This is a genomic window from Microbulbifer sp. TYP-18, from assembly GCF_040932045.1.
GTDB lineage: Bacteria > Pseudomonadota > Gammaproteobacteria > Pseudomonadales > Cellvibrionaceae > Microbulbifer.
In genome coordinates, this window is record NZ_JBFRBC010000003.1 from 57,672 (window position 1) to 114,693 (window position 57,022).

The 57,022-nt window shown below is 56.8% G+C and carries 51 protein-coding genes and 4 tRNA genes (2 of these 55 only partly in view); 39 read left to right on the plus strand and 16 right to left on the minus strand.

What is annotated here, in order from left to right:
* Positions 1-1,006 carry the 5' portion of an adenylate/guanylate cyclase domain-containing protein gene (locus ABVT36_RS04680; protein ID WP_368455498.1) on the minus strand. It extends 392 nt beyond the left edge of the window, so 1,006 of the gene's 1,398 nt are visible here — the first part of the coding sequence; its start codon is at positions 1,004-1,006; the stop codon falls past the left edge of the window.
* 396 nt (positions 1,007-1,402) lie between these two features.
* On the opposite strand from ABVT36_RS04680, the gene ABVT36_RS04685 reads away from it, so the two are divergent.
* The 7 genes from ABVT36_RS04685 to ABVT36_RS04715 all read left to right on the plus strand — a co-directional run bounded on the left by ABVT36_RS04685 (position 1,403) and on the right by ABVT36_RS04715 (position 6,982).
* Entirely contained in the window at positions 1,403-1,969 is a 567-nt protein-coding gene (locus ABVT36_RS04685) for a nitroreductase family protein (protein ID WP_368455499.1), read from the plus strand.
* Positions 1,970-2,193: 224 nt separating this feature from the next.
* A tRNA-Ser gene (locus tag ABVT36_RS04690) sits at positions 2,194-2,281 on the plus strand.
* Between the two features lie 165 nt (positions 2,282-2,446).
* A complete protein-coding gene (locus ABVT36_RS04695) occupies positions 2,447-2,635 on the plus strand; it encodes an integrase arm-type DNA-binding domain-containing protein (RefSeq protein WP_368455500.1) in 189 nt (62 codons plus the stop codon).
* 161 nt (positions 2,636-2,796) lie between these two features.
* On the plus strand, positions 2,797-5,037 hold the full coding sequence (locus tag ABVT36_RS04700; RefSeq protein ID WP_368455501.1) for an AAA family ATPase: 2,241 nt from the start codon (positions 2,797-2,799) through the stop codon (positions 5,035-5,037).
* A 136-nt stretch (positions 5,038-5,173) separates the two neighbouring features.
* Entirely contained in the window at positions 5,174-5,521 is a 348-nt protein-coding gene (locus ABVT36_RS04705; RefSeq protein ID WP_368455503.1) for a hypothetical protein, read from the plus strand.
* Between the two features lie 49 nt (positions 5,522-5,570).
* Entirely contained in the window at positions 5,571-6,353 is a 783-nt protein-coding gene (locus ABVT36_RS04710; protein WP_368455504.1) for a hypothetical protein, read from the plus strand.
* Positions 6,296-6,982, plus strand: a complete 687-nt coding sequence (locus ABVT36_RS04715; protein ID WP_368455505.1) for a DUF2779 domain-containing protein — start codon at positions 6,296-6,298, stop codon at positions 6,980-6,982. Before ABVT36_RS04710 ends, ABVT36_RS04715 begins: the two co-directional genes overlap by 58 nt.
* An 874-nt stretch (positions 6,983-7,856) precedes the next feature.
* Here ABVT36_RS04715 and ABVT36_RS04720 read toward each other — a convergent pair.
* A complete protein-coding gene (locus ABVT36_RS04720) occupies positions 7,857-8,177 on the minus strand; it encodes a hypothetical protein (RefSeq protein WP_368455506.1) in 321 nt (106 codons plus the stop codon).
* A gap of 110 nt (positions 8,178-8,287) precedes the next feature.
* Here ABVT36_RS04720 and ABVT36_RS04725 point away from each other — a divergent pair, with 110 nt between their 5' ends.
* Entirely contained in the window at positions 8,288-9,469 is a 1,182-nt protein-coding gene (locus ABVT36_RS04725; protein WP_368455507.1) for a retroviral-like aspartic protease family protein, read from the plus strand.
* A gap of 216 nt (positions 9,470-9,685) precedes the next feature.
* Here the strand turns inward: ABVT36_RS04725 and ABVT36_RS04730 are convergent, their stop codons facing one another.
* Together ABVT36_RS04730 and ABVT36_RS04735 are read right to left on the minus strand one after the other, a co-directional pair.
* Positions 9,686-10,753: a hypothetical protein gene (locus ABVT36_RS04730; RefSeq protein WP_368455508.1), complete on the minus strand. Its 1,068-nt coding sequence runs from the start codon at positions 10,751-10,753 to the stop codon at positions 9,686-9,688.
* Between the two features lie 458 nt (positions 10,754-11,211).
* Positions 11,212-12,204 carry an MBL fold metallo-hydrolase gene (locus ABVT36_RS04735; RefSeq protein ID WP_368455509.1) on the minus strand — a complete coding sequence of 331 codons (993 nt, stop codon included), beginning with the start codon at positions 12,202-12,204 and terminating at the stop codon, positions 11,212-11,214.
* Positions 12,205-12,707: 503 nt separating this feature from the next.
* On the opposite strand from ABVT36_RS04735, the gene ABVT36_RS04740 reads away from it, so the two are divergent.
* Positions 12,708-13,535, plus strand: coding sequence for a DUF5694 domain-containing protein (locus ABVT36_RS04740; protein WP_368455511.1), 828 nt, complete (start codon positions 12,708-12,710; stop codon positions 13,533-13,535).
* A 1,122-nt stretch (positions 13,536-14,657) separates the two neighbouring features.
* Here ABVT36_RS04740 and ABVT36_RS04745 read toward each other — a convergent pair.
* Both ABVT36_RS04745 and ABVT36_RS04750 read right to left on the minus strand, forming a co-directional pair.
* On the minus strand, positions 14,658-15,683 hold the full coding sequence (locus ABVT36_RS04745; protein WP_368455512.1) for an isoaspartyl peptidase/L-asparaginase family protein: 1,026 nt from the start codon (positions 15,681-15,683) through the stop codon (positions 14,658-14,660).
* 319 nt (positions 15,684-16,002) lie between these two features.
* A tRNA-Arg gene (locus tag ABVT36_RS04750) sits at positions 16,003-16,078 on the minus strand.
* A 391-nt stretch (positions 16,079-16,469) separates the two neighbouring features.
* On the opposite strand from ABVT36_RS04750, the gene ABVT36_RS04755 reads away from it, so the two are divergent.
* From ABVT36_RS04755 to ABVT36_RS04800, 10 genes are all read left to right on the plus strand, one after another.
* Positions 16,470-16,652: a PA3496 family putative envelope integrity protein gene (locus ABVT36_RS04755; protein ID WP_367148838.1), complete on the plus strand. Its 183-nt coding sequence runs from the start codon at positions 16,470-16,472 to the stop codon at positions 16,650-16,652.
* A 744-nt stretch (positions 16,653-17,396) separates the two neighbouring features.
* Positions 17,397-17,741 carry an STAS domain-containing protein gene (locus tag ABVT36_RS04760; protein WP_368455513.1) on the plus strand — a complete coding sequence of 115 codons (345 nt, stop codon included), beginning with the start codon at positions 17,397-17,399 and terminating at the stop codon, positions 17,739-17,741.
* 305 nt (positions 17,742-18,046) lie between these two features.
* Positions 18,047-18,715 carry a cytochrome c biogenesis heme-transporting ATPase CcmA gene (gene ccmA / locus ABVT36_RS04765; RefSeq protein WP_368455514.1) on the plus strand — a complete coding sequence of 223 codons (669 nt, stop codon included), beginning with the start codon at positions 18,047-18,049 and terminating at the stop codon, positions 18,713-18,715.
* Between the two features lie 19 nt (positions 18,716-18,734).
* Positions 18,735-19,448 carry a heme exporter protein CcmB gene (gene ccmB / locus ABVT36_RS04770; protein WP_368455715.1) on the plus strand — a complete coding sequence of 238 codons (714 nt, stop codon included), beginning with the start codon at positions 18,735-18,737 and terminating at the stop codon, positions 19,446-19,448.
* A 12-nt stretch (positions 19,449-19,460) separates the two neighbouring features.
* Positions 19,461-20,231 carry a heme ABC transporter permease gene (locus ABVT36_RS04775; protein ID WP_368455516.1) on the plus strand — a complete coding sequence of 257 codons (771 nt, stop codon included), beginning with the start codon at positions 19,461-19,463 and terminating at the stop codon, positions 20,229-20,231.
* The gene (gene ccmD / locus ABVT36_RS04780; protein WP_368455517.1) at positions 20,231-20,452 is read left to right on the plus strand and encodes a heme exporter protein CcmD; all 222 of its coding nucleotides are present in this window, start codon (positions 20,231-20,233) and stop codon (positions 20,450-20,452) included. The genes ABVT36_RS04775 and ccmD overlap by 1 nt, the downstream gene beginning before the upstream one ends.
* Before the next feature lie 41 nt (positions 20,453-20,493).
* Entirely contained in the window at positions 20,494-20,943 is a 450-nt protein-coding gene (locus ABVT36_RS04785) for a cytochrome c maturation protein CcmE (protein WP_367148832.1), read from the plus strand.
* Positions 20,940-22,940, plus strand: a complete 2,001-nt coding sequence (locus ABVT36_RS04790; RefSeq protein WP_368455518.1) for a heme lyase CcmF/NrfE family subunit — start codon at positions 20,940-20,942, stop codon at positions 22,938-22,940. Before ABVT36_RS04785 ends, ABVT36_RS04790 begins: the two co-directional genes overlap by 4 nt.
* A gap of 6 nt (positions 22,941-22,946) precedes the next feature.
* Positions 22,947-23,531: a DsbE family thiol:disulfide interchange protein gene (locus ABVT36_RS04795; RefSeq protein WP_368455519.1), complete on the plus strand. Its 585-nt coding sequence runs from the start codon at positions 22,947-22,949 to the stop codon at positions 23,529-23,531.
* Positions 23,494-24,090 (plus strand): YigZ family protein, encoded by a 597-nt coding sequence (locus ABVT36_RS04800; RefSeq protein WP_368455520.1) that lies wholly within the window; start codon positions 23,494-23,496, stop codon positions 24,088-24,090. Before ABVT36_RS04795 ends, ABVT36_RS04800 begins: the two co-directional genes overlap by 38 nt.
* 231 nt (positions 24,091-24,321) lie before the next feature.
* On the opposite strand, the gene ABVT36_RS04805 is transcribed toward ABVT36_RS04800, so the two are convergent.
* Both ABVT36_RS04805 and ABVT36_RS04810 read right to left on the minus strand, forming a co-directional pair.
* Positions 24,322-24,398 (minus strand) — tRNA-Asp (locus tag ABVT36_RS04805).
* A 46-nt stretch (positions 24,399-24,444) separates the two neighbouring features.
* Positions 24,445-24,520: transfer RNA gene (locus tag ABVT36_RS04810), tRNA-Val, on the minus strand.
* Between the two features lie 176 nt (positions 24,521-24,696).
* On the opposite strand from ABVT36_RS04810, the gene ABVT36_RS04815 reads away from it, so the two are divergent.
* The 8 genes from ABVT36_RS04815 to ABVT36_RS04850 all read left to right on the plus strand — a co-directional run bounded on the left by ABVT36_RS04815 (position 24,697) and on the right by ABVT36_RS04850 (position 36,270).
* Complete coding sequence (locus tag ABVT36_RS04815; RefSeq protein ID WP_368455521.1) at positions 24,697-25,242, plus strand: cytochrome c-type biogenesis protein CcmH; 546 nt, start codon at positions 24,697-24,699, stop codon at positions 25,240-25,242.
* Positions 25,242-26,474, plus strand: coding sequence for a c-type cytochrome biogenesis protein CcmI (ccmI, locus tag ABVT36_RS04820; RefSeq protein ID WP_368455522.1), 1,233 nt, complete (start codon positions 25,242-25,244; stop codon positions 26,472-26,474). Before ABVT36_RS04815 ends, ccmI begins: the two co-directional genes overlap by 1 nt.
* Before the next feature lie 115 nt (positions 26,475-26,589).
* The gene (gene smc / locus ABVT36_RS04825) at positions 26,590-30,093 is read left to right on the plus strand and encodes a chromosome segregation protein SMC (RefSeq protein ID WP_368455523.1); all 3,504 of its coding nucleotides are present in this window, start codon (positions 26,590-26,592) and stop codon (positions 30,091-30,093) included.
* A gap of 14 nt (positions 30,094-30,107) precedes the next feature.
* On the plus strand, positions 30,108-31,154 hold the full coding sequence (gene zipA, locus ABVT36_RS04830; RefSeq protein ID WP_368455524.1) for a cell division protein ZipA: 1,047 nt from the start codon (positions 30,108-30,110) through the stop codon (positions 31,152-31,154).
* 120 nt (positions 31,155-31,274) lie between these two features.
* The gene (gene ligA / locus ABVT36_RS04835) at positions 31,275-33,314 is read left to right on the plus strand and encodes an NAD-dependent DNA ligase LigA (RefSeq protein WP_368455525.1); all 2,040 of its coding nucleotides are present in this window, start codon (positions 31,275-31,277) and stop codon (positions 33,312-33,314) included.
* Positions 33,315-33,498: 184 nt separating this feature from the next.
* The gene (locus tag ABVT36_RS04840; RefSeq protein ID WP_367148822.1) at positions 33,499-33,933 is read left to right on the plus strand and encodes a hypothetical protein; all 435 of its coding nucleotides are present in this window, start codon (positions 33,499-33,501) and stop codon (positions 33,931-33,933) included.
* A 362-nt stretch (positions 33,934-34,295) separates the two neighbouring features.
* Positions 34,296-34,763: a DUF4399 domain-containing protein gene (locus ABVT36_RS04845; protein ID WP_368455526.1), complete on the plus strand. Its 468-nt coding sequence runs from the start codon at positions 34,296-34,298 to the stop codon at positions 34,761-34,763.
* A gap of 106 nt (positions 34,764-34,869) precedes the next feature.
* A complete protein-coding gene (locus ABVT36_RS04850; RefSeq protein WP_368455527.1) occupies positions 34,870-36,270 on the plus strand; it encodes a class II fumarate hydratase in 1,401 nt (466 codons plus the stop codon).
* Between the two features lie 32 nt (positions 36,271-36,302).
* Here ABVT36_RS04850 and ABVT36_RS04855 read toward each other — a convergent pair whose 3' ends face one another.
* Entirely contained in the window at positions 36,303-36,425 is a 123-nt protein-coding gene (locus tag ABVT36_RS04855; RefSeq protein ID WP_367148819.1) for a hypothetical protein, read from the minus strand.
* Positions 36,426-36,572: 147 nt separating this feature from the next.
* Here ABVT36_RS04855 and ABVT36_RS04860 point away from each other — a divergent pair, with 147 nt between their 5' ends.
* The 5 genes from ABVT36_RS04860 to ABVT36_RS04880 all read left to right on the plus strand — a co-directional run bounded on the left by ABVT36_RS04860 (position 36,573) and on the right by ABVT36_RS04880 (position 42,862).
* Complete coding sequence (locus tag ABVT36_RS04860; RefSeq protein WP_368455528.1) at positions 36,573-36,779, plus strand: hypothetical protein; 207 nt, start codon at positions 36,573-36,575, stop codon at positions 36,777-36,779.
* A complete protein-coding gene (locus ABVT36_RS04865; protein ID WP_368455529.1) occupies positions 36,780-37,862 on the plus strand; it encodes an AraC family transcriptional regulator ligand-binding domain-containing protein in 1,083 nt (360 codons plus the stop codon).
* Positions 37,863-38,034: 172 nt separating this feature from the next.
* A complete protein-coding gene (locus ABVT36_RS04870) occupies positions 38,035-39,828 on the plus strand; it encodes an acyl-CoA dehydrogenase C-terminal domain-containing protein (RefSeq protein WP_368455530.1) in 1,794 nt (597 codons plus the stop codon).
* 589 nt (positions 39,829-40,417) lie between these two features.
* Positions 40,418-42,055 carry an AMP-binding protein gene (locus ABVT36_RS04875; protein ID WP_367148812.1) on the plus strand — a complete coding sequence of 546 codons (1,638 nt, stop codon included), beginning with the start codon at positions 40,418-40,420 and terminating at the stop codon, positions 42,053-42,055.
* 132 nt (positions 42,056-42,187) lie between these two features.
* The gene (locus tag ABVT36_RS04880; protein WP_368455531.1) at positions 42,188-42,862 is read left to right on the plus strand and encodes a glutathione S-transferase family protein; all 675 of its coding nucleotides are present in this window, start codon (positions 42,188-42,190) and stop codon (positions 42,860-42,862) included.
* 361 nt (positions 42,863-43,223) lie between these two features.
* Here the strand turns inward: ABVT36_RS04880 and ABVT36_RS04885 are convergent, their stop codons facing one another.
* From ABVT36_RS04885 to ABVT36_RS04895, 3 genes are all read right to left on the minus strand, one after another.
* Positions 43,224-44,957, minus strand: a complete 1,734-nt coding sequence (locus ABVT36_RS04885; RefSeq protein WP_368455532.1) for a M28 family metallopeptidase — start codon at positions 44,955-44,957, stop codon at positions 43,224-43,226.
* A 296-nt stretch (positions 44,958-45,253) separates the two neighbouring features.
* Complete coding sequence (locus ABVT36_RS04890) at positions 45,254-46,408, minus strand: M14-type cytosolic carboxypeptidase (protein WP_368455533.1); 1,155 nt, start codon at positions 46,406-46,408, stop codon at positions 45,254-45,256.
* A gap of 400 nt (positions 46,409-46,808) precedes the next feature.
* Positions 46,809-47,384, minus strand: a complete 576-nt coding sequence (locus tag ABVT36_RS04895) for a hypothetical protein (protein WP_368455534.1) — start codon at positions 47,382-47,384, stop codon at positions 46,809-46,811.
* 206 nt (positions 47,385-47,590) lie between these two features.
* Here ABVT36_RS04895 and ABVT36_RS04900 point away from each other — a divergent pair, with 206 nt between their 5' ends.
* From ABVT36_RS04900 to ABVT36_RS04910, 3 genes are all read left to right on the plus strand, one after another.
* Positions 47,591-48,076 (plus strand): hypothetical protein, encoded by a 486-nt coding sequence (locus ABVT36_RS04900; RefSeq protein ID WP_368455535.1) that lies wholly within the window; start codon positions 47,591-47,593, stop codon positions 48,074-48,076.
* 234 nt (positions 48,077-48,310) lie between these two features.
* Positions 48,311-49,081 (plus strand): TatD family hydrolase, encoded by a 771-nt coding sequence (locus tag ABVT36_RS04905; protein ID WP_368455536.1) that lies wholly within the window; start codon positions 48,311-48,313, stop codon positions 49,079-49,081.
* Positions 49,078-50,754 (plus strand): aminotransferase class V-fold PLP-dependent enzyme, encoded by a 1,677-nt coding sequence (locus ABVT36_RS04910; RefSeq protein ID WP_368455538.1) that lies wholly within the window; start codon positions 49,078-49,080, stop codon positions 50,752-50,754. The genes ABVT36_RS04905 and ABVT36_RS04910 overlap by 4 nt, the downstream gene beginning before the upstream one ends.
* On the opposite strand, the gene tcdA is transcribed toward ABVT36_RS04910, so the two are convergent.
* The 4 genes from tcdA to ABVT36_RS04930 form a co-directional block, all read right to left on the minus strand.
* On the minus strand, positions 50,745-51,542 hold the full coding sequence (tcdA, locus tag ABVT36_RS04915; protein ID WP_368455539.1) for a tRNA cyclic N6-threonylcarbamoyladenosine(37) synthase TcdA: 798 nt from the start codon (positions 51,540-51,542) through the stop codon (positions 50,745-50,747). The two genes, ABVT36_RS04910 and tcdA, sit on opposite strands and share 10 nt — an antisense overlap.
* Positions 51,529-51,972 carry a thiol-disulfide oxidoreductase DCC family protein gene (locus ABVT36_RS04920; RefSeq protein ID WP_368455540.1) on the minus strand — a complete coding sequence of 148 codons (444 nt, stop codon included), beginning with the start codon at positions 51,970-51,972 and terminating at the stop codon, positions 51,529-51,531. Before ABVT36_RS04920 ends, tcdA begins: the two co-directional genes overlap by 14 nt.
* An 87-nt stretch (positions 51,973-52,059) precedes the next feature.
* The gene (locus ABVT36_RS04925) at positions 52,060-52,524 is read right to left on the minus strand and encodes a peptidylprolyl isomerase (RefSeq protein WP_368455541.1); all 465 of its coding nucleotides are present in this window, start codon (positions 52,522-52,524) and stop codon (positions 52,060-52,062) included.
* Positions 52,525-52,675: 151 nt separating this feature from the next.
* Entirely contained in the window at positions 52,676-53,035 is a 360-nt protein-coding gene (locus ABVT36_RS04930) for a hypothetical protein (RefSeq protein WP_368455542.1), read from the minus strand.
* Positions 53,036-53,374: 339 nt separating this feature from the next.
* On the opposite strand from ABVT36_RS04930, the gene ABVT36_RS04935 reads away from it, so the two are divergent.
* From ABVT36_RS04935 to ABVT36_RS04950, 4 genes are all read left to right on the plus strand, one after another.
* Positions 53,375-53,797, plus strand: a complete 423-nt coding sequence (locus ABVT36_RS04935; protein ID WP_367148799.1) for an HIT family protein — start codon at positions 53,375-53,377, stop codon at positions 53,795-53,797.
* 194 nt (positions 53,798-53,991) lie between these two features.
* A complete protein-coding gene (locus tag ABVT36_RS04940) occupies positions 53,992-54,792 on the plus strand; it encodes a DUF2807 domain-containing protein (RefSeq protein WP_368455543.1) in 801 nt (266 codons plus the stop codon).
* Between the two features lie 103 nt (positions 54,793-54,895).
* Positions 54,896-56,356 (plus strand): YcjX family protein, encoded by a 1,461-nt coding sequence (locus ABVT36_RS04945; RefSeq protein ID WP_368455544.1) that lies wholly within the window; start codon positions 54,896-54,898, stop codon positions 56,354-56,356.
* A protein-coding gene (locus tag ABVT36_RS04950; protein WP_368455545.1) for a TIGR01620 family protein crosses the window boundary here: on the plus strand, positions 56,356-57,022 show its 5' portion. It continues 464 nt past the right edge of the window; only the first 667 of its 1,131 coding nucleotides appear in the window; the start codon lies at positions 56,356-56,358; the stop codon falls past the right edge of the window. Before ABVT36_RS04945 ends, ABVT36_RS04950 begins: the two co-directional genes overlap by 1 nt.

Genomic DNA, 57,022 nt, shown 5'->3' on the forward strand with positions numbered 1-57,022 from the left:
TATTGATCCCGATCCGAACCTGAAGAGGACGGGAGATACCTTTGCTGTACCATTCCTGCTTCATTTCACTGACGCGCTTGCGCATGGCCAGGGCCATGGCGACACAGCGCAACGCATCGGACTTGCCGCCTTTGCTCTGGTCGTCGCCGAACACCACCATCACCGCATCCCCGATAAACTTATCGATGGTGCCGCCATACTGACCTGCGATGCGGGCCATCTCTGACAGATAGCTGTTGAGCAGATCGGTCAGAGTCTCCGCTTCCAGCTCTTCGCTCAGCTGGCTGAAATCCTTGATGTCGGAAAAGAAAACCGTCAGCAGCTTGCGTTCCGTGACAAGCTGGTTCTCTTGTCCCGTGGTGACTGCCCGCCACAGGCGTTGCGGCAGGTATTTGGACAGTTTATAGGTGCGCAACTTCCCCACCCGGTGCTCCTCCGCCAGCTCCAGGTTCACCCTTTTCAGTTCGGCCATCTGTTTGTAGTTGCGAAATGCGTAAGCGCAGAAATAGGTAAACACGCCAATCAGGCTGGCGGCACTGATAGTCAGGTCCGCATTCACCACCAGCGCCGGCCGGTGAATCAGGTAACCGGCCCCGACACCCAGCAACAGACCTGTATTGTGCTCAAACCAGCTGCGCCCGCCGCCCATGGTCAGGGCGTTGAACTGCACCATGGTGATGAACAGCAGGGTGGGCAACAGCGTGAAGTTGGCCAGCGCAATGGCGACGCCGATAAGTGTGGCGTCGCAGAATGAGAGCCAGCGCTGCATCTTCGCATGGCTCTCCTCGGTGCGGCGCACGGAGAGGCGGTAGGCCACGAAGATATAGATCAGCAACACCGCGGCTGTGCCCAGGGTGAGCAGTTTGTCCGCGTCCCAGGGCATCGACCAATTGACGGTATTGATCAGGGTCCCGGCTGCGGCAAAGCAGATCAGGGAGCGGAAATAGATGGGGTAGCGAGAGTGATCGTTGCGCCCGCGAACTTCCCCAGGCTGGTCGTCCTGCATTGATTGTTATTTATCCGGTTGTGCAGATAGTGTGCTGTTTGCCGGTACTGGCCTCACAGGTCATCCGATCCGTCGCCGGGTCTCTGGTCGCTGCACCCGGCAGTGGGTAAGTGTAACGCCCCGTACCGAATTATGTGAAGCCTGTATTGTCTTTGGATGACTTGAGCCCGGGAGTCATCGGCGGAGGTCGGTTTGTTAGCGGGCTGTTGAAAAAGGAGTTTTCATGGGCCCGCTTCCCCAACAGGGGTGTTCCGGTCGCAAATGAAGCGTGTAGCTGCCTGATTTGAAGGGGAGGGCTTGCGGAACTGCGCTGCAAAGACGGGCTGAGAAAAGCCAGGGAGGGCTTTCTCAACAACCTGTTAGAATCCGCCAACGAATCACAGTTGGGAGAAATTGATGGATGCCCTGACCGCTTTGCATGACCGTGTTTCCATTGGCCTGCTGACCGAGCCGGGCCCGTCAGAGGAACAGCGGCACAACATCTTTCGCGCCGCCCTGCGGGCTGCCGACCACGCTAATCTGCGCCCCTGGCGTTTTATGCTGGTAGAGGGCACGGCCAGGGAGCGGCTCGGTGAGATACTGTTGCAGGCCAGCACTCAGGCGAGTGAGGAACCGCTGACAGAGCAGCAGCAGGGGAGAATTCTGGCCATGCCGCTGCGGGCGCCATTGATCCTGGTGGCGATTACCCGTCTGTGTGAACACCCCAAGGTTCCCCACCGGGAGCAGCATATGTCCACTGCCGGCGCGGTGCAGGCCATGCTCACCGCCGCCTTTGCCCAGGGCGTCGGCGCCTACTGGCGTACCGGGGCGCTGGCCTCCAGTCCCCTGGTCACCGCGGGACTGAACCTGGCGGAGAACGAGCGAATCGATGGCTTTATCTACTGTGGAACCCCGCAGAAGCCTCCCCGCAGGGCGCCGGCTCTGGAGGTGGGCGACTTTTTCAGCCACTGGGACCCTCGCTGATCCCGGCCGCCCCTGGCGCTGTCCTTTATCGCCGTCCGGGCTTGCGCCGCGGCTTCTGTTTGTGTAGAGTGCGCCCTCGCTGGGCAGGGCTATGTTGCTGATTGGCAAGGTAATTTTACCCGGTGACAAGCAGCTGCATTAGACATCGACTGGCTCCTCGCGAGAGGACCCGGAATCCGGCCAAGGCTGGACAGGTGTACGAGCCGGCAGCGGCAATCAATATGGGTGAGGTGTCCGAGTGGTCGAAGGAGCACGCCTGGAAAGTGTGTATGTCGAAAGGCATCGAGGGTTCGAATCCCTCCCTCACCGCCATCTAATTGTCCGGTAAAGTCCGGGACCATCCAAAAGGCCGCTAACCATAAGGGTTTGCGGCTTTTTTTGTTCTATAGCCGTTGACAAAAGACTTGTAAAATCCAGCCGTTTTAGGAACACTGTTGGGAACACCGCTTCGGCACCTCCAACCCTGGTGTTCCCAAAATGGCCAAACAAGCAAAACCGCTGACAAATACAGAGATCAAACAGGCCAAGCCAAAAGACAAGGAATACAACCTTGTTGATGGTGACGGTTTAAAGCTCCGGATTAAACCTAACGGCTCAAAACTGTGGCTGTTCAACTACTACAAGCCCCATACCAAGCAGCGGGTTAACATCGGCTTTGGTGTTTAATCCCTCAAGAATGGTTCTTAGTGCCGTTGTTCGTTATTAATGAAGTGGTTGAGAAAATTGTCGACGGAACGATAAGTTCCTACCGGTACAACTTTGAATCTGCCAAGCTGACTGAAGCATCGGAATAGCGAAAAGAAAATGCTCCGGGGAACGGAATCCATATGAGAATTAAGAAGATTCAAAAAATAACAGGCCTCGGCATATTCAAGGATTTTTCCTGGAATGACAATCTTCCCGAATTCGCAGATTTCAATCTCGTCTATGGCTGGAATTACAGCGGGAAAACAACCCTTTCACGTATTTTCGATGGTCTGGGAAAGCCGGAACTGATTCCTCAGCTTGATGGCACATTTGAAGTGCTGGATAGTGAAGATAACACCCTTCGTTCTGCAAACGTCACCGACCCTCAGAATTGCAAAGTCTTCAACCGAGATTTTATCGAGCGGAATTTTCGGCAAGAACATAATGCCCCAGCGGTTTTTATTGTCGGTGACGATGCAGCCAAGATTCGTGATCGAATTTCCACACTAGAAGCCAGAAGGGGCAGCGTAGCTAGGGCTGTTACAAAATACGCAGGAGAGAAAACTGCTTGGGAACACCGAGTCAATGATGGTTTAAAGCGTGATGCTGCACGTAGCATCGGAGAGCTGGTATCAGAGCGAACATTTAGGCGTCCTGACCTGGATAGAATACTTGAACAGATTAAGGGTTCTCTAGATGATCATCTTCTCAGTGAAGCTGAATTTGATGCGTTAAAAGCCACTGCAAGCAGCAGCGATGAGTTCGGAGAACAGAACAGCTTCACGATTCCCAATATTGATCTCCCAGCATTAGTTGAAGAAGTCGGTAACTTGATCGGCCAAACAGCTTCAAACAATGCAATCGAAAGGCTGAAAGATGATGCTAACCTTGAAGCTTGGGTTAGAACTGGTCGCAACCTTCACTCACCAGGGGATGAGTGCGCTTTTTGTGGCAACAGGATTGAGGATGAACGCTTCGAGCAGTTGCAAGGACATTTTTCGATAGAATACGAGGCGCTTGTTAAGGCTGTGCAGGACAAGACCGCCGCATTACGAACGATGGAAATCAAGGCTGTATTGCCTGATAGTGGACAGCTCATTCATTCGGTACGCGAAGAGTACTCTGAGGTTATATCTCCAATTTCAGCTTTTATTAAAAGTGCCAATAGGCTTACCCCGCTGTTAATCGATGCACTGGAAGGTAAGGTTTCGAGTATTGAGTCTGAACAGGAACTACCTCAAGCAGTTTCTGACGCTCTTGCGAGTGTCACTGTATATAAGTATATCGACAAGCATAAAGAGATTGATGATCTACTAAAGATTCACAACGAGAAGATCGGTGACATGGAAGCTACAAAACAGGATGCCAACAGCAAGCTGAAAAAGCATTCTGCCGCCCGATTCTATCTTGACAACAACATCGCCGACGAAGAGAGAAAGTATGCTGGGATCAAAGCTAATCAATCCAGAGCGGCTGCAACTCGAACGGCCATTAATGCCCAGATTGAAGAAAAAGAAGATGAGATTAAGGAGCATTCGGTAGCGGTGGCAAGGCTCAATGAGCTTATTGCGATACTGTTAACGGGCAGCAATATCAGTGCAGTGCAGCTTAGCGAAGCTGAATTTGAATTTAGACGTGGTACAGAGCAAGCAGTCAACTTGAGTGATGGTGAGCGAACGGCTATTGCTTTCTCGTACTTTCTCTTAACTCTGGAAGATGGTGGTAACGAACTGGGCAACACTCTGGTCTTTGTGGATGATCCAATATCTAGCCTGGATTCAAATCACATCTATGCGGTTTATGCCCTGATAATTGACAGACTAAAGGGCCAGTGCAAACAGCTATTCGTTTCAACACACAACTATGAATTTCTTAACCTGCTGAAAGACGAAACTCTCAACAACAAGAGAAATTTCAAGGCGGGTTTCGCTGGTTTTCTGGCTCAACGCGCGCATGACGACCAGGGAGAGCCATTTGCAGAACTGATCGAAATGCCGAAGGCGTTGAGGAAATTCAAGTCTGAATATCAGTTCCTGTTTTCACTGCTTCATCAACTGGTGGTTTCGAATGATACTACACTGCATGAAGCCTACACATCTCCAACAGTGTTGAGGAAATTCCTAGAAACGTACCTAGGTTTCAGGAAACCAGTAGCTGGAAGATGGTCGGACAAGCTTGATTTGTTATTTGATGTTGAGGCAGAGCGTACGGAAGTGGCGAAGTTTGCTGACGATGCCTCTCACTTGCAGAGTCTTAAGCAGGCTGTCGAACATAGTGAATTCATAGCTTCCGCAAAGGGAATTGTGAAGAAGGTGATGGATTCTTTGGAGCATAAAGATAATGCTCACTATGAAGGACTGAAGACCGCCATTGAGGATTGATCATGAGGGATAAGAGATTGTCGGATTTGACCGAGAAGGAGCTCTTACAACTCCAGGCGTCAGTTATTGATGAACTGAAAGCTCGTGGCGTTGTCAGGACAAAAAACAACCCCTGGGTGACTACACTGAATGGTTGGTGGCGAAAGCACTGGATTTAGAACTAGCCACGAACTCGGCTGCTGGCTACGATGCCACAGATGCCGATGGAATTCGATATCAAATCAAGGGGCGTCGTGTCACTCCTGAAAATCAGTCACGGCAGTTGAGCGCCATTCGTAATCTGGGTGAAAATGACTTCGACTTGCTCGCAGCCGTAGTTTTTGATGAAAAATATTCAATCATCGATGCCGTTATCATTCCGCATGAACTCGTTGGCGAATATGCCTCCTACCGGAAGCATGTGAATGCCCACATCCTTCATTTGCGCGAAGCAATTTTGGAAGATTCTAGGGTGAGCGATTTTCGAGATCGGATAATTCTCTGAACAAGTTTGATTGCAATAACCTGTTGGAGTAAAACCTTCTTTAAGCATTATGCAGCTCACCAAAACCGATTTCATCCAATTTTTAAACTGCTCAAAATCCCTCTGGCTTCTGAAGAAAGACCCGGATTATTTTCCTCATGGTGAATTTTCTACCTTCATGCAGAAGCTTGTTCGTGAAGGCTACGAGGTTGAGCTGTATGTACGTCAATTCTTTGAGAATGCCGATGGCCGCAATATAAGTTTCCAAACGGAATTCACGACTGACGAAGGCTTGTATGCCCGTTTAGACGCATTTGAAAATATGGGCGATGGAACCACCGCTCTTTATGAGATAAAGTCATCAACCAGCGTTAAGACTGATAGCAAGCATAACCACCTTAAGGACGCTTGCTTCCAGAAGATTTGTGCCGACCGCGCAGGTCAGAAAATTGACCGCGTATTTCTGATTCATGTGAATGGTGACTACATTCGAGATGGTGATATCGACCCTGGCGATATGCTTGTCTTCGCCGACATTACCGAAGCCGTCAATGAGATAGTGGCAGAGACCAGTTCAGAGATCGATGCCGCACTCGCATTTCTTGAGGCCGATCATGATATGGCCGGTTGCTCATGCGCTGAGAAAACGCGTGCAAACCAATGTGATACCTTCTCGGTATTTAATACTGATGTTCCCACACCGTCTATAGTTTGCCGAGGTTGCGGGCGAATAAAATACGCGAGCTTAGGTCAATGGGTGTTGTCGAGCTCCAGGACGTTCCTGAGGATTACTCGTTGTCGGACAATCAGCGTCTTGTTGTTGACTCGGCTAAAGTCGGTGGGCCTCTGGTAGATAAAGCGGCTATCAGTAATTTTCTATCTGATCTAACATTCCCGCTTTATTTTTTCGACTATGAAACTTTTTCCTCCGCCGTGCCACTGCTTGACGGCACCAGCCCACATCAACACTTTCCCGTACAGTATTCGTTGCATACCTTAGATAGCAACGGATCGTTAGATCACAAAGAGTACCTGGAGCGTGAGGCCCGATTACCTGATCGCTTGGTCGAGCAGATGCAGGAAGACATCGACCCCAACGGCAGTATCGTTTCCTGGCATAGGTCGTTTGAGCAATCGCGCAATCGAGAGCTTGCCGAGCGTTATCCAGAAAAAGCAGCTTTTCTAAACGACCTCAACGACCGAATGGTGGATCTGGAAGACATCTTCAAGTCCGATTACGTTGATGCCCGGTTTGACGGTTCTACGTCGATTAAAAAAGTGCTGCCTGTTGTTTGCCCTCATCTCGATTACAAGGAACTCGAAGTTCAGGACGGAGCTTCAGCAATGGAAGCCTGGCAACAAATGGTCAATGCGAAGCCTGAGGAGGCAGAGAAAATCGCGAATGACCTACTGAAATATTGCGAACGCGACACGTTTGCTATGGTTGAAATCTACCGCTTTCTGGTCGGATTGACCAGTTAGTCAGGCATTGGTCGCATTCCAAACTGCCCACTTACATCGAATTGATGGAGGATAAGCGGTGAATTTGTAGTTTAGGAACACTGTAAGGAACACCGGAATATAACTACTTTTATAAAACGTATAATTATCAATGGCTTATAGATTCTGTTCTACTTCCTCCCTCTTAATATAATTTCCTGACTTATAAGAAATTTAGTTCCTTAGTCTCCCATTTGGTCCCCCACTTGGCTGTTAGCGGCACTGTGGTTCGTTTCTCACATTTTCACCAAACTGAATAGCGAGCAGCAGTGGCCGTATCATGGATACCTGTGAAAAAGGCTCGGTCCAAAGTGTGGCTGCAAGGCTGCGCCAAACCGATCCACTGGCCTACAACTGAGGCATGGACGCCTATGCACCCGCCGCACGATTTAAAGAATGGACCGCACTCCTTCTCTACCTAACACATCGCCGAAAAAGCCCTCCCTGGCTTTTCTCAACAGGGGTTTGCGGCACATGTCCGCAAACCCTCCACGACAAATCAAGCAGTTACATGCTTGATTTGCGACCCGAACACCCCTGTTGGGGGACTGCAGGCCCATGAAAACTCCTTTTTCAACAGCCTGCTAATGACAGAATTTGACCAACGGGGCGAACCGCACAATAGAACCCAGGTCAGCAAGTAGGCACTCTTCTACATCAACGCCTGAGCGCTTCGGAATATGAATGGCCAACTTATCAGCCTAAATCAAGCGCGTACTATCCTGGGGTGCGGTAAAGCGGAATAGGACCATGAGTGACTAAGGCGCTGGAAGCGATTTCAATGCCGCCTGGACCCTCTCTCACAAGGGCGCCTAGGCCCGGTGGCCGAGTTCGTGGAGGGTTATTGGAGGAGTTGTCAAAACATGGATTGACAAGTTTGTCCCAGGGAGGTATACAAATCTAGCACGCGGTTTTTGCGCATTGCAGAAAAATGACCCGCCAAATGGCGGGCTTTTTTATGCATGAAGCTACGATACAAAAGGCTTTGTAAATGGCTGTCCCGGCATAGGAATAACGCTGCATTTCGCGCAGAATAGTGAGTGTCGGAGTCATAGTGCGATAGACCGTAGAACCGCACTATGGAGTGAATCTCAAGAGGCGCAAACAGGTTGATGCCACCTTTGGCTGGTGTAAGCAGTATGGTGAGTTGCTTGACTCGTTTTGTTACTGTGGCCACACAATCTCTTGGGGATGCGGAATATGTCGGATGGCTTTTAGCGCAGGTTGGGAAATTTTTAGAGATCCCTTTAAATGGAACTTTTTGTTTAGCAGCTAAGAAATACCATTGTGAAAATCTTTTTTCTGACATTGATTGTTTTTATAAGTGGCCTGATTTTTGGTTGGAATGGCCATCAATATTGGAGTAGCTTCATGCTCCCAGAAACTGAGATGAAAGACCAGGAGCGCTCCATATTGGCTGCGTCGAATTGGGGAAATTTAACTAAAACTGGAATTTCCACCAATCTTCCCTTAACTACCCCGATGAAAGAGTTTAAAAAAACGCTTTCAAGCTGGAATATCGCAAAAATAATTGATCAGTACAATAGGTTATTGCTCATTGATGATAAACATGAGCGGTATGCGTATCTATCGATGGGAAAATTTTTTCAGCAAGGTTTTGATCAGGGCGAATACCTGAAATTAATACCATTGCTAAATTCTTACTTACAGATAAATGACGATGACCAATATGCGATATATCTCCTCGCGGAAAGCTATAAATTAACTGGCGATTTGGTGGCAGCTATTAAGGCGTATTATCGTCTAGAGCACTACACTTATGAGGTTGATAAAATTGAAGACATCAAGAGAATAATTAAAACTTTGGTTCAAGCTTATCATAAAAAAATAGATCCTGAGAATAGTGGCAAAGTATTGTGGCCACAGATGCTGGAGTTTTATGAAGAATTGGCATTGCTAGATCCAAATGATTACAGCTACTTGTATCGACAGGCAGAAATCCATTATTTACTAAATGATTACCCCCGTTCGCTGGAATTGCTGGATTACCTTCTTGGTGATCTTGCATGGGGTAAAGTGGCGCAGCAGCTAAAAACTAAGATTTCCAGTAAATTGAAAGCTAAAGAAGGAATAGATCTTAGAAAAGTGAATGGTCATTTCATTGTTTCCGGCGTTCTTGGGGGCCGCCATAAGGTGGAATTATTGATTGATACTGGAGCAACGATTTCAGTTATATCTAGCCAGTTTTTTCAGCAGTTAAATGCTAATTATCAACCCGAATTTCTCAGTAAAACTGTAATGAATACAGCCAATGGGCAAGTGGTCGTACCTGTCTATCGTTTTGATCAATTTTCTATTGATGGTAGAGTCATAAATGATATTGAATTTGCAGTCATGAGTTTGCCGGGGGTGGAAGAATCACAAGGTTTATTAGGCATGAATTATTTGAAAAACTTTCGTTTTAATATTGATCAGGAGAATAGTTTGTTATTTTTGGATTTAAAGTAAAGGCTCTAAGAAACGGTTCAGTGTTCTATCTCTATTCCCAGATCTTGCTTATGGGCTGCTGAGCATTGTATTGGAAGAGGGCTTTACCGGTATTGGTGTGAGGCAGAGGGGTGCTCTGCCATGGCTGCGTGATGACGACTAGTAGTCCAGACTTGAATCGACCGAGCACTTTCTAGAAAGATCAGTAACCATTAAATCAAATCTGAACTACTGCAGTTAAAGCCTACTAGCCTTAAAGTGCCTGTCATCCTCAGGTGTTCTGGAGTACTCGCCTTGATCTTGGACAAGTCTGAAATCTTTATTCATTAATATCCTTACTCTTGTGTCGCTCGTTGATGCTGACAGGCCGTCTTCACCAGAGTCTTTTAGGTCAGTTGGGGAAAACGCATGGCTCCATAGGTAATGCCATTTAGCTGCGATGTGTTTTTCTGTTTGCTGCCATGCCCAAAAGTACCATGGTTTTAGTTCAACAAACGCGACTTTGTTAAGGAGCCCTATGTTTTCATCCCCTATGAATATCGTACTTGTTGCTGCAGAAGATCGGTATGCATCGATAGCAATATTATTCGCTTTGAGTTTATCAACAATATCTCTTGTTACTTCGCCCGGCCAGCGATCATTTAGGTATGATTTAGCGCCATTGGAATGAAATGGATCAAGTAGTGAAACTCGGTCTGGCAATAAATTACTGTTGATTGAATTTGCATTAACGCTATCGGTTAAGTCTTCAGCCACAGTAAGTGCCATCTGGCTTCCCAGTGAATGGCCTGCTATCACAAATCTTGAACCACTAAAAGAGCTCATTACCGAAGCTATTTCATCCGACATAAGCTCACTCATTGAGCTCAATGTTGAGTAGTTTTGATAAATTCCATTCGATAGCAGATATCTCATATTCTTGGGGCCATTGGGTACCCAAATTTTAGCTTCTGCATATTTTACTTCTAACTCATCAGCAAATTGGTTCCAGTAGAATATTCCTACATTGTATCCTTCATTTAGCCAACTAACGGCAGTATCGACATTAGGGCCACCATAGTCACCACCGTAAAAATTCTCACGGTAGTTGTCTACAGTGGTGCCAGGTTGCCAGCCGTGTACATAAATTAAAGTGGGTTTGGTGGGATCATAATGGCTGGAACAACTGCCGGAAGAGGCTTTACAGTAATTATTGTTATAACTAAACCAGTACAGGCCAAAGTCGAGTTGTGAAAAGATTGAGCTAGGAAAAGCAAAGGCAAAGCTACTGAGTAGTGTTAAAAATAAAGCATATATAAAGCGCATTGCTGCCTCCAATTATTGATTTATTTTTATTAAATAGCGAATTTATTTTAAGTTCGTAATTTATGGTTTGAACCGCGGAAATACTATTAACCCTGCCCACAAAAGTTTGATTAAGCATGTACTTTTGTGTATTGAGTTAACCATATAACCGTATCGTATTGGTTTGTCGACTACAAGTAAGTATGGTGCCTCATTAGAAGGCGCTTGAATGCATTACCTGGCGCCGCATTAAACATTTTCTATATTTTTAGAGGCTGGACAAAAAGTAGTCTGCATTTATTAACAGCGCGCTGTATAATAGATTTTCTTTGGTAAAGTGCAGCAGAAGTGACCAAAAGAAGCCCTAAAGCAGTCGATTCGTCCATCTGGATTACCATCCGATATAAATATAAACAAACGGATTGATTAGATTCCCTCATAGTTGAAGAATCGAAGCAATCCGAAGTCTGTCTGTCAGATCAAATAAAAATTTTTAAAATGGAGCTTATGATTTTTTGAAAATTGCTTAATGGCGATACAATAAATTGCTCCGTATTGATTTCCCTTTTTTTGGCATTTTCCATCGTCAGAAGTTCATGTAATAACCGCAGTTGTTCTATGGATAAGGCCAGTCCTGTCTCGTTCGGCTGGTAGGTGCTACCGACGGGATAAATCTCTCCAGGAGTTTTTGACATTTCGATATGTCCACCCAAAACAGCGGATATGTTGTGATTTTGGCTGAATTCCACCAGTCGCTTTATACTTTCTAAGTATTTTTTCCAATTTCTGACATAAAGTCGTCCGGGATACAGGGTATCCCCCGTCAATAACCACTGGGTTTTCGAATCATAGATTGCTATGCTTTGTTCCTGATGCCCGGGGCTTGGTATAATCGTAAGTATTCGTCCGCCAAGGTCAATTTCCCGGGTTATATTCGGCCAATTTCCAGGTCCAATGAATTTATTCATAGCTGGACCATTGGCTTCAATCAGCTCTACATTTGGTTGATTCGTAAACTGGCTATCTGCTGCCATATGGTCGCGATGGCCGTGAGAGTGCATGACCAATATGTTTAAAGGCTCTAAATTCTCTTCCAGGCGGTAATTTTCAGCCAGATCCATTATGGTCTGATACAGCGGAAAAGCCTGCGGATCACTTGTTGCACCTGTATCCAATACCAATACTGTTTTGTTCCCAAAGAGAACGTATATGAATGGGGCTTCATAATGGGTGCATTTACTTTGACGTAATATAAAACTCCCAGTATCAAATTTGAATTGATCGATAGCGGGGCCTTGGTAGTCGATACAATCACTGGCGCCGTGAATCCACTGCTTGTTATTGATCCGTTCAATCGTTTGATTGATTGGTTTATTGGTGTTGTCGCCTGTTGTCGGTGTTTCATTGATCTGGGCGAATAGCGGAAAAGATATGCACATGCATCCTATAATAAAAAGTATATGTGTTTTCATGCTGATTTCCCTGCAATTCTGGTTTTTGATAGCGGCTTCGAATATGGTTGTTCCTGCCTTCTTGGTTTCCAAAAGCTTGTTTACAAAAGACGTCCGGCAGCTCTGAATAGAGTCACTGTGAATATTATCGGATTACCTGTCGGAGTCAATTTGGTGGTTGATTCTTAAGGGGGTATATGCAAGGGCTGATATTTCCAGCGAAAAGAGTGTGAATTTGATCAATTAAGTGGGGTTTACAATCTTTCTGGAAGACTTTAAAATCCACATTGGTACTAAGGTGCCAATTTTTAGTGTTTTTTGGCAGAAGGTGCCAAGCTCTATTCGTCATTGTACTGATTCATGGAGTCAGGGCTCCAGAGGTGTCTTTCGAAGGAAGTGCTCTTAGTGGGCGGCCCGAATCAATAAAAATTATATACAACAACTGCATCCAAAAATTCTTTTGATGCGTCTTACTCTGGATCGGCAGTTGCCGTTCCCAGTCGATAAAAAGCAGGAACTTAACGATGGAAGTCATAACTAGAATTCTTATTGGTACCCTTATGCTGTCTGTCAGTGTCGCCAGTTGGGGCGGTGAAGCAGATAAGAAGGATGCCAAAGTGAGCCGCGCAGCCGAGGTCATGTTGTTTGGGGTATTCCACTTTGCCAACCCCGGGCAGGATGTCGTAAAGTCGGAAGTAATTGATGTTTCGACAGCGGAAAATCAACAATACCTTGAAAGTCTGACGGAAAGGCTCGCCAAGCAGTCTCCCACTCATGTCATGCTTGAATGTGATCCCGAGCAGCAGGAGCAGTTTGACCAGTTATTCGGTTCCTATCTCAATGGCGAGCACAAACTCGACATCAACGAAAATCAGCAGCTGGGTTTTCGTATTGCCTCCAAGGCAGGTCTGGAGGGCGTAATTTGTTATGACGAGCGGAATGTACACTGGAATGGGACAGAGTTGATGGAGTATATGAGCGAAAAAGCTCCAGAACGCGGAAAACTTTTTCAGGAAAAAATTCAGAAATTCAGCGAGATTTCGACCTATCGACATAAGAATTTTTCACTTCAGCGTATGCTGAGGCAGGATAATGATCTATCCCAGGATCGTGAGAATATGAATCTCTATCTAATGACCAATGATATTGGTGCAGGTGATGGTTTTGCCGGCGCTGCGTCTTCTGTCAGTTGGTGGCACCGTAATTTCCGTATGTACGCCAATATTCAGGCGATTGCCCAGCCGGGCACCCGGGTTATCGCTATCGCCGGTAGTGGTCATACGGCCATTTTGAAAACCCTTTTGGCCACTGATCTCGAGCGCAAAGCCTGGGATGTGAACGACTATCTCTGAGGGATTGGCGGGTCCTTTGTCGTACTATTGCTCTTCTTTTGAATCCCGCTCAGTTATTAAGCCGGCGACTGAATAAGTTGCCGGGTTAATAGGTTGCAAGGATGTTCCATTTCCGCACGAAGACCGGCGCAAGCCCTTGGAAAGCAAGCTATTTCGGGTAATTGTCCAGGCCTTCAAGACCGCTAACTCAGTGGGTGAGGGGTCATCTATTGAATTGACGGCTTAGCATCTCAGAAGAAAGATTTAAGCGACAAGCAAGGGTATTAAGATATGGACTGTTGGAGCTTAAGTTCCCGGTGATCGCGCTTTGTGGATAAATGGAAAGTTTTTCTGGCTATTTCAGGATTTTTCTAATTCTGCTGTTGTATATATTCAGTTTGTGTCTCCACTATTTTTATTGTGTTTGTGAAATAAACAGGGGTGGGACATTGAGTTATTTTGGCTGCAACTTCCACTAAATCTACCAAGGCAAATAAGGAACTTGTAAAATGAATAAAATTAAACAATCGTTATGTACAGTGCTTCTGTTATCTCTTTCAATCAGCGGGATCAGTAATGCGCAGGAGGTGCGCGACTCCAATAGCGCGGAGGTGCTTGGAGCGGGGAGTCCGTTGATGGAGTGTTTTGTTGATACTGCATTGTACGATGAGTACGCGACGCCGGTCTGTTGGGGGTCGGAAACGCGACCGGAAAGATTGACAACCAACGCTAACTTCCGAATCCGGAATGTGCCCTCTGATTTCACCATATTGTGGTCGGATGACAGATGTTCTTCCGATAGAAACGTCTGCATTCTGAGAATCCGGGTTTACAGGCCTATCACACTGGAGGCTGTTGTCCTCGATAACAGCAATGGTACTTTCACTTCTGTTTCCGCGACAGCTTTTTATGAAACAGATCAATGATGCCCCTTTTGCGGTCGGCTCGGGTACTTTGTTGGCTGTGAGCGTTACGGCAAGCTGGTAGGTTGCCAGCCTGTTTCTCTACCATCTGCTGGTGGGCCACCAGGGTGGCCGGGCCATCAACAGTTCTCGCGGAAATTACTTGATGGCCCTATTAATGGTCAATAGTATAAGGTTATTAACCCGGCTACTAAATAAGTTACCGGGTTAATAATATGTTCTACTGATCGCGAAAGATGGCGATTTCGGCTGGCTGAGTATTGCTGCGGCTGGCGCGATACATACCGGGGGTGTTGAAGGTCAGCGCCATGTTGCCCTTGCGATCCAGAACGACAACCCCTCCGGTGCCGCCTGCTGCGGTGAGTACCTGGTTGATGACCTGGTTCGCGGCACTGGCCACGGACTGTTGCTGATACTCTACCCGGGCACAGATATCCGCTGCGACGTTAAAGCGGATGAAATACTCGCCATGGCCGGTGGCGGACACGGCACAGGAACGGTTGTCGGCAAAGGTGCCGGCACCGATCACTGGTGAATCGCCGATACGGCCGTAGCGCTTGGCGGTCATCCCGCCGGTGGAGGTGCCGGCGGCGAGATTGCCACGCTTATCCAGTGCCACTGCGCCCACGGTGCCGGCCTTGAACGACTGGGGCAATTGTTGCACGGCTGCGCGATAGTCCTTGTCGGCTTCCTGTTCCCGTCGCAGCTTTTCTTTGGCTTTGCGCAGTTGCTGCAGACGCTCGTTGGTGTCGAATGACTTATTGTCAACCATGGGTATCCCGCGGGAGCGGGCAAAAGCCTCAGCGCCTTCCCCCGCCAGCATAACGAAGGGTGAATCCTCCATCACCATGCGCGCCAGGTTGATGGGATTTTGAACTTGCTTGACCCCTGCAACCGCCCCTGCTGCTCGTGTACTGCCGTCCATAATAGAGGCGTCCAGTTCATGCTCGGCGTCGAAGGTATAGACTGCACCCTTGCCGGCATTGAACAGGGGTGAATCCTCCAGAATATTGATTGCGGTGACCACCGCATCCAGGCTGCTGCCACCCTGCTCGAGCACTGCGTAACCCCGCTCGAGCGCCTCGCCTAGCTTATCCCGGTAGGCTTTTTCACGCTCAGGGCTCATTTTGTCCCTCTCGATGGTGCCGGCACCACCGTGGATGGCCAGTGCGATGGGTCCTTGATCGGCAAATACACTGCCGCTTAACACCAGAAAGATGGCTGCAAGCATCAGGGATTTCTTCATGATTCCGCCCCGGTAGAAGACTTTAGTGAGGGCCTATTATGAGCCCGACAATCCAATCGGTCACCCCGGTCTCCTCGAATGACAATACTGAGGCATTGCGCGACAGCTTTAGCCTCCACCAAGCTCGCCCTGCGAAGCCTTGCGTCGATGCGATGCAGCTGTTTGAAGGGCAGTCAGCGTTCCTGCGCTTGACTGGCGAACTTGATGAAAGCCTGAGGTTGCACCGAATTAATGAGAGACTTCCATGGATGGGACTCAGCCTTGGGAGGCCGAGCGCCACTTCCGTGGGAGCGATGAAGAGGGGCCTCTCGGCTGGAGTTGGCGCCCCCGGCAGGACTCGAACCTGCAGTGCGGACTTAGGAGGTCCGTGGTTTATCCTGTTAACCGACGGGGGCGCTGAGGGGCCTTCTGATCCCATGGGGGCGACTGAAGGTGTATCGAACAAGTGGCCTATTCTAACCATAGATGAATTCTATGTCACTATGGGTAACACTCTGAAATTGTGGTTACCAATTGGTACCTGCCGAAGCTTTTTTTCGCCTAAGCCGCTGGATAGCGTAATTTTAACAAATTGGTCACTTTATGCGATTACTTTGACACCATTAATCGGCGGAGGAAAGGAGGATTTTTCACACCTGAAAAGCGGGCAATACCGGTAGCCAAAAAAAAGGTTACCGCGACGAAAATATGCTTGACCATGGCTGGCGCTGCTGGCTAATCTGCAATGGTCCAACAAAAATGACAAGAGTGGTTCCACACTCGCGGATCAAGATTTTGGAGTTTCGTATGAGCGGCAACGTTAGCGGAAAAGACTTTGATTTTGATCATGTAGACATCCCGCAAATTGCAACTGAAGCACTGCGGCAGGCTACTTCAGTACCTCCTCGCGACGCCCGTCGACTGGTGGAGGATAAATTGGAGGAAATGCGTCTCAGACGCGAATTGATGACTTATGAATTAGAGTTTTGATGCCGGCGGGAGCTTGACCGGCAATTGGGCAGCTTGCCGGATTAATGCAATTCCCGTGTGCCATGAGGTTAAGCGATCCGCTGATTTACCGGCTGGAGCGATCCTTTCTTTCATCATATTTGAGGCACTGCCTGTTTGCCCCGTCTATTAAAGGTCCGGTGATTTAATGGAATTGCCGAACCGCATAAAGGGAGGATGACGGGGACCGGCGCGTCGATTGTCATTACGTGGCGGGTGAATGACATTTGCCGGCTGTGGTGGCTGGTAGAGGAATCGCTGTCATTGCCATCGCTGAGGCTCTGCCTTGGCACGTCAGTGTTTCAGGTCGGCGATCCAGCAAACCGGCCTGTTGGATAGGCAGCGCCGGGAACTGATGGCAGCCGATTGCCAGGCTTTATGCGCTGTGATGCGGGGCAGTAGATAAGTCCCTACCAGGCTGTTGAAATTCGCAGAATTTCGACCGCCTGGTGCCGGAATATGGATGTTCCGGCAAAATCGACGACGCCTAAGTCGTTGATTTTGGGCGAAAAGTGAAAATCACATTTTTCGCTTTTCGTGTTTTGAAACAGGCAGGATGCCTTTTTCAACAACCTGCTAGTGGAGGTTTCTTCGGGGCTGGTTTTACGACTTGGCTAAACAGACTTCCCGCGGCTACTCAATCTGCGTGGAGATACTGTTCGGATGCCCGCTACATGGCAGAAGAGTGGCGGGTTGGGCTGGTATAGAGATAAATGGATTTTCGCTATGACAACTTGCGAGCATGGGTCGGCTCAGGTATTTACAGAGCTGTCGGATTGTGGGATGGAGCTCACAATCCGGGTCGCCGGTAGCTTCGACTTCAGCCTTCACCCCGATTTTCAGCGCGCCTATCAGAATTTTTCCCCCTCTCCCAAATGTTATTCGGTCGATCTTTCTGAAACATCGTATTTGGATAGCGCTGCACTGGGTATGTTGCTGCTATTGAGGGATCATTGCTATGGCGATGGTAGCCGGGCGGAGGCGCAAAGAGTTGAGCTGGTCAATCCCAGGCCACACGTTGCCAATATTCTCGCCGCGTCCAATTTTGACCGGATATTCACGATTCGCTAAACCCCGCCTTTATAGTTGCCCCGCCGGTTCCGGGGCCAGTTTCCGGGGCCTAACAGGCTGCTGAAAAAAGCCTTGCTCGGGGCCAGCTATCCCGAATAGGGGTGTTCAAGCCGCAAATCATGCATGTAGCCACTGGATTTGTTGCGCAGGGGTAGCCGACCCGCAGCGCAATCCCGGGCTGAGAAAAACCAGGGAGGCTTTTCAGCAATCTGCCAGTAACCTGGCAACAGCTGAAGGCCATGCAATTACCGCCAGGGCCAGTATAATGCGCTCAGTTTTTCATCAACTGTGGCACTGTGGGCCCTATGTCTGAAGCTCTAATCCCCCAAGCCTTGCTGGAAGTGTGCAATCTCGCCTGTGAGCGCGATGGCCGCACCCTGTTTGCGGGTGTTGATTTTGCGCTGGTTGCGGGCGCGGCGCTGCAGATTCAAGGAGCCAACGGAACCGGTAAGACGACCCTGCTGCGGACCCTGACCGGCAGTGTCAGCGGCTACCGGGGGGAAATTCGCTGGCGGGGCAGGTCCCTGCCGGGCGGCCTGCCGGCTCTGCGGGAATCACTGCTGTATATCGGTCACCGAGAGGGGGTCCGCCGTGGTTTGACCCCGCTGGAGAACCTGTCCTGGTATGGCGCTGATACCGCTGCAGCTTACCGGGCCCTGCAACAGCTGGGCCTGCAGGGATTTGAAGACAGCCTGTGCCAGCGGTTGTCCGCAGGGCAGAACCGCCGGGTGGCACTGGCGCGACTCTATTTGCCGCAACCGCCGCGGTTGTGGATTCTGGATGAGCCGCTTGCCGCCCTGGATGCGGACGGGGTGGCGAGCCTGGAGGCGCGGATGGCACGGCATCTCGCCGGAGGCGGCATGGTTCTGTTCACTTCACACCAACCGGTGGCGTTGGACGGATTACAGACGGTCGACCTGGCAGACTTCGCGCCCGCCGGAGACTTTGTGGAGGGCGCCTATGCCTTTGGCTGAAACCGGGCGGGTGGACCTGATGGCGGCGGCCGGCCCTGGGTCGAGCGAGATAGGGCACCGCGGGGCTGCAGGTTTTATTGCACTCACCCGCACGGAGTTGCTGCTGGCGCTGCGTAAGCGGGGGGATATCGCCAACCCGCTGCTGTTTTTTGTCACTGTACTGGCGCTGTTTCCCATCGGGGTGGGACCGGAACCGCAACTGCTGGCCCGCCTGGCGCCGGGCATCATCTGGGTGATGGCGCTGTTGGCCACACTCCTGTCCCAGGAGGGACTGTTTCGGAGCGACTTTGAGGACGGTTCTCTGGAGCAGCTGACCCTTTCCCCGCAGCCGCTTTACTTCGCCGTGTTGGCCAAGGTGTCGGTGCACTGGCTGGTCTCGGGGCTGCCACTGGCGCTGTTGTCGCCACTGCTGGGGTTGATGCTGAATCTGCGCGGCGGTGGTTACCTCGGCCTGCTCCTGTCCCTGTTGCTGGGCACCGCGAGTCTCAGCCTGATAGGTGCCGTGGGTGCGGCACTGACGGTCGCTCTGCGTCGTTCCGGGCTGCTGCTGGCACTGATTGTTATGCCGCTTTACGTGCCCGTGTTAATCTTCGGCACTGGCGCGGTACAGGCGGCTCTGGACGGTCACAGTTACGCGGCGCAATTGTCGATTCTGGCCGCGCTGCTGGCGGCGGCCGCGGCTCTGGCACCACTGGCTGCGGCCGGCGCGATCCGCGTCAGTACGGATTCTTGAAGGAGGCTCTGCTTGGCCTGGCAATGGTTTCACCGCTTGGGTTCGCCGCGCTGGTTTTATCAGAAAACCAGCGTCTGGCTGCCGTGGCTGGCGCTGGCCAGTATCGTCCTGCTGCTGGTGGGTTCAGTCTGGGGGCTGGGCTTTGCGCCGCCGGATATGAAGCAGGGCAATAGTTATCGCATTATTTTCATTCATGTACCCGCCTCTTTCCTGGCCCTCGCCGGCTATTACATCATGGCTGTGGGTGGCGCCATCGGCCTGATCTGGAAGATGAAACTGTCGTTTATCGTCATGCGCGCGGCCGCGCCCATCGGTGCTGTACTGACCTTCGTCGCTCTGTTTACCGGTGCTGTGTGGGGCAAGCCTACCTGGGGCGCCTACTGGGTGTGGGATGCGCGCATTACTTCGATGCTGATTCTGCTGTTCCTCTATATCGGGGTAATTGCATTGTCGCGGGCTTTTACCCGCGAGCAGATGGCGGACAAGGTCTGCGCTCTGCTGGCGCTTGTGGGTACAGTGAATATCCCGATTATCTATAAGTCAGTGGATTGGTGGTTTACGCTGCATCAGCCCGCCTCGATCAAGCTGACCGAGGCAAACAGTATTGATCCCAGTATGTTTTATCCGCTGTTGACGATGATTATTGGCTTTTACTGCTTTTATGTCTGGGTTCTGCTGGCCCACACGCGCACTCTGGTGCTACAGCGGGAATGGCGCACCAATTGGGCGCAGCAGGTACTGCGGGGTGAACACCTGAGCGGAACGAGACAAGAGGCCCGGTAATGCAATTTCAGTTCGCCAGTGCCGCCGAGTTTTTCTCCATGGGGGGGCACGGTGCTTTCGTCTGGATCGCGTACGCGGTGACCTTTGCGGCCATGACCGGGCTGGCAATTCAGCCATACCTGGGCCGTCGCAGGCTGGAGCGGGAGCTGGCCCGTCAGCAGCGCATACAGGCACACCGGCAGAGTCGTGTTCCCCCGCACACGAATACAGTGGCTGAATGACCATTGTGATAACAGCAAATTAAATTAGGGTTTGAAAGACTATGCATCCGGTTCGCCGACAGCGTCTGATTTTGGTCCTTCTTCTGATATGTCTTTCCGGTGCGGCGGTGGGCTTCGTGACCTACGCCATGCGCAACAATATGGACTACTTTTATGCCCCCAGCGCCTTTGCCGCCGGAGACGTCCCGGTGGACAGGCGTATTCGCGCAGGAGGTTGCGTGGTTCCCGGCAGCGTGGTGCATACGGCGGGCACACTGGACGTTCGTTTCGCCTTGACCGATGGCGATGCCGATCTGGTGGTGGTGTTCGACAGGATACTGCCGGACCTCTTTGCGGAGGGGGAGGCTGCGGTGGTGGCCGGACGGCTGCAGGACGACGGCACTTTGCGCGCGGACCAGGTGCTGGCGAAACACGATGAAAACTACACGCCGCCGGAAGTTGCCGAAACAGTTGCGGCTGAAGTCAGCTGTGTGGATGGAGCGCATATATGAGTCCGGAAATTGGTCATTTTGCGCTGCTTATCGGGCTGCTGTTGTCCGTGACCCTGGCGCTGGTGCCCCTGGCGGGAAGTTACGCCGGGCGCCCCTTGTGGATGCAGGCGGGGCGGCCGCTGGCGATGGGTGTACTGGTGTTTACCGCTATCTCCTATCTCTGTCTGACGCTGGCATTTATCCAGGGCGATTTCACCGTCAACTATGTGGCACAGAACTCAAACAGCCTTCTGCCTCTGTATTACAGGATCACCGCCGTATGGGGGGGGCACGAGGGATCCATCCTGTTGTGGTTGCTGATCCAGGCCGGCTGGGCGGTGGCGGTGGCGCGCTTCAGCGGCCCTTTGCCAGAGGAGTTTGTCGCGCGGGTTTTGTCCGTGCTGGGTATGGTATTGGTCGGTTTCTTCCTTTTTATTCTACTCACCTCCAATCCATTTGAACGGACTTTACCTTTCCCACCGCTGGAGGGAGCGGACCTGAATCCGCTGTTGCAGGATCCGGGCATGATCGTCCATCCCCCGCTGCTGTACATGGGCTATGTGGGCTTTTCGGTAGCGTTTGCGTTCGCGATCGCGGCACTGCTGGGGGGGCAGCTGGATGCGCTTTGGGCGCGCTGGGCGAGACCCTGGACTGCGGTGGCCTGGGCTTTTCTGACGGTGGGCATAGCGCTGGGCAGCTGGTGGGCCTACTACGAATTGGGCTGGGGTGGCTGGTGGTTCTGGGATCCGGTGGAGAATGCCTCCTTTATGCCCTGGCTGGTGGGCACGGCGTTGATGCATTCCCTGGCGGTGAGCGAAAAGCGGGGGCTGTTCAAGAGCTGGACCGTGCTGCTGGCGATTTTTGCCTTCAGTTTGAGTCTGCTGGGTACATTCCTGGTGCGCTCCGGCGTGCTGACCTCAGTGCATGCCTTTGCGACGGATCCGTTGCGGGGTGGATTTATCCTCGTGTTTTTGTGCCTGGTCGTAGGCTCGTCCCTGCTGTTGTTCGCGCTGCGCGCGCCGGCAGTGAGTGCAGGCAGCGTGTTTTCTTTCCGCTCGCTGGAAACTTTTCTGCTGGGAAACAATGTTTTGTTGATACTCGCAATGGGCGTCGTTCTGACCGGCACTTTATATCCATTGCTGGCGGATGCGCTCAATTGGGGCAAGATCAGCGTGGGCCCCCCCTTCTTCAATCTTTTTTTCGTGCCGGCGATGGCCGTATTGGGCCTATTGCTGGGGCTGGGTATCCACGCCAACTGGAAAAACAGCCGCTGGGGCAAGTTGCTGGCGGCCTGGCGTGTGCCTTTGATCGTCGCTGCGGTCGCCGCTGTGGCGCTGCCATTTGTACTGGGTGGGTTTCACTGGGGGGCGGCACTGGGTATTTTCGTCGGTGTCTGGGTCACTGCTTCCAGCTTGGCCGACATCGCCGCCAGAAGTCGCAACGCAGACAGTGTCCTTTCCGGACTCAAGCGGCAGAGGGCCAGTTACTTTGGCATGCATTTAGCACACATTGGCCTGGCGGTTACCATAGTCGGGGTAGCGTTGACCAGCGTATACAGCGTGGAAAAGGATCTGCGCATGTCTCCCGGCGACAGTTTTCAGATAGAGGGATACGACTTTCGCTTCGACGGCGTGCGTGCGGTGCGGGGTCCCAACTACAGTGCGGTCGAGGGTGTGATAGCGGTCAGTCGCGATGGCAAGGCTGTGGCGGAACTGAATCCGCAAAAGCGCAATTATTTTTCCGGTGGCAATGCCATGACCGAAGCTGCGATCGATTCGGCACTGGTTCGGGATCTGTACGTGGCTCTGGGCCAGTCACTGGATCCGCATAACCCCGGTGGGGACTGGTCGGTGCGCCTGCAGTACAAGGCATTTGTGGTATGGATATGGCTCGGAAGCCTGCTAATGGCCATCGGCGCTGGTATTGCGGTGGCGGACAAGCGCTACCGCAACGTCAAGATAAAACGCGCCGCAGCGGCTGCTGACGCGGCGCCAACCGGCTATATTGCGGAGACTTGACCGGCTATGGCTAGATTTAGACTGTTTCTGCCCCTGTTGGTTTTTGTTGCCCTGGCGGTGTTGTTCTGGCGCGGCCTGTCGCTCAACCCGCAGCATTTACCCTCAGTGTTGCTGGACAAGCCGGTACCGGAGTTTTCCCTGGCAACTGTGACGGACGCGGATGCAATTGTGCGGCGTGTCGACCTGCCCGCTAAGCCACTGTTGTTGAACGTATGGGCTACCTGGTGTATCGCCTGCCGGGTGGAGCATCCATTTCTCAACAAACTTGCCGGGCAGGGTGTGCCGATCGTCGGGGTCAACCTCAAGGATGATGTCCCAGAGGCGCGCAAATGGCTGGAGAAATTCCACAACCCCTATCTGTTCAGTATCGCGGACACCGAGGGCCGGCTGGCTCTGGACCTGGGCGTCTACGGCGCTCCGGAAACCTTTCTGGTGGATGCGCAGGGTACCATTCGCTGCAAGCACACAGGTGTGGTGGACGACCGCATCTGGCAGACCAAGTTGCAGCCGCTCTATGAGCGATTGCAGAGCCAGCCCTGGGAAGAATTTGCCGGTGAGTTATCAGATTCCCTGTTGTCCCGTTGTCAGTGAGAGCGAGGAAAAAAAGAGCCGGTTTATCTGCTGGTTCGGACCCGTCTCCAGCAAGGCGGTCTTTCAGCGGCAGCTCGCTCTTGCCCAGGCGCAGTCTCCCCACGCCAGTCACCACTGTACGGCCTTGATCCTCGGCGATCCGGCCAATCCCGAATCGATGCAGGCGGACGACGACGGTGAGCCATCCGGGAGCGCCGGCAAACCCATGCTGGAATTGCTGGTGCAACACCGGATAGGCGATGCCGGTGTTATCGTGACCCGTTTTTTCGGCGGCACCAAGCTCGGTGTCGGCGGGCTGATGCGGGCCTATCGCGGCTCTGTGAGTGGGGCGTTGCGCCAGGTTGAGTTGAAACCCTTCGTATCCCTGCGGGCGGTATCCGTTTGCTGCGACTTCGCTCTTGAATCCCGGGTGCGCTTTCTTCTGCAGCACTGTGGTGGACAATGTGTGGATGCGGTTTATAGCGACCGGGTGCAAATCGACATCCGCGTGCCGGAGAGCCAGTGGGCACAGTTGTATGAGCGGCTCACGGCGGCGGGGGCAGAGGTGGCAGCTCAATAAGTTGCCGGGTAAATAGTGACAGACAAATAAAGGCCGAGGAGCATTTGTGGGCGGAGGAGGGTCCCTTTATTTATTAGTCCCTGAAAATGTTCAGGTTTGTAGCCGCAGTCTGAGTTGGGGGTGGTAGGCAAAAAGCTGTTATACCGGGTCCGGTTCCCGGCCTGCTGGAAGGGGGATATGCAAGTGGAGAATGCAAAAAAGGCCCACGTTTTCACGTGAGCCTTGATTGTATGGCGGACCGGACGGGACTCGAACCCGCGACCTCCGGCGTGACAGGCCGGCATTCTAACCAACTGAACTACCGGTCCGCATCTCCTCACTTCCCAGTTATAACCTGCCAGGCAGGTGGGGGAGTGGTGGGTGGTACAGGGGTCGAACCTGTGACCTACGGCTTGTAAGGCCGCCGCTCTCCCAACTGAGCTAACCACCCCGCGTCAGGAGCTGCGTATCTTAATGAAAATTTTTGCTCCGTCAACGCTTTCCACAAAACATTTTTGTCTTTCAATAAGTTAACGCAACATGCCGCAAATCTCAGAGCGTGCCCGCAACCGCCTGCACTGCTATAATCGCACAAATTTTCAGCGGGTGACGACGGTGGATCCAACTTTGAAACCAGGCGGGTGGACGGCGTTTCTGCTGCTGACACTCTGTGCACTGGGCCTGTATCTGGCAACTATGGCAGGTGCACGCGCTGCGGTGGAAGTAGAGCAACTGCCCACCGCCGAACTGGAGGCGCGCTACCGGGAGTTGATTGAGGAAATGCGCTGCCCGAAATGTCAGAACCAGAATCTGGCGGATTCCGATTCGCCGGTGGCCCATGATCTGCGCCGGGAGATCCGCCGCCTGCTGGAGGAAGGCTTCAGCGATGGGGAAATCACGGATTATATGGTGGCGCGGTACGGTGATTTCGTCCTCTATCGGCCGCCATTGCAGCGCAATACCCTGGTGCTCTGGCTGGCGCCCGGTGTGTTCGCGGCGCTGGGATTGCTGGCGTTGGTGGTGATAGTGCTGCGCTCGCGCAGTGGCACCGGTGCCGGCCAGGACGATGCCGGCGGCGAACTGACGGAATCGGAAAGCCGGCGCCTGCGGCAATTACTGGGCGAGGAGATGGAGGATACCAACCTGGGCGGTGACGACGGCGGGAACAACTGATGCTTGGATTATGGTTTGGACTCCTCCTGCTGGCGCTGTTGCTGGTGGCGGTGTTGCTGTGGCCCACACTGCGGCGCAAAGATGGGGAGGCGGCTGGCACTGACGCAGGGGAAAGTCAGCGGTCGGCGCTGGCGGCGCTCTACCGGGAGCGGCGAGCGGAGTGGCGCGCGGCGCGCGACAGAGGCGCCATGGAGGAGAGCCAGCTGGCGCAGTTGGAGGCGGATGCCGCGCGCGATCTGCTGGCCGCCGAGGGGAATCCGGTTGGCGGTCACACCTCCAGTGGGGGGCGCTGGCTGTTGCTTGCACTGGCAATTCTGTTGCCGGTGCTTGCCCTGGGCTTTTACAGCCAGAGCGACCGCTATGGGGAATTGACCCTCTATCGGGATCTCGTCGCCAGCACCAATGCAGGCGCTGACGCCGAGGTGCAGGGGCGGATCACCGCAGCACTGGAGCAGCGCGCGGGTACCCATCCGGAGGACCTCACCAGTCGCTATGTGCTGGCTCAGCGGCTTCTGGCCCAGGGCGACCTGGCCGGCGCTGTGGCGTCCTACCGCTACGTAGTTGCACGCGAGCCGCAGGCGGCTGGAGTAAAGGCGGAACTGGCGCAGGCGCTATTCTTTGCCGGGGGCTCCAGGATCACCGAAGAGGTGTCGCATCTGGTGGGGGAAGTGCTGGCGGTGGAGCCGGACAATGGCACTGCCCTCGGGCTGGCCGGTATAGCGGCGTTTGAACGCCGGGAATTTCGCGCGGCGCGGGATTACTGGCGCCGGGCGCAGAAGCTTCTGGCTCCTGAGTCCGCAGCCGCCCAGGCGCTGGCCGCCGGTGTGGCGCGTGCTGAGGCGGAGCTGTCCCCGGGGAAGGGTGTCGCTGGGACTGTGACCGCCGGGGGCGACAACGCCTCCATCAGTGTTCATGTGAGTCTGGCCGAGGGTATTGTGGCGGCGCCGGAGACCCCGGTGTTTGTCTACGCCCGCGGTGCGGACAGCCCGATGCCGCTGGCAATAGTGCGCCTGCGCGCCGACCAGTTGCCTGCACAGGTAGTGTTGGACGAGTCGCGGGCCATGATGCCGGGGCGCTCACTGGAGGGGGCGGGGTCCGTGCAACTGGTAGCCCGCCTGGCCCTGCATGGCGATGCCCGCGCGGCACCCGGTGACTGGCAGGGCGGGGTGGAGTCCCTGGACAGGGCCGAGTGGGGCAAGCCGGTTTCCATCACCATCGACCGGGAGTTGTAGCGGTTATTCGCTGGCGAAGGTTTACACTGAAACCGCTGGGGTCGCCATGTACAATTGCCCACTGTGGGAGGCCGGGGTTCACCGTGCATAGAACAATTATCGAGTTGCAAATTACATGCGTCTGAAGTGCATCAAGCTGGCGGGTTTCAAATCCTTTGTAGACCCGACCACCGTTTATTTTCCCTCCAACCTGGGTGCCGTGGTGGGGCCCAATGGCTGTGGCAAGTCCAATATCATCGACGCGGTGCGCTGGGTTATGGGGGAATCTTCGGCCAAGAATTTGCGCGGCGACTCCATGACCGACGTCATCTTCAACGGCTCCAGTGGTCGAAAGCCGGTTGGTCAGGCATCCATCGAGCTGGTATTCGACAATTCCGCCGGCAAGCTGACCGGCCCCTGCGCCGGTTTCGCGGAGATCTCAGTGAAGCGCAAGGTCACCCGCGACGGCCAGAACAATTACTATCTGAACGGCGACAAGTGCCGCCGCCGCGACGTGACCGACCTGTTCCTCGGCACCGGTCTCGGCCCGCGCAGCTATGCCATTATCGAGCAGGGCATGATCTCGAAGCTGATCGAGGCCAAGCCGGAGGAGTTGCGGGTCTATATCGAGGAGGCGGCCGGTATCTCAAAATACAAGGAGCGCCGCCGGGATACCGAAAACCGCATGCGCCGCACCAAGGAAAATCTGGAGCGCCTGACCGATATTCGCGACGAACTTGAACGCCAGTTGTCGCGCCTGGAGCGACAGGCCGCCGCAGCGGAAAAGTACGCCCGCTTCAAGGAACAGGAGCGCAGCCACAAGGCCCGCTTACAGGGCCTCAAGTACCGCGATCTGAACGATCAGGCCAGCAGCCGGCAGCAGCAGATCGGCGAACTGGAACTCACCGTGGAGGAGCTGGTGACCCGCCAGGTGAGCTGTGACACCGAGATAGAGCAGAAGCGGGTCGGCTACCACGAGCTGTCCGACAGCTTCAACGAGGTACAGGGCAGGTTTTACGCCGTCGGCACCGATATTGCGCGCCTGGAGCAGAGTATTGCCCACGCGCGCGAGCGCAATGCCCGGCTGCATGATGACCTGCAGCAGACCGAGCAGGAGTTCAGGGATGCCGAGGCGGTGCTGGACACAGACCGCGGTAAAGCGGCCCAGTTTGAAGACGAGCTGGAAGTGATTGTGCCGGACCTGCACCTGGTACAGGCCGCCGCAGAGGAGTCGGCCCAGGCCCTGCTCGATGCCGAGGAGCTGATGCGCGACTGGCAAAACGACTGGGACCAGTTCAACCTGGGGGCCTCCGGTTCACGCCAGCAAGCAGAGGTGCAGCAGTCCCGTATCCAGCATCTGGAAACTTCCGCCCAGCGACTGCAGGATCGCGCCAACAAGCTGCAGTCCGAAAGAACCGATCTGGGCGACGGCGGCGATGACGGCGAGCTGGAGCAGCTGGGAGAGGAGCTGGCCGAACTGGAGCTGGAGACCGCCGCACGCCGCGACGCCGCGGCCGAGCAGGGTGAGATTCTGAACGAGATGCGCCGGCGGGATGGCGCTATCGCCACTGAGTTGGATCAGCTGCGCCTGCAGCTGCAGACCAGCCGCGGCCGCCAGGCGTCGCTGGAGGCTCTGCAACAGGCGGCGCTGGGTCAGGGTGAGGCGGTGGACAACTGGCTGCGGCGGGAGGCGCTGCAGCAACGGCCCCGCCTCGCCGACCAGATCGCCGCCAGCGCCGGCTGGGAGAGGGCGGTGGAGACGGTATTGGGACCGCGGCTGCAGGCAGTGTGTGTCGATCACCTGGACAGTCTCGGTGAGAGTCTCAACAGCCTGGAGGCCGGCCAGGCCATATTTGTCGACGAGGCCCAGGTAGAGTCTCTGCCGGCGGGCAGCTTGTCGCCGCTGGCAGATCTGCTTGAGGGGCCAGTGGCGGTGCAGAGTATCGTGGCGGGCATTTACACAACAGAGGATCTCAGCGGGGCCCTGGCGGCGCGAAGCCGCCTGCAGGCGCACGAATCAATAGTGACCAGGGACGGCCTGTGGCTGGGCCCAAACTGGCTGCGTGTCCAGCGCGGCAGTGATGCCGAGGCCGGGGTATTGGCGCGCAGGCAGGAACTGGAAACGCTGGAGCAGAGCATCGCTGAGTGTGAAGAGCAGATTGATGGCCTGTCGGCCCAGCGGGAGGAGTTGCGCCGCGAGGTCGGCGACCTGGAGGGCGGCATAGAGAGGTCGCGAAGCGAGGTGGAGCAGCTGGGTCGCCGGGAGGCTGAGCTGCGCAGCCAGTTGTCGGCGCGCCGTGTGCGCGCCGAACAGAAGAGTGAACGCCGCCTGCGGCTGGAGCAGGAGATCGCCGAGGTGCGCGAGCAGATGGAAGCGGAGGGCAAGTCCCTTTCGGACGCGCGCCTGCAGTTGCAGCAGGCGGTGGAGGCCATGAGCGAGGATACTGATCGCCGCGAAGTTCTTATGGCCAGTCGCGATGAATTGCGCGGAGCCCTGGATGGGGCGCGCCAACGGGCCCGCGAGGACAAGGACCGCACCCACGAGCTGGCCATGCGCGAGCAGTCGGTGCGCACGCAGTTGGTGTCACTGCAGCGCACTCTGGAGGTGATGGGAGAGCAGTTGGGGCGCCTCAGCTCCCGACGCGAACTGTTGCAGCAGCAGATGGCCGAGGCTCAGGATCCGACGGTGGACTTCCACAGCGAGCTGGAAGAGAAGCTGGCCCTGCGCCTGCAGGCCGAGGCCGAACTGGGCGAGGCGCGCAGCAAGCTGGAGGAAGTGGAAAGCGGGCTCCGGCAGCAGGAGCAGGAGCGCCACAAAATTGAATCCGCTCTGCAGGGGGTGCGCGCACAGTTGGAGCGGGAACGCCTGACTGCCCAGACCCTGGAGGTGCAGCGCAACGGCCTGGTGGAGCAGTTGCAGGAGTCCGATGTGGAGGTGGAGCAACTGCTGCGGGAACTGCCGGAAGACTTAACCATCTCCCAGGTGCAGGAAGAACTGGAGCAGGTGGCTGCGCGCATTTCCCGCCTCGGTGCCATAAACCTGGCCGCTATCGACGAGTACCAGCAGGAATCGGAGCGCAAACACTATCTCGACCGCCAGTACAGCGATCTGACAGATGCATTGGAGACGCTGGAAGGTGCGATCAAGAAAATTGACCGCGAGACCCGCACCCGCTTCAAGGAGACCTTTGATCGCGTCAACAGCGGTTTGCAGGAACTGTTCCCCAAAGTATTCGCCGGCGGCCACGCCTACCTGGAGTTGACCGGTGAGGATCTGCTGGACACTGGCATCGCCATTATGGCCCGCCCGCCCGGCAAGCGTAACAGCACTATTCACCTGCTGTCCGGCGGCGAAAAAGCGCTGACCGCAATCGCGCTGGTTTTTTCCATTTTCCGCCTCAACCCCGCGCCTTTCTGTATGCTGGATGAAGTGGATGCACCCTTGGACGATGCCAATGTGGGGCGTTACGCGCGCATGGTGGAGGAGATGGCCGAGCAGGTGCAGTTTATCTACATTAGTCATAATAAGATCGCGATGGAAATGGCCCATCAGCTGTTGGGTGTCACCATGCACGAGCCGGGGGTATCCCGTGTTGTATCAGTCGATGTGGAAGAGGCGGCTGAACTGGCATCTGCATAGGAGAGAGCGGGCAAATGGGCGACTGGCTGATCACAATTCTCTCGCTGGTACTGCTGGTGGCAGTGGCCGACGGTGTGCGCCGCGCGATTATCAGATACCGCGCCGCCATGCGGTCGTCGGATGATCCCGGTGCGGTGGCGCAGCGTGAGGTCTGCGAGCTTCGGGGGAAAGGGAGCCTGGGGCCTGGGCGCGCAGTACCGTCCGCAGTGGCGGAGACAGAGGATCCGGTGGATCCGGAGGAGGTGGCTAAGCGCCGGCAGATTGCCGCCGAGCTGCCGGGAAAAGTAAGGGTGGTTCAGCGCCGTGCCCTGGAGGATGCACTGCGGGTGAACCGCGAGGTCCAGGAGAATTTTCACTCCCTGCGCAGCCCCCTGGCGGGCAGCAACCCCCAGCGTGGGGAGCCGCAGCAGGCCGCGCTGGATCTGGACGAGCAGGTGCCGACACTGATGGACTCCATCGGCGCCGACCCGCAGCGGCTGGAGCCGCAGTTTGATGAGACTGTCGATCTCCAGTCACTGGAAGTGCCGGCTGCGGAGGGGGAGAGGGAACCTCTGGTACAGGAAGCGCCGCCCGAGCCTAGTGCACAGCGGCAGCCCCGGACCGCGGAGCCCCGGGAGCAGTCTGAGCTGGAGGAAGTGCTGGTTATCAATATAGCGGCACCGGAGGGGGACTGTTTTGAGGGCAACGACCTGCTGCGTGTCTTGTTGTCCAGCGGGATGCGCTTTGGCGATATGAATATCTTTCACTACCACCTGGGTGGCGACGACGGCCCAGTGGTGTTCAGCCTCGCCAATATGGTGGTGCCGGGGGTGTTCGATCTCGGTTTGATGGAGGAGTTCAGCACTCCGGGTGTGAGCCTGTTTCTGGCTCTGCCTATCGAAGGCGAGGCGATACGGGCGTTCGAGTTGATGCTGTCGGTAGCCGGTGAGATTGCCACCCAATTGGGTGGCGAGTTGAAGGATGAGAATCGCAGTGTGTTCACTGCTCAGACAGCGGAACACTATCGCCAGCGGGTAATGGAGTACCAGCGCCGCAAAGCCCTGGCCCGCGCTCAGAATTGAGTTAACCGGTCCCGGTAGCGCTGCTCCGGCCACGACGGTACTCAGCCCCGGATGGGACGATTCAGGGTGGGGCAGCTAATGGTGAGGGTTCCTGAATTTCTGTCATTTAGTGCATTTACCATGACCAAGAAACCGATTCCCCGGGCACGGCAAAAGCGCGCCGGGCAATTGCGCGATATTCTGCAGCGCGCCAATTACCAGTATTACGTGCTGGACACGCCGGACCTGCCCGATGCCGAATACGACCGCTGCCTGCGCGAATTGCAGCAGCTGGAGGCCGAGTATCCGGATCTGATCACCCCGGATTCCCCGACACAGCGGGTGGGTGCTGAGCCATTGCCGTCTTTTGCCCAGGTGCAGCACGAAGTACCCATGCTGTCGCTGGACAACGCCTTCGATGATGCGGAATTGCTGGAATTTGATCGGCGGGTGCGGGAGAGGCTCAGCAGCGATGGCCCGGTGGAATATGCCTGTGAACCGAAGCTGGATGGTATCGCCATCAGCCTGATGTATCGCAACGGTGTTTTGGAGCGGGCCGCGACCCGCGGCGACGGCACTGCCGGCGAGGACATCACCGCCAATGTGCGCACCATCGGCTCGGTGCCCCTGCGCCTGTTGCGGGATGGGGTGCCGGAATTGCTGGAGGTCCGCGGTGAAATTTATATGCCCCTGGCCGGATTCGCGCGCCTGAACGAACGGGCGCGCAGCGCCGGGGAGAAAACCTTCGTCAACCCGCGCAACGCCGCTGCGGGGAGTCTGCGCCAGCTCGATTCCCGTATCACCGCTCAGCGCCCGCTGGAGTTCTGTGTCTACGGAGTGGGACGGGAGCAGGGGGCCGGGCTGCCGGACAAGCACACGGAAATCCTGCTGCAGCTGCATCGCTGGGGATTTCGCATCAACAGTGAAATGAGCACCGCCGCCGATATTCAGGCCTGTATCGAATACTACCGGCGACTGACGGACATACGCGGGGAACTCCCCTACGACATAGATGGCATAGTGTTCAAGGTGAACAGTATCGCCCTGCAAAGGCGGCTGGGATTTGTCGCTCGCGCACCGCGCTGGGCCATGGCGTACAAGTTCCCCGCGCAGGAGGAAATGACCCAGTTGCTGGATGTGGAGTTTCAGGTGGGCCGTACCGGCGCCGTTACTCCGGTAGCGCGCCTGGCGCCGGTATTCGTCGGTGGTGTGACGGTTTCCAATGCGACTTTGCACAACCGCGATGAGATTGAGCGCCTGGGAGTAAAAATCGGCGATACAGTGATAGTGCGCCGCGCCGGGGACGTTATTCCGCAGGTGGTATCGGTGGTGGCGTCGAAACGCCCCAGGAATGTCCGCGATATCGTGTTTCCCGAACGCTGCCCGGTGTGTGATTCACCGGTTGAGTCGGTTCCAGGGGAAGCGGTGGCCAGGTGCAGCGGCGGCCTCATCTGCAGTGCCCAGCGCAAGCAGGCGATCAAGCACTTTGCCTCCCGCAAGGCAATGGATATCGATGGACTGGGGGACAAGCTGGTAGAGCAGCTGGTCGATGAGGGCCTGGTGCATTCGGTGTCCGGGCTGTACGGGTTGACGGTCCAGGAACTTGCGGAGCTGGAGCGGATGGGGGCCAAGTCCGCACAAAACCTGGTGGAGGCGCTGGAAAAGAGCAAATCGACCACGCTGCCAAAGTTTCTCTATGCCCTGGGTATTCGCGAAGTGGGGGAGGCCACCGCGCGCAATCTGGCGCGACACTTCGGCGAGCTGGAGGCCCTGATGGCGGCCGATGAAGACGCTTTGCAGGAAGTGGAGGACGTGGGCCCGGTGGTGGCTCACTTTGTGGATGAGTTCTTTCACCAGACCCATGCCCAGGAGGAGATCGAAGCGCTGCGCCAGGCGGGTGTCCACTGGCCGGCGGAGCAGACGGATGCCGGTGGCGAGCCGTTGTCCGGCCAGACCTGGGTGCTGACCGGCAAGCTGGAGCAGATGTCCCGCAGCGAGGCCAAAGACCATCTGCAGCGATTGGGTGCCAGGGTAGCCGGCAGCGTATCCGCCAACACCAGCTGTGTGGTTGCGGGCCCCGGCGCGGGTTCAAAACTCAACAAGGCGCGGGAACTGGATATTCCCCTGCTGGACGAAACGGAGTTTCTGGCGATGCTGCGCGACAGGGGGGTCGGAATCTGAATATGTGGCCACCTCCACCCAATTGAGTCCTTACCGGTATCCATTGCACAAAAAATACGCTTTTAGGCTTCCCGCCAGTAAAGGCGATACCGGCGGTAGAATTATCCGCATATGACCGGTAGAGTGACACTCTGGCATTCTTGGGCGAATTCGACAGCGTCCGGAAAAGGGGGAAGCGGTAGAAGTGGTGCAGAGCGATCAGGAATCCATTGTCTACGGATGCATCAAGGACAGCGACAGCCTGGCGGGTGGCTCTGAGCGGCGCCGTGTCAACCGCGATGCTGTGCTGAGCCTGCCCAGTGCCGACGATTGGCCCTTTTTATCCCGGGATATGTTTGCAATACCCACCATCAAGGTGAAGCGGTCCAGGTACCACACGGATGTGATTCATTTTGGCGCCTCTTACCGCGCAGTGGAATACGAGTGGAACCACTGGATCCAGAAATTTGAGCAACTGTTGCAAAAAATGTACTGGGTTTCCGCCACTGTGCACCTGGAAACAGAACTTTCCGGACTTCACTCTTTTTCCTGGGAGGCGGCCGGCCTCTATCACGAGCCGGGCACAGGGGTTATGCAGGTGCGTTGCGAGTGGACCCGGGAGGGGCGTGTCAGCGCCTGACATTGACTTTGGTCGGCGGGCGTCTCTTCTGTGTGCTGCCGACGACTGGCTTCTCGCCCTTGTGACGCAAACCGGTCATTGCCAGCCGTGGTTGCGTGTGTCAGGCTTTCCCTGTGCCCTGTTGCAGCAGGTCTCCAGCGGGTGTTTAAAAAAGCCTTTCCAGATTTTTTTCAGCCCGCATACCCTCCGCGACAAATCACGCAGTTACACGCATGATTCAGGGGCCGAACACCCTGTTTGGGACAGCAGACCGCTGGCAATGCCTTTTTCTGCAGCCTGCTAATCTTTAACAGGCAGGAGGGTGCGAACGGAGGCCTGCGACGCTTTAAGCGCACCGGATTCAATTTTCTCGAGGAGTACTTATGCGTCCTATTAGTATCAATGTCGTAAATTCATTAATTCTCGTCCTGGGTTCTCTCGCGATGCCCCTGGCGCTGGCCGATCAGCATCAAAAAGATGGCATGGACCAATTGATTTCCGAGGCTCCGGCCGACGCCAAGGTTTATATCATCTCGCCCCAGGACGGCGATACGGTGGGGAAGACCTTCACTGTGCGTTTTGGTTTGTCCGGCATGGGGGTGGCGCCCGCCGGTGTAGACACCAAGGGTACCGGACACCACCATTTGCTGATCGATGTCGATGAAATGCCGGACCTGACCAAGCCGCTGCCGGCCAGCGACCGCCTCATCCATTTCGGTGGTGGTCAGACGGAAACCGAGATTACGCTGCCGCCCGGAAAGCACACCCTGCAACTGGTGATGGGCAACTACCTGCATATTCCACACAAGAAGCCGGTGATGTCGAAAAAAATCACCGTTACTGTCAAGTAACCCTGAGCCTCAAGCCGGCGACCGCGAGGGTTGCCGATGCCGTCCGGCGAAGAGAGCTGCCGGGACTCCGCCCGGCGGAGGCACCAGCCAGTTGGAGTGAAGACCCATGGCGGGTAATTTTCGTATAGAAACAGATAGCCTGGGGGATGTGCAGGTAGCGGATAGCGCCTTTTACGGTGCTCAGACTCAGCGTGCGCTGGACAACTTTCCCGTCAGTGGGGAGAGGCTTCCAGTGGAGTTTATCCGAGCGATAGTGTTGATCAAAAAATCCGCCGCCGAGGTCAATGCGGAGTTGGGGCTGTTAACCCGGGAACAGGCCGCCGCGATAGTGACTGCCTGTGAGCGGGTGATGGAGTTTTCACCGCAGGAATACGCTCTTCAGTTCCCGCTCGATATTTATCAGACCGGCTCCGGTACCAGCACCAATATGAATGTCAATGAGGTGCTGGCATATATTGCGCAGCGGGACTGCGGCGTGACGGTGGGGGCCAACGATCACGTCAATATGAGCCAAAGCAGCAACGATGTGATTCCCACTGCGATACATGTGTCCGCCCTTTTGAGCGTGCGCGACAGCCTGCTGCCATCGCTGCGGCACCTGCAGGGTGAGCTGGAAAAAAAAGCGCGGGAACTGGAAGACGTAGTAAAAACCGGGCGCACGCACCTGATGGACGCGGTACCCATGACCCTGGGCCAGGAAATCGGGGCCTGGGCGGCGCAGGTCGCCCAGTGTCGCGAGAGGTTGCGATCAGTAATGCCCCGTCTGGCTCAACTCGCGCAGGGCGGTACTGCCATCGGCAGTGGCCTGAATGCGCCGGCGGACTTCGCCGAGCTGTTCGCACAAAGGCTGAGCGTCAATAGCATGCAGCAGTTCCGGCCCGCGGATAATGCTTTTGCCGCTATAGCGACGCAGGACACAGCGGTGGAGCTGTCGGGTCAGTTGCGGGTATTGGCGGTGACTGCAATGAAAATCGCCAACGACCTGCGCTGGATGAACAGTGGCCCCCTGGCCGGTTTTGCGGAAATAGAATTGCAGGCACTGCAGCCGGGCAGCAGTATTATGCCGGGCAAGGTAAACCCGGTAATCGCGGAATCGATGGCGATGGTGGCTGCCCGTGTTATGGGCAACGACACCACTATTGGTATCGCGGGGCAGAGCGGCAATTTCCAATTGAATGTGATGCTGCCGCTGATCGCCGCGACTTTGCTGGAAACTATTCACCTGCTGGCAAACAGCGCCGTTTTGCTGGCGGACAGGGCCATAGCGACCTTCACACCCAAGCGCGCCAATATAGAGCGCGCCCTGGCCCGCAACCCGGTCCTGGTGACCGCCCTGAACCCGGTGATCGGTTATCGGAGGGCTGCTGAAATCGCCAAGGAGGCCTATCGCAGTGGCCGGCCGATACTGGATGTGGCGGTGGAAATGACGGACATTCAACCGGCGGAGCTGGAGAGACTGCTGGATCCGGCGAATCTGGCGAAAGGCGGCATTATTTCCCGCAACTAAACACCTGACAGTGTGCGCCCCTTGGGCAGGCCCTAGGCGAATAGAAACAATCCCAGGGCAATGGCCCCGATCAATACCGCCAGGCATTCGAGCCAGGTAAACAAACGCTTTAGCATCGCGCGATCCTCGCGGCGGTACAGCAGTCGTTTGGTCATGGCAGCCTCCTGCGATGTTGACAGGAACCGGACGATCACTCACGATTCCGCGCCGCAAGGGCGCTCGCCGCCTTTACTCCAAGGGTAGTGCCGGGGTTCGCCGGTGGCCAGCGGTTCATATTTGGTGTTTTAGCGTTGAGAGGGTTCATGGCAAAAAAGAGATATCGCTCATTTATCACCAGCGTCCTCGCCTGTGCGGCCTTTGTCGCGGCGGCGATCTGGAGCTGGGACCTGCCGGTAGAGAGTGTCGTTGGCTACGGGGTTCTGTTACTAGTGCTGCTGCTGGTGATAGTGGTTGCGGCATTGGCAACGGCGGCCATCCTGACTTGGCTGCGCGACCGCAAAAAAAAGTAGATGCCCTTGCAGCAGGAGGATATTCGCATACCCATCGCCTACCTGGAGCGCCTGCTGCAGGAGGCGGCCCGGCACGGCTGTGATCGCACCGAATTGCTGGCCTCGGTGGGTATCGATGATACGGAGTTGCGGGGTGCGGCGGCTTTTTCGGCGCTGAAATACGGACAGCTATACCAGCGGGTTATGTGGCTGGCGCAGGACGAGTGGTTCGGTATGCTCAGCGGGGGCCGGGTCAGGCCGGGTTCTTTCCGTCTGCTGTGCCTGACGGTGGTGAACTCTGCGGCGGTGCGCCAGGCTATTACTCTGAGTGCCGAATTCATGGAGGTTTGTCGCGGTTTCAAGGTGAAACCGGTGTTTGAGCCGGGTTCCGAAGGCCGTGAGAAAGTGGTGATCGGCGGCATCAGTTCACTGGCGGAGGGCGAGTTCGAGCGGCTGCTGGCGGCGACCAGCCCCAGCGTAGTGCGCACCACACTGGCGGTCTGGCATCGCTTTTACTGTTGGCTGGTGGGTTGCGAGATACCTCTGGCACGACTGCACTTCTCTTTCCCCCGGCCGGAGGAATTCACCGCCCTGGCACAGAGCGATGCGGGCGAACTGTTGTTTGACCAGCCCGTCAATGCCCTGGAGTACGACAGCCGCTATCTCGACTATCCGATTGTGCAAAGCCCCCAGACTCTGGAGGACTTCATACGCACAGCGCCTTATCACCTGGTGATCAGCGATGGCAACGCCAACAGCATCAAAACCAAGGTCAAGACCATTCTCAACCGGGACGTCAGCGAGTCCATGCCCGCCGCCGAAGTCGTGGCGGAGCGGCTCAATGTTTCGGTCACCACCCTGCGGCGGCGGCTGCTGCAGGAGGGCACCTCCTACCAGAAACTCAAAGACGAATGTCGCATGGAAGCGGCTTTCCACTATCTGAGCTGTCCCGACCTTTCCAATAGCCAGATTGCGGCGATGCTGGGTTTTGACGAGTCCAGCGCGTTTTTCCGCGCTTTCAAGAAATGGACCGGAATCACCCCGGGAGAATACCGCCGGCGCGGGCTGATGGCAGCCGGGCGCCGGGGTGCCCCGGGGGAATAAATCCAGGCCGCTTTACCCGCCTCTATTTGTCACCACTTTGGACGCTTTTAGCCATAGCAGCTGCATGGGAATTGCTACTATTATGAACGAATCTTAAAGATCAGTCACAAGCCTGACCGCCCGGTTCTCCTGCAGTTGGTGGTTGGTGTAACAATGAGTTGAGGATCGCAGGATGACCGATATCAAGATTCCACTGCGGGATATCCGCTTCGTCATGCGCGAACTGCTGCACTGGGACGAGCACTGTGCGGCACTGGGTTATGAAGACGCCACTCCAGATGTTGTCGACGCGATTCTGGAAGAGGGTGCCAAATTTTGCGAAAACGTGCTGGCGCCACTCAATGCGGTGGGCGACCAGCAGGGCTGTACCTGGAAGGACGGCGAGGTCACCACACCGGCCGGGTTCAAGGAAGCCTACCAGCAGTTTGTGGAGGCCGGCTGGCCGGCGCTGGCACACCATGTGGACTACGGTGGTCAGGGTCTGCCGCCGTCCCTGGGTACCATCATGAGCGAGATGGTGGGTACCGCCAACTGGTCCTGGGGTATGTATCCGGGGCTGTCCCACGGCGCCATGAATACCCTCGAGGCCCATGGTACTGAAGAGCAAAAACAGACCTATCTGACGAAACTGGTGGAGGGGACCTGGACCGGTACCATGTGCCTGACCGAGTCCCACTGCGGCACGGATCTGGGTATGCTGCGCACCAAAGCCGAGCCCAATGCCGATGGCTCCTATGCCATCACCGGTACCAAGATCTTCATTTCTGCCGGCGAGCACGATATGGCGGAGAACATCGTCCATATCGTGTTGGCGCGACTGCCGGGGGCGCCAGAAGGCACCAAGGGTATTTCGCTGTTTATCGTGCCCAAGTTCCTGCCCCGGGACGATGGCACCATTGGTGAGCGCAATGGCGTTGTGTGCGGGGCCCTCGAGCACAAAATGGGCATCCACGGCAACTCCACCGCGGTGCTGAATTTTGACGCTGCCACCGGTTTTCTGATCGGTCCCCCCAACAAGGGACTGAACTGCATGTTTACTTTTATGAATACCGCGCGTCTGGGAACCGCCCTGCAGGGGTTGGCACACGCGGAACTGGGGTTCCAGAAGTCACTGGCCTACTCCCGGGACCGGTTGCAAATGCGCGCCCTGAGCGGGCCCAAGAATCCGGACGGCCCGGCGGATCCGATTATCGTGCACCCGGATGTGCGCCGCATGCTGTTTACCCAGAAGGCGTTTGCCGAGGGCGGGCGCATGTTGGTGGGTTTCTGTGCCAAGCAGGTGGATCGTTCACACAGGGGCTCCGAGGAGGAGCGGGCGGAGGCGGACCAGCTGTTGGCTTTCCTCACGCCGATCACCAAGGCATTTCTTACCGAGACCGGTTTTGAAGCCGCCAACCTGGGCCTGCAGTGTTTCGGTGGCCACGGCTATATCACCGAGTGGGGCATGGAACAGAATGTGCGCGACGCCCGCATCTCGACCATTTATGAGGGCACTACCGGGATTCAGGCCCTGGATCTGCTGGGCCGCAAGGTGCTGATGAGCCAGGGTGAAACGCTGCGCCGCTTCACCAAGATAGTACACAAATTCTGCCAGGCTGAAATCGATACAGAGGCCTTGGCTCCCTATGTCACCAGATTGCAGGAGCTGAATCGGCAGTGGGGTGATCTGACGATGCATGTGGGCGCCAAGGCTATGGAAAACCCGGAAGAGGTGGGCGCCGCTTCGGTAGATTACCTGATGTTCTCCGGTTACGCGGTACTGGCCTACCTGTGGGCCCACGCAGCCAAGGTGGCCGGTGAGAAGCTGGCCACCGGTGAGGGTGACGGGGATTTTTATCGCGCCAAGCTGGCTACAGCGCGCTTCTATTTCGACCGCATTCTGCCGCGTACCGGCGCGCACGCGGGTGCGATTACGAGTGGGGCCGACAACCTGATGGAACTCGATGTCGCTCACTTTGCTTTTTGAGTGGGCGGGGGCTTTTTGAGTGGTAGGGGAAAGCTGCAGGTGAGCGGCCGGCCTTGTTATCCCAGCGTCACCCCTCTCGAAGGCGTGGCGCAGCGCCGGTCGCGAAGCCTGGCCCAGTTGGAGTCCGTGTGAATCCGGCAAACCCGGCAAGCCATTTGGTCCTATAAAACATCGGCCGCTGTTCGCAGCAACTGCATCCAATCACCAGTTCACAAGGACGGACCCGGCTGATCCAGTGTATTTCGGTCGACTTGTTTGCGCCCCGGCACTCGGTTAAAGTTCCAGCAGCCGGTCGCTGCGAAGGAACAGTCATAGAGGGTTGCGGGTAAAGGGTTGGACAGTCTGCTCAGCGGATAGTGTTTTTACTCGAAGTGTTGGGTGCTGACGCCACCACCATCACCGCCGGATCGGGAGTGTGGCCCACCCATAGGAAACGGGACCATAGCGGCCAGTCAGGGTTGGAGCTGCGATCGCGCGCGCCGATAACCACAGGCGCTGCGGCGAGAGGCAAACAATAATCAAGCGAATCCAGGCGCCGGGATTCGTCTATAAAAGTAAAGGCGACAACAACAGGACTGGGAGAAGAAAGTTGGAACTCGATCGCAGCATTCTTGACGTATTTTCGGACGCCTGTGCAAAGTTCGGTGACAGACCGGCTTTCACTTGCCTTGGCCACACTCTTTCAATTGCTGAAGTCGATCGGCTCAGTGCCAAATTCGCCTCCTACCTGCAGCACCACACCAGTTTAAAGCCCGGTGATCGTATCGCCGTGCAGTTGCCCAATGTGCTGCAATATCCGGTAGTGGTTTTCGGCGCTATGCGCGCCGGACTCATAGTGGTGAATACCAATCCGCTCTACACCAGGCGCGAACTCAAACACCAGTTGATAGACTCAGGCGCCAAGGCGCTGGTGGTGCTGGCGAATATCGCCGATACCGCTGCTGCGGTGGTGGAGGAAACCCCGGTTGAGCAGGTGATTGTGAGCGAAATCGCCGACCTCCACAGCCCTCTCAAGCGGGTGCTGATCAACACCGTTGCCAAGCACATCAAGAAAATGGTGCCGGACTTTTCGTTTGCGAATCAGGTCAGTTTCCGTGATGCCATGGCATTGGGCGCCAGACAACCGCGAACCCAAGTGCGGGCAAACCCTGAGGATGTGGCTGTTCTGCAGTATACCGGTGGTACCACCGGTGTCGCCAAAGGCGCAATGCTGACCAATCGCAACCTGGTGGCAAACATGGAACAGGTGCGGGAAGCTCTGGGGGACTCGATCAAGGAGGGGGAGGAACTCTACATTGCGCCTCTGCCCCTGTACCACATCTATGCCTTCACGATTCACTGTATGTCATTGTTCATGACCGGCAACCACTCGTTGCTGATTCCCAATCCGCGCGATATTCCGGCGTTTGTGAAGACTTTGAAAGGCCAGCGCTTTACCGGCTTTGCGGGGCTGAATACATTGTTCAACGGCCTGATGCGGGACCCGCAATTCGCCGAGCTGGATTTTAGCGGACTGCACACCACAGCTTCCGGTGGCATGGCGTTGACACGCGACACCGCGGATCGCTGGGAAAAAATGACCGGCTGTGTGGTGACCGAAGGCTACGGTTTGACCGAGACATCGCCGGTTGTGTCTTTCAATCCGGCTTCCGCCGTGCAGTTGGGCACAGTGGGTGTACCGGTGCCTGGCACTGAGGTGAAGGTCATCGACGAGAACGGCAACGATCTTCCCAATAATACCCCCGGGGAGTTGTGTGTCCGCGGTCCCCAGGTGATGAAGGGCTACTGGCAGCGGCCGGAAGCGACCGCCGAATGCCTCGACGACGAAGGCTGGTTGCGCACCGGAGATATGGCGGTGATTCAGGATGATGGCTACATCAAGATAGTGGACCGCAAGAAGGACATGATTATCGTCTCCGGCTTCAACGTCTACCCGAATGAGATCGAAGACGTGATCAGTACGATGGACAAGGTCGGAGAAGCGGCCGCCATCGGTATCCCTGACGAAAAGAGCGGCGAGCTGGTTAAGCTGTTTGTGGTCAAAGCCGACGATTCCCTGACCGAGGAAGAGGTAATCGCCTACTGCCGCGAAAAAATGACCGCCTACAAGGTACCCAAAAAGGTTGAGTTTCGCGAGGATCTGCCCAAGACCAATGTCGGCAAGATTTTGCGCCGCGAACTGCGCGACCAGGAACTTAAAAAAATGGGTGATGCGGTCAGTGCCTGACGGATCCATGGCGACAGCAGCGCAGTCAGGCGCTTGGATATTGCGGCACCCATAGGGTGGAAGGTGCTTTAGCCGGAAACGACATCCGCCACACCTGGCACGCGGGTGGAAGCTTTGGGGAGGCAGCTTCACATGGTTACATTGCATCACCTGGAATACTCCCAGTCTTTTCGCATCCTCTGGCTACTGGAAGAGCTGGGGGTCGACTATGAACTCAAGCTCTACCGGCGTGATCCGCAAACCAAACTGGCACCGGCGGACTACAAGGCGGTTTCCCCCCTCGGTACTGCGCCGGTAATCACCGATGGCGAGTTTGCGCTGGCCGAGACTGCGGCAATCTTCGATTACCTGCTGGACCGGTACCCGAGTGAGACCCTGAGGCCGGCGCCTGGATCTCCCGGCCGGGACCGATATCTTTTCTGGTTTCACGCCGCCCAGGGCTCGGTGATGCCACTCATGTTGATGGATGGTGTCTTCCATATACTACAGGCGCGGGTGCCATCTCTGTTCAACCTTGTTCTCACCCCTGTCCTCAATAAGGCGACGGACGGATTTATTCGCCCCAGGATGGTCAGGTTGCTGGCCCTGGCGGAAGAGGATCTGGCGGCTCAGGAGTGGTTCGGTGGCTCTGCGTTGAGCGGTGCGGACATCCTGCTCAGCTACCCCATCGAGTCGGCCAGCAGGCGCGGCTACCTGACGGGTGGACACCCCAATACCCGGGTCTGGCTCGAATGTATCCGGGCCCGGCCCGCCTTTCGCAAGGCGCAGGAGATGGATGGCCACGAGTCCATGGTGCTGCCCCTTTAGCAGGTTGTTGAAAAAGGCATCCTGCCTATTTCAAAACACGAAAAGCGAAAAATGTGATTTTCACTTTTCTCCCAAAATCAACGAGTTAGGCGTCGTTGATTTTGCCGGAACATCCATATTCCGGTACCAGGCGTCGAAATTCTTCGAATTTCAACAGCCTGCGAGGGTCAGCCTGTTTAGTGCCAACAGGCCCTAGCCCGGCTAACACGGGATTGGGGATGCGGTAAAAAGCTGAAGAAACCGGGTGGCCCGGACAGAGCCCGGTTAATATCGGGGCGGGATGACATACTGCCCCACCACTGGTGTGGACGGGGCAGTTTGGCGGCCGCCGGGAAGCGGCCGCGTGTTTATCTGTCGCGTTTTATCGACGTACCTCGGCACTCGCATCGCGAATTGCGCGAAATTCGTTCCCCTGATACCAATTGGGCCAAGTGCGGCTGTTGGCCAGTTGCAAGCCGAGCCGCATACCCAGTTGCAGGTCCATGGCCGCGCCATTCAGATCCCAATTCGGATCGTATTCGTCCGCGGGTTTATGGTAGGCATGGGCGGTGTAGTTTTCGCCCTGCTGCTGGGCCCAGGCACGGCTGTGGTCGAAACTGTCCGTACCCGAGTCGAAGTACAGCATGGGTACACCTTTCTTGGCCAGGCTGAAGTGGTCGGAGCGATAGTAATATCCGCGCTCCGGATGGTCCTCCGGCGACAGATAGCGGCCCTGTTCCCGCGCTACCCCCGCCAGCAGAGGTTCCAGTTCACTGTTGCCGTACCCCACCACGATCACGTCGCGCATGGGGCCCAGCACACCCATGGCATCGAAATTGATTCCGGCCACAGTTTTTTCCAGCGGCACCACCGGGTGTTCCGCATAGTACTTGGATCCCAGCAGACCCGATTCCTCTGCGGTGACCGCTACGAACAGCATTGAGCGTTGCGGCCGACTGTCCATGCCGGCAATCTGGCGCGCCATCGCCAGCAGCCCGGCGGTGCCTGTGGCATTGTCCACCGCGCCGTTGAAGATATGGTCTTCGCCGGCAGTGTTGTCATTGATACCCAGGTGATCCCAGTGCGCGGTGTAGATCACCGCCTCGTCCGGGTGGGTTTTACCCGGCAGCTTCGCCACCACGTTACGGGAGTCGGAGTGACGCAGGCTGTTTTGCAGTTGGACGCTGGCGTTCAGACCAAGGGGTTTGGCGACGAAGCCACGGGTTTTGGCCGCCTCCATCTCAGTGGCCAGATCCAGTCCCGCCGCGGCAAAGATGTCCTGCGCTGCGGCGCCGGTCATCCATGCTTCGACGGCTACGCGATCCCGGTTCTTGTCCTCTGCCGCCAGACTGATCTGGGCCCCGGACCAGCTGCCACTGACCACCTCCCACGGATAACCGGCCGCACCGGTTTCATGAATAATGATGGCACCGTCGGCACCCTGGCGCGCTGCCTCTTCGAATTTGTAGCTCCAGCGGCCGTAATAGGTCATGGCGTTGCCGTTGAACAGCGCCTTGTCCTGGGTGGCGTAGCCCGGATCGTTGACCAGGATCACCGCCGTCTTGCCGGCCATGTCGACACCAGCGTAGTCATTCCAGTCGTTCTCTGGTGCCACAATGCCGTAGCCCACAAACACCAGTTCGCTGTGGTCCAGCGCTGACGCCGGTGTCTGCCGCTGGGTGAAGGTGACCATATCGGTCAGCGGCTGCAGTTCTTTCCTGAAGCCGTTACCGGTGACGGTCAACGGGCTGGAATTGATGTGCATTTCCACCACCGGCACCTGCTGGAACCAGCTCGGCCGACCCTCACTATCCGTGGCGCCGGGCTGCAGTCCCGCTGCTGCGAACTGCTCCGCCAGATAGTTGACGGTCAATTCCTCTCCCCGGGAGGCTGGGGCACGGCCCTCAAACTCATCGGAGGCCAGTACCTTTACATGCTTGTGCAGGTCGGCGGCCATGGTTTCCAATTGGGCGGAATCGGGAGCGCTGCCGGTCTGCTGGCCCTTTCCCGCCACTGCGGAATCATCTTGAGGCGCCGACGCTGTGCCGCAGGCGGTCAGAGCGCCGGTGGCAATAGCGGCAAAGCAGAGGTTGCGCCATAGGGTTGGTATCTGCATAGGAGTTTCCTGTAACTGTCTATTCTTTTGCACGTTTGCACCGCAGGCCGCAGCGGCTCGGGGTCAATGTGGCTCAGAGTGGTGCCGCCAGCGGTTGCAGGGTGGCACCGGCCCCCGGAATACAAGCTGCGCCATGCAGTTGCGCCGGTTATCTCGAGGGCGGCAATTCGGTGGCCGGGAAAGGACCCGGATTGCCGGATGACTAAGCTAGCAAAAAGGGCGCCGGGGGCCGAAGCATTCTGTACTGAAATCGGCACCGGGCACAGTCAAAAAAACTGCGCCGCCGGTGCCCGAGGTCAGGCGGGGGTGTCGACCGGATTCCGGCCGCTATCCATATGGGTCAGTGTCTCGCGGATGGGAAAGAGTATGTCCCGCGCCAGCTGCCGACAGCGGTCCGGTGACCAGCCCTCGCCAGTGTCCGGCAGTTCGTCATTATCCTTGAAGGGCATTTCCAGGGTCAGTGCCAGGGTGCGGAACTGGTGTCCGCACCAGTTGGTGCCCACCGTCATATTGGCTTCGCCGGGCTTGTCCAGTTCGTAGCCTCGCCGTGTCTGGAAGTCCGGACTTGCGGCTACAAAGGCCTGTTTGAAGCGTTGTTCCAGTTCGGCGTGACGCGCATCGTAGCCCGGGATACCTTCGCAGGCAGCGACAAAATTGACCGGCAGCGCCTCGTCACCGTGGATATCGAGAAAGATGTCGCCGCCGACCTGAAGCATTCTCTGGCGCACCAGATACACTTCGGGGCTGCGCTCCATGGTCGGGTTCGACCATTCGCGATTGAGGTTTGCGCCCACCGCATTGGTGCGCAGGTGGCCGCGTACACTGCCGTCGGGGTTCATATTGGGCACCAGGTAAAATACCGTGTCCGCCAGCAGTTGCCGCGCCCCTGGATTGGCCGGATCCAGCAGAGATTCCAAAAACCCCTCCACAAACCACTCGGCCATGGTTTCGCCAGGGTGTTGACGGGCGATCATCCACACGCGGTGCTTTGCTGTCGCTGCGTCGCCGACAGTGAGCAGGCTCATGTCGCGGCCGTCCAGGGTCTGCCCGAGTGTCTCCAGTTGGACCTGGTCGTGGCCCTGGGCCCAGGCCAGTAAGTTCAGGTGACGCTCCCAGGAGTAGGGCGCGAAATAAGCCAGATAGACGCTGGGTTGCTCCAGATCGACAGTGAAGTCGAGGCATTGACCGTCGTAGTGCGCATCTAGGCGAAACCAGTGGTCGCGGTCGTAGGAGGCGCAGACGCGATAGTTGTCCCATCCTGCCGGATAGGCCGCCTTGCCGGCGTTGACGAAGCGCAGCGGGTAGCTGTCGCCCACCCGGCCTTCCAGGCGGAAGTAAAACCACTGGTAAAAGTCGGAGTTGTTGTCCTGGCGGATGGCCAGCTCGATCGGGCTGCTGTCGGCGTTGACGAGGGTGATGTTGCCGCCGTCAAAAGCAGAGGTTATGTGCATGGAAAGGCTCCGCTGTTATTGGTTGCGGGAGCATACAGCGAGCGGCAAAATTTTTCAGGGGGTTATGGCCGGGGCCGGCCGCTGAGATGGGGGCTGGTGTGCGGGCAATAAAAAAGCACGGTACCGCTACCGATACCGTGCTCTGGCCTATCCCTGGCGGCACCTGCCGCGACTACAGCTCCCTGGAATTTCCGGTGTCGCGGCCCGACGACTGCTATCTGCCTGACCCGATCACTGGCGCGCAACCCGCACCGACAGAAATTGCGTACCGCTCCTTTACCACTCGCGGCTGGTGCTGGTTACAGTTTAGGCCGCGGTACCCGCGGCCGGACACAGGACACACCAGATTGGCGCCGGAATGAATGACTTTCAATGGCTTTTGCCGGGATAGGCGCCAAGTTTAATTCAACTCCGGATCCCGCGAGAATTTGGTTCCCTTGAGGGTGGCCTGCAGGGCGATGCCGCTCTCCGTCAACTGGTATACGCGCATGCCATCCAGCACCACTTCGGCAGCGACTGCCGCCCCCTTGTCCTGTGCCTTGGCAGCCGCATCCGCATGGCCGCCAAATGACCAGCCGCTGTCGACGAAACGCCGCATGACCTCGGGGGATTCAAACAGAAACAGGGCGCGAAAATCTTTGACACCAAAACCCAGGCCCACACCCAGTTCGTGCATTTTCATATAGGTGCGTGCCCCCGAGCGACGGTCGACTGCCACTCCGTACCCGCTGGAGGCGCTGGCCAGCAGCAGATTAATGTTTATATTGCTAAATACCGCATAGCCCGGTGCACTGGCCACGTCGGCGCGCAGATCCGGCTTCAGCCGGTATAGCTCGCTTAGCACCTGCCGTTCCGTATTGTCTATATACTGGCGTTTTTCATTGCGGGTTTGTCCCGGTGCGGCGCAGCCGCCGACAACCAGCGCAACCAGGAGCAGCGCACAGAGCGCCTGTCGGTGTAGAGTATGGCGCAGCATAGGGATTCCCCCCCCCCTCTCAGGTGACTAAATAATCGCCAACCATAGCAGAGTACCTGGGGTGGTTCGAGAGAATCTGCTTCACTTTGGGATCTGCGCCACACATGTTCCTCTCCGCGCCACTTCCGGCGCTGTGTGTCATTCGGTAAGCTTGCAGGCCATGGGGGCCAGAGCCCCTGCGCAATAACGAGACAGAGAGAGTTACCATGAATAGTAAACTGGTTAAACGCGGCCTTGCCGCCGGCTGCGTCCTGGCCCTGACCGCGAATCTGACCGCCTGTGGTTATTTCCTGTACCCGGAGCGCAAGGGGCAGGAGGGCGGCCGTGTCGATCCGGTGGTGGTGATTCTCGACGGCGCCGCGCTGTTGTTCGGTATTCTGCCCGGTGTGGTGGCTTTCGCGGTGGACTTCACCTCCGGAACCATCTATCTGCCCGCGGGGGGATCATCGGCCATTGACCGCCATCTGGGTGCTGTGGATACCGGTGACAGCCGTCAGGTGATCGACCAGGATGGGCAGCTGTGGGAGCAGGTACCCCTTGATGTGTCCGCCGACGGTGACGACAAGTTACAGCAGCTTACGGCTACGCTGGCAACGACCGTCGGTACCCGGGTGGCGCCGACTGATATCCTGTGGGTCAAGGATCTCGCCGCTCTCCGCAGTGTGGAGGCGGGGCACACAGCGTCGCTCTGAGATAGCGGCAGCCGCTGTTTTCGCACTGTGGCTCAATGACTGCAGGCCAGCGCCTGTTCAGCACTGGTGCGAACAGGCGTCCACGGCTCCGGCGGCTAGGGTTCGTCACCGCTTTTCTGTACCCCCAATCTAGCGGCGCATTGCTGGGCTAAGGTGGTACAAGTATGCCGCCGTCGGGGGAGGCTGGCGCAAGCCCTTAACTAAGATCCCGGAGTTAGCCCTGCACTTAATCCGATGCTACTGATCGATAGCCACTGCCACTTCGACTTTGAGGACTTTACCAGTGATCGCGACGCCGTCTGGCAGCGGTGCCGCGCCGTCGGGGTGGAGCAGCTGATTATTCCAGGTGTGGAGGTGGGGCAGTGGGAGTCACTGGCAGCGTTGGTCTGCCGGGAGCCCGGCTGGCATGCTGCAGTGGGGGTGCATCCCTGGTGGATCTCCGGCCTGCAACAGACCGATGCCCAATTGCAGCAGGCGCTCTGCGAGTGTGCAGAGCAGGGCCGCTTTGTCGCGATTGGCGAGTGCGGCCTCGACAAGCTGATAGAAACACCCTTTGAACACCAGCTGGAGGTCCTGCGCATACACCTGACGGTCGCCGCCGAGCTGGGGTTGCCGGTCATTCTCCATGTGCGCAAGGCCCACAGTGAGCTCCTGCGGCTGCTGAAAGCCTTTCGCCTTAGCCGCGGCGGTGTGATCCACGCTTTCAGCGGCGATGTGGAACTGGCCCGCCGGTATTGGGCGATGGGGTTTAGCCTGGGAATTGGCGGCACCATCAGTTACCCAAGGGCGGCAAAAACGCGGCGGGCGGTTGTGGATCTGCCCCTGGAAAGCCTGTTGCTGGAGAGTGACGCCCCGGATATGCCACTGCGGGGGCGTCAGGGGGAGCGCAACAGCCCGGAATACCTGCCGGTCACCGCGGGGCTGTTGGCGGAATTGCGCGGGGTGAGTGCGGAAGAGGTGGCCGCACGCACGCGGGAAAATACACGGTTGCTGTTCTCACTATGACTTTTACCAGCTTTTCCGCCCCCGGATTCAAACGGCAGTTTCCCCTGTTTGCGCAGCCGGAAAACCGGCAGCTGGTATATCTCGATAACGCCGCTACAACCCATAAACCCCAGGTAGTCATCGACGCGCTGCAGGATTTCTATCTGCACAGCAACGCCAATACCCACAGATCCAGTCATCGACTGGCCCGGCGAGCAACGGAGATGGTGGAGCGTGTGCGTCGCCAGGCGGCCGCATTTTGCAATGCCCGCAGCCCCCTGGAAATGGTTTTCTGTCGCGGCGCCACCGAGGCGTTGAACCTGCTTGCCAACTGCCTCTGCAGCGGCCTGCAGGCCGGTGATGAAATTCTGCTGTCAACCGCTGAACACCACGCGAATATCGTCCCCTGGCAGATGATGGCCGAACGCTATGGGCTAAAACTGCGCTATGTGCCCGACACGGCGGGAGTACCCCAGTTCGACCGGCTGGAGGAGGCGCTTACGGATCTTACCCGGGTGGTGTCGATTACCGGTGGTTCCAATGCGTTGGGACTGCGTCCGGATCTCGATGCGATCGGGAAGTTACTGCGTGGCCGCGACTTGCTCTGGATCGTTGACGGCGCCCAGTTGGTGGCCCATGAGCCGCTGGATGTGCAGCGGCTGGGCTGCGACTTCCTGGTATGCTCGGCGCACAAATTTTATGGTCCATCGGGAATCGGATTGCTCTACGGCCGCCGGGAACTACTGGAGGCGATGCCCCCCTGGCAGGGCGGGGGGGAAATGATCGCGGAAGTGGGACTGTTCAACAGCCGCTTTGCGGAGCTGCCGCACAAGTTCGAAGCGGGCACTGCTTCCCTGGCGGCGATTGCGGGGCTGGGCGCGGCGTTGAATTTTCTGGAGGCACAGGACCGGGCTGCGATGGCGGCCCACGAACAGGAACTGCTGCGTTGTCTGCATCGGGAAGTGGCGGCGTTGCCAGGGCTGCGTTTGATCAGTCAGCCACAACACAATCTGGGTATCCTCACCTGTGCGCCACAGAAGGGTGGGGTCGCCGATCTGATGCACTGGCTCGACGGACGGGATATCGCAGTGCGCGTTGGGCACCACTGCGCGCAGCCTCTGCTGCGCGCCGGGGGTGAGACCGCCACCCTGCGCGCATCCCTGGCCGCTTACAACACCCCCGGGGATATCGAGACTTTTCTGCAGGCGGTGGAGGACTTCCTGCCCACTTCCTGGGTCGCACCGGAGCCGGCCGGGCCGGCGCCTTCCTTCGAGGAGGATTGGATAAGCGACGACCTTTCGGCCCTGCAGTTGGAGCAGTTGGCGTCGCAGCGCAATTGGCAGGATCGCTACCGGGAACTGATGCGCTGGAGCAGGGCCATCTCACCCAAGCCGCAGATCCGTCGGGCACAAAACCTGGTGCGCGGCTGCGCGTCGGAGGCGTGGCTGGCCCACCGCTTCTGCGACGGGCGACATCACTTCGCCCTCGATAGCGACAGCCGTGTAGTCAAGGGATTGGGTGCCTTGCTGCTGGCACAAATTGACGGCTGTACCGCAGAGCAGATCGCCGCCACGGATGTGCGTCGGGTTTTTGTGGATCTCGGCTTGCAGCAGCACCTCAGCCAGTCGCGCAGCAACGGGTTTTACGCCCTGCTGCAAAGGGCCATGTCCTGTTTGGAAGGCGATCAGCCTTGAGATAGCAGGCGTTTTACCGCCTGTGCAGCGGCGTGGAAGCCGAAGGTCCCGGTGACCATGGTGGCCGCCCCGAATCCATTGCTGCAATCGAGTTTCACCCCGCCTTGCATTGTGCTCTTGCGCTGACTGACCTGGCCGTCCGGTTGCGGGTAGGTCATTGGTTCGGTTGAAAAAATGGCATCGATACCAAACAGGCGTCGGCGCGACTTGTGAAAATTATGCTGGCGATACAGGTGCTGGCGCATCTTGGCCAGTATGGGGTCGTTGATGGTGCGGCCCAGGTCGGCGCAGCCGATGCGGCTTGGATCCCGCTTGCCGCCGGCGGAGCCCACGGTAATCAGGCGCAGTTTGCGCGCCTTGCAGTAGGCGGCCAGGGCCGCTTTGACCCGCGCCGTATCGGTCGCGTCGAGGACTATGTCGATGGGCATCCGCTCCGGGTCCAGCAGCTGTGCGAAATTGTCGCTGGCGATGAAATCCTGGTGAACCTGTAGCTGAATTTGCGGATTAATCTGTCGCAGGCGCTCGGCCATCACCGCTACTTTGGGCTCGCCGATGGTGTTGTGCAGAGCATGACTCTGGCGGTTGGTGTTGGTGATACAGACATCGTCGAGGTCGATCAGGGAAATGTGGCCGACTCCCGAGCGGGCGAGCGCTTCGGCGCTCCAACTACCCACGCCGCCTATCCCGATAATCACGCAGTGGGCAGTCTGCAGTTTCTGCAGTGTGCCGCGTCCATAAAGGCGGGTGATACCGCCAAAGCGTTGCGAGTATTGTTCAGTTGAACTCATGGGGGAATTGTTCCAGAAATCGGTGGCGCTCCGTTGCGGATGGCAATCGACAGCTGGCGCCGCGGCCAAACAGCCGATAGCGATTGCGGGCTATAAGGTCGTAGATCCAGTCGCGCAGAAAGCGCGGAATTATGCGTGTCAATGCCAAAAGACGCCAGGGCATCGGCAGCTGGGCAAAGATGCGCAGTGCGGCATCGCTGCGGTGATACTGTTGTATTCCCGCCGGCCCGTTGTGCAGATAGATGACCGTTTCAAAGGTGTCGAGGGGCAGGCCCAGGCGTTCCAGCAATTCCTGGCCGGCGGCGGATTGTACCCGGCACAGGGTGAACAGAGCGCGTTCGTCGCGCTCCAGTACGAACCGGCTCCAGCCATTACACAGATTGCAGAGGCTGTCGAACAGGATAATGTGGTCCGGAATCTCCTGTGGCATGGGTGTTCTACGGCTTCTGCAATAGTTCGCCATCTGTGACTGGGCTATGGGGTCCAGGGGCTGCGGAGATTCTGTCTGGCCGCTGGCTCAGTGGATGTGCCCGCCGCTGATCTCATCGGCGGTGGCTTCCCGTACGGAAACCACCTGGATCTCGAAGTGTAGCTCCACTCCGGCCAGCGGATGGTTGCCGTCGATGGTGACATCGTCGCCGTCGATATCAATGATCTCCACCTCGATGGGATCCCCCCCGGTGCTCTGCGCGTGAAAGGCCATGCCCACCTTCAGTTCCTCGACATCGCCAAAGGCGCCTCGCGGCAGAGTCTGGATCAGTTCCGGGTTCCGTGCGCCATAGCCCTGCTCCGGCTGGATGACTGCGGAGAATTTGTCCCCTGCCGACTTGTCGAGCATTTCCCGCTCCAGGCCCGGTATGATATTGCCAGCCCCCTGTAGGTAGGTGAGGGGTTCGCCTTCGGCGGAGGAATCGATCAGGGTGCCTTCGGCATCTTTCAGTAAGTAGTGAATCTCCACTACCGAGTGGTGGGCAATTTTCATGGGTTGCTCAGGGGAAGAAGTCGGTGGATGGAATGGCGCTTGCTTTGTGCAATATAGAGGCAGATAGAACAAGACCGCAAGGGTCCATTGTATGGGGCGATTGTCCGGCTAGCAAGATTGCTTCAGCCGGGACTGGGACCCGCGCCGGGCGCTAACAGGCCGCCGGGAGTTTTTGATCGCAACGGCGGAACAGCTCGTCGGTAGTTTCCACCAGGCCCGAACTCAGCTCACAGGTAAAGCCCAACTCTATCAGCCGCCCCTCCAGGTATTCCAGCAGGGCTTCAAACAGAGGGGGGTTGAGCCCCCGGGCCAGAAAGCTGGCGCGGCTCAGGCGCACCGGTTCGGGTTGTGGCGACAGGGCGTGGTTGACGAACTGGGCCTGGCGATTGCACTGCTTGCAGTAGTCGGCGAATTCGAGTTCAGTGCACTGGCGGCCAATCACCTGAAAAAATTCCTTCACCGTCTGGTTGACGACCTGAGTCCCGCCAACCTGATCCAACAGATTATTCACGATTGATCCCCCCCCACAGAAAAATATGCGTACTGCGCACATTCCCTTCCAGCCCTATTTTCCGGCTTTTTTTGACAACCCAGGGGCTGGTGGTGATGCTTTGCGTTTTATGTATGGGGAGCCTAAGGCATTCACTTGGCGCTGCCAACGGGGAAAGTGGAAAATGTCATTTTGTTCCTCGGGTTGTTATCCGCTCCCCGGAAGTCGTGGGACTGGCGGCCAACCCGGACAGGCCCAGTTGCCGGAGAGGCGGAGAAATCCAGTGAAAATGTTAGAATGGGTGCTGCGATAACTTGAATAACTTGCCGGTGGGAGCGCCGGTTTGACGGTGAGGTCTGCATGTCGAGTGTATTTACCAAAATTATAAACCGCGAACTACCTGGTCATTTCTTGTGGCGGGATGAGCAGGCAGTGGCGATCATGACAATATCTCCCATCAAGCCCGGGCACTGCCTGGTGATCCCGGTACAGGAGGTGGATCATTGGGACGATGTGCCGCCGGCACTGGCCGCCCATCTGATGCAAGTGGCACAGAAGGTTGCCAAGGGACTGAAGGCGGTCTATGCACCAGCGCGTGTGGGGGTCATGGTAGCGGGCTTGGAGGTGCCTCATACCCATATCCACCTTATCCCGGTGGATGCCCTGACAGATCTGGATTTCTCCCTGCAACAGCCGGCGGAGGCTGAGCAGTTGGCCGCCGAGGCGGATAAGATACGTGCGGCGTTGCGGGAAATGGGTTGTCCTGAGTCCGATTGCGCCTGAGTGCACCGACGTCTCCGCAGTTCCCGGACCAGCTCGACAGGCACCATAGACGCCGTGACGGGGTTGCCGGTTTGACTGCTACCTGCAGATGGACGCCGGCAGCCGCGGTGCAGTGATTTTCTCCCCGCTGCATCTGACAGGGAGCCCGGCGGCGTCAAAGCCGAGGATTAGAACAACTGGAGCGAGATAAGATCATGGTCCCGAAATCTGTATATACCTATATGGTTGTAGCCCTGGCGGTGGCAAGCGGCATTTTGAGTGCCGCTTGTCTGGCAGAGGACAAGACCACCCGCAAGTTTCCCCTGCAGGGTTTTGAGCGAGTGGTCCTGGAGGGGGCGTCCAGCCTGGAGATCACCCAGGGGGACAACTTCGAGGTGGTGGCGACGGGGCCGGCCGAGGCCATACAGTACGCCCATGCAGAGGTGCGCGGCGACACCCTTGAACTGGGAGTGACGTCGAAACGCAAGCGTTTCTTCGGTGTGCTGACGGTTATCGACGACCACAAGGTGGAATTCAAGGTAACACTGCCGCAGATCTCCGCCATCCTGGTGAGCGGCCCGGGAGAGGCGCGGGCGGACACCATCGAAAGCAAAGAGTTGGAATTGCGGGTAACGGGCTCCGGTGACCTGGAGGTGGACAAGTTGGCCGCCGAATCGCTGCTGGCCGCTATCACGGGTTCCGGGGACCTGACGCTGGGAACCGTGTTGGCGGTGAGTGGCGAAACGGCGATCACCGGTTCCGGGGACCTGCGCCTGGACAGCTATGCCGGCGAGTCATTGGCGGCGCGGATCAAGGGGTCCGGGGACATGCTGATCAACGGTCGTGTGTCCAAGCTGGCGGTCAGCGTGATGGGTTCTGGAGACTTTATCGGCCGCAACCTGCTGTCTGACAAGGCGACCGGCTCTGTAATGGGGTCCGGTGATATCGTTTTGCGCAACCCAGGGCAGCAGTCATTCTCTGTCATGGGGTCGGGGGATGTGGCACTGGTGGATTGAGGATCTGGGTGCAGTTGGCTCCACTGTTGGCAAAACCTTCCGGGGATTGTTTTGGTATCGCTGCGGCCAGGTCCGTCGGCAGGGTGTAGAGACGGACTAGCAGATGAGTTGGAGCGGGCGGGCGAAAGCCGGAGATGTCCTCAGACAAGGTGAAAAACGCATTGCTCGGCTCAGTGAGCAGCTGCGGCGCTGGGGCAAACAGACGCAGGATAAATCGCATTGGGCAGCAGAGCGCCTGCTCGACCGCCGGCTGTGCATTGGCATTACCGGCCTCAGTGGAGCCGGCAAGTCTACGCTGCTGGCCAGCCTTATCTACCAGTTGAGTCACCCTGACAGGGCCCAACTGCCGGGTTTTGCGCCGGCGTTGAACGGCGATTTGCTGGGGGCTGAAATCAAACCGGCACTGGCTTCGGGCCTGCCGATGTTCAATTACCGCGACTGTCTCAATGCCCTGCTGGCGGATCCCCCCCAATGGCCCAGTGGCACTTGCGCGGTCTCGGCGGTGGAGTTACATATCTACCTGCGCCAGCGCCGCCGGTTGGGTCGCGACGGCCGCAAAACCCTGGTCCTCGAATTACGTGACTATCCCGGCGAGTGGCTGATGGATCTACCGCTGCTCGGCATGGGCTACAGTGACTGGTGTCACCACCAGTCGCATATTGTCGGTGCCGGTGCCCGGCTGGACCTGGCCCCGCAACTGGTCGCCCGACTGTCCGCTCTGTCGCCGGATAGTGTGGCGGATCCAGGTTATCTCGATCAGCTGTGGCAGGATTATCGCCAGTTTCTGCTCGACTGCCGCAGCCAGCGCAAGTTGAGCTATCTGCAACCCGGGCGCGCATTGCTGGATACTGAACCCTACGGTGTGCTGCCACTGCTCGATTTGCGCGGGATGGGTCAAGTTGACCTGGACGCCCTGCCCGCGGACTCCACCTATGGCTATCTGGCGGATCGTTACCAAAATTACGTCCGCGAGCAGGTGGCGCCATTTGTCGAAAGCCATTTTCGCCATCTGGACCGGCAACTGGTGCTGGTCGATATGATCGGCACTCTCTACGCGGGCGAAGAGGCCCTGGACGATATGCGTGCGGCGTTTGGCCATATCGCCGATACTTTTCGCTACGGTAGTGGCGGACTACTGCGCAAACTCTGGCGACCCAGAATCGACCGGCTTGTGTTTGCCGCGACAAAAGTGGATCAGGTGCTGGCGGCCGACCACGATGCCCTTCGCCAGCTGTTGGGGCAGCAGTTGCAACTGGCTTTCGCGGACGCGCGGTACCGGGGACTGCCTCTTTTCTGTGAGGCCATAGCGGCGGTACGCTGCTCTCGAGAAAGCCAGAGAAACGGCCGGCGAATGCTGGTAGGGCACGACCTGCAGGGGCGCTATCTGGGGTTTGAAAATGCGGAAATCTTTTCCCAGCTGCCCGCAGAGGGTGAGGGTTGGGGGCATTACGCCGATGCGGCGCCGCCCCAACTGCGGCCCCCAGTTGGTATGGCATCCGGGGGAACCATTCCCCACATCCGCATTGATTCTCTGCTGAACCTGATTTTGGGAGATAAAGTCTGATGAACGGCAAGCACCGGCGTCACCAGACCCGGGTCCAGCCCCTGGACGAGCCCGAGCCCACCGCGCCTACGAGGGATGCCACCCGTGTGGAGCCGCTGGAGGAGGAGGGACAGGCACTACCGGGTTCTATCACCACCGGTGAATCCCTGCCCGGGCGGATTTCCTATTCGGAACTACGGCTGCCATTTTTTCGCTTGCGCCTGTGGAAACCGGCGTTGTGGGCCGCCCTGGGTCTCGCCGCTGGCGCTGTGGCCTGGGAGTTGCGTCAACTGTTTGTGTGGGCTGCCGATCGGCACTGGCTCCTGGGCGCTCTGGCCGGCGTAACAATTGCTCTACTTGGCGCGACCATAGTGAGTGCAATATGGGAGTACTTTCGCGCAGGTTGGCCGCTGCGAAAGCTGCGGCACACACAGGAGATGGCTGCGGAGCTGCGCGATTGTCGCAGTGGCGATCTGGTGGCACCCTTTCGCCACCAGTTGCAACTGCACTTTTCCGGTAAGCCTCAGGGGGCCCTGCTGGGCCGTGTGCTGCAGGAGACGCCGGATTATTACGACAGTGCGGAACTGCTGCAACATCTGGAAGTGGCCTTTGTAGAAGCCCTGGACCAGGAGGCGTTGCGCCGAATTGTGCACCATGCCACCACCACGGGCGCCTTGGTCGGACTCA

What these genes read in the sequence shown, in the direction of transcription:
- ligA (WP_368455525.1), top strand. Translation starts at nt 31,275, where the DNA reads ATGACCAAGAAACCGATTCCCCGGGCACGGCAAAAGCGCGCCGGGCAA.
- ccmD (WP_368455517.1), top strand. Translation starts at nt 20,231, where the DNA reads ATGCAATTTCAGTTCGCCAGTGCCGCCGAGTTTTTCTCCATGGGGGGG.
- ABVT36_RS04880 (WP_368455531.1), top strand. Translation starts at nt 42,188, where the DNA reads ATGGTTACATTGCATCACCTGGAATACTCCCAGTCTTTTCGCATCCTC.
- ABVT36_RS04895 (WP_368455534.1), bottom strand. Translation starts at nt 47,384, where the DNA reads ATGCTGCGCCATACTCTACACCGACAGGCGCTCTGTGCGCTGCTCCTG.
- ABVT36_RS04855 (WP_367148819.1), bottom strand. Translation starts at nt 36,425, where the DNA reads ATGACCAAACGACTGCTGTACCGCCGCGAGGATCGCGCGATGCTAAAG.
- smc (WP_368455523.1), top strand. Translation starts at nt 26,590, where the DNA reads ATGCGTCTGAAGTGCATCAAGCTGGCGGGTTTCAAATCCTTTGTAGAC.
- ABVT36_RS04700 (WP_368455501.1), top strand. Translation starts at nt 2,797, where the DNA reads ATGAGAATTAAGAAGATTCAAAAAATAACAGGCCTCGGCATATTCAAG.
- ABVT36_RS04790 (WP_368455518.1), top strand. Translation starts at nt 20,940, where the DNA reads ATGAGTCCGGAAATTGGTCATTTTGCGCTGCTTATCGGGCTGCTGTTG.
- tcdA (WP_368455539.1), bottom strand. Translation starts at nt 51,542, where the DNA reads ATGAGTTCAACTGAACAATACTCGCAACGCTTTGGCGGTATCACCCGC.
- ABVT36_RS04925 (WP_368455541.1), bottom strand. Translation starts at nt 52,524, where the DNA reads ATGAAAATTGCCCACCACTCGGTAGTGGAGATTCACTACTTACTGAAA.
- ABVT36_RS04845 (WP_368455526.1), top strand. Translation starts at nt 34,296, where the DNA reads ATGCGTCCTATTAGTATCAATGTCGTAAATTCATTAATTCTCGTCCTG.
- ABVT36_RS04760 (WP_368455513.1), top strand. Translation starts at nt 17,397, where the DNA reads ATGACAACTTGCGAGCATGGGTCGGCTCAGGTATTTACAGAGCTGTCG.
- ABVT36_RS04945 (WP_368455544.1), top strand. Translation starts at nt 54,896, where the DNA reads ATGAGTTGGAGCGGGCGGGCGAAAGCCGGAGATGTCCTCAGACAAGGT.
- ABVT36_RS04850 (WP_368455527.1), top strand. Translation starts at nt 34,870, where the DNA reads ATGGCGGGTAATTTTCGTATAGAAACAGATAGCCTGGGGGATGTGCAG.
- ABVT36_RS04730 (WP_368455508.1), bottom strand. Translation starts at nt 10,753, where the DNA reads ATGCGCTTTATATATGCTTTATTTTTAACACTACTCAGTAGCTTTGCC.
- ccmB (WP_368455715.1), top strand. Translation starts at nt 18,735, where the DNA reads ATGGCGGCGGCCGGCCCTGGGTCGAGCGAGATAGGGCACCGCGGGGCT.
- ABVT36_RS04860 (WP_368455528.1), top strand. Translation starts at nt 36,573, where the DNA reads ATGGCAAAAAAGAGATATCGCTCATTTATCACCAGCGTCCTCGCCTGT.
- ABVT36_RS04885 (WP_368455532.1), bottom strand. Translation starts at nt 44,957, where the DNA reads ATGCAGATACCAACCCTATGGCGCAACCTCTGCTTTGCCGCTATTGCC.
- ABVT36_RS04905 (WP_368455536.1), top strand. Translation starts at nt 48,311, where the DNA reads ATGCTACTGATCGATAGCCACTGCCACTTCGACTTTGAGGACTTTACC.
- ABVT36_RS04900 (WP_368455535.1), top strand. Translation starts at nt 47,591, where the DNA reads ATGAATAGTAAACTGGTTAAACGCGGCCTTGCCGCCGGCTGCGTCCTG.
- ABVT36_RS04890 (WP_368455533.1), bottom strand. Translation starts at nt 46,408, where the DNA reads ATGCACATAACCTCTGCTTTTGACGGCGGCAACATCACCCTCGTCAAC.
- ABVT36_RS04785 (WP_367148832.1), top strand. Translation starts at nt 20,494, where the DNA reads ATGCATCCGGTTCGCCGACAGCGTCTGATTTTGGTCCTTCTTCTGATA.
- ABVT36_RS04695 (WP_368455500.1), top strand. Translation starts at nt 2,447, where the DNA reads ATGGCCAAACAAGCAAAACCGCTGACAAATACAGAGATCAAACAGGCC.
- ABVT36_RS04685 (WP_368455499.1), top strand. Translation starts at nt 1,403, where the DNA reads ATGGATGCCCTGACCGCTTTGCATGACCGTGTTTCCATTGGCCTGCTG.
- ABVT36_RS04795 (WP_368455519.1), top strand. Translation starts at nt 22,947, where the DNA reads ATGGCTAGATTTAGACTGTTTCTGCCCCTGTTGGTTTTTGTTGCCCTG.
- ABVT36_RS04920 (WP_368455540.1), bottom strand. Translation starts at nt 51,972, where the DNA reads ATGCCACAGGAGATTCCGGACCACATTATCCTGTTCGACAGCCTCTGC.
- ABVT36_RS04755 (WP_367148838.1), top strand. Translation starts at nt 16,470, where the DNA reads ATGAGCGGCAACGTTAGCGGAAAAGACTTTGATTTTGATCATGTAGAC.
- ABVT36_RS04735 (WP_368455509.1), bottom strand. Translation starts at nt 12,204, where the DNA reads ATGAAAACACATATACTTTTTATTATAGGATGCATGTGCATATCTTTT.
- ABVT36_RS04940 (WP_368455543.1), top strand. Translation starts at nt 53,992, where the DNA reads ATGGTCCCGAAATCTGTATATACCTATATGGTTGTAGCCCTGGCGGTG.
- ABVT36_RS04870 (WP_368455530.1), top strand. Translation starts at nt 38,035, where the DNA reads ATGACCGATATCAAGATTCCACTGCGGGATATCCGCTTCGTCATGCGC.
- ccmA (WP_368455514.1), top strand. Translation starts at nt 18,047, where the DNA reads ATGTCTGAAGCTCTAATCCCCCAAGCCTTGCTGGAAGTGTGCAATCTC.
- ABVT36_RS04740 (WP_368455511.1), top strand. Translation starts at nt 12,708, where the DNA reads ATGGAAGTCATAACTAGAATTCTTATTGGTACCCTTATGCTGTCTGTC.
- zipA (WP_368455524.1), top strand. Translation starts at nt 30,108, where the DNA reads ATGGGCGACTGGCTGATCACAATTCTCTCGCTGGTACTGCTGGTGGCA.
- ABVT36_RS04865 (WP_368455529.1), top strand. Translation starts at nt 36,780, where the DNA reads ATGCCCTTGCAGCAGGAGGATATTCGCATACCCATCGCCTACCTGGAG.
- ABVT36_RS04710 (WP_368455504.1), top strand. Translation starts at nt 5,571, where the DNA reads ATGCAGCTCACCAAAACCGATTTCATCCAATTTTTAAACTGCTCAAAA.
- ABVT36_RS04935 (WP_367148799.1), top strand. Translation starts at nt 53,375, where the DNA reads ATGTCGAGTGTATTTACCAAAATTATAAACCGCGAACTACCTGGTCAT.
- ABVT36_RS04745 (WP_368455512.1), bottom strand. Translation starts at nt 15,683, where the DNA reads ATGAAGAAATCCCTGATGCTTGCAGCCATCTTTCTGGTGTTAAGCGGC.
- ABVT36_RS04910 (WP_368455538.1), top strand. Translation starts at nt 49,078, where the DNA reads ATGACTTTTACCAGCTTTTCCGCCCCCGGATTCAAACGGCAGTTTCCC.
- ccmI (WP_368455522.1), top strand. Translation starts at nt 25,242, where the DNA reads ATGCTTGGATTATGGTTTGGACTCCTCCTGCTGGCGCTGTTGCTGGTG.